The sequence below is a fragment of the Cesiribacter sp. SM1 genome (assembly GCF_020178975.1).
Taxonomy (GTDB): Bacteria; Bacteroidota; Bacteroidia; order Cytophagales; family Cyclobacteriaceae; genus Cesiribacter.
Genome location: NZ_JAHXBU010000014.1, coordinates 1 through 43,537, shown reverse-complemented (window position 1 = coordinate 43,537; position 43,537 = coordinate 1). Strand labels below are relative to the sequence as shown.

Here is a 43,537-nt window from a genome sequence, read left to right as displayed (position 1 = left end):
AATAAACGAAGAGCTAAAATCCATTGGAGCTTTACTGTCAACACTGCCAGAGAAAAGCTATCGCGGCAATATCTAGCTGTCAATAAAGCTAATGCAATTTCTATGGATTAAATTGGAAGAGCACTAGACCTTATTTTTCCTCTAAAAGTGACTATTTGTCTCCCAGTATACTTAGGTCCTGTCTCAAAAAACAAAGCCTGATTAACTTCTTCGCTTTTTAATGACGGCTCTTTCATAATGTGTAATGTTTACAGAATGATGAAAAAATGAACAAAAATATTTGCAGCGATTTAAAATAAATTATGCTCTTCAATGACTAAAACAGCACATAAGGCAGACTGTAATTACCTCCCACTCAAGAGAGGGTGTATCAGATGTAAGACTGAGGCTTTTTAAATATGGGGCACCTATATTTAAAAATCAGCATCTTTCTGTAACAGATCAACCACCTTAGAATTAGCCAGAATTCACCCCCTGGACCACACCCACAAGGAGGGCAAGCATGATATCGGAGAGGTAGCCGAAGTAGTGCGGATGAACGGCAGCAGGGGGGAGAGACAAGGGCCTAGAAAGACCCTGGCAGTGATGGCAGGAGATACCATCAGGGCCAGGGTAAGAGCCAAGTACCTGGACCTGCGCCAGGAACAGCCGGGGCTAACAGCTGATATGATCCTGGCTGCACTCTCGGGAGCACCAGGCTATACGGTAACAGTGGAAGGTGCAGCTACTCGAATAGCAGTGAACAGCACAGGAGCCACAGCATTGCTGAATCCTTTAGAAGAGGAACAGCAGCCCAAAGCCTTCCTAAGCTGGCAGTTCCTGCCTGCCAATGGCAAGAAATTGGATGAGGATGGAGGATTTGATCAGGTAAGTGCTGCGGCTGCCATCAGCAATAAAACCGGTGTAGGCAACCATGAAGTGCTGGAAGTGGAGTATATTGTAAAACAGAAGGGGTGGATCAACCTGGAGCTGGATATGGCAGGAGCAGACAGCTATGAAGCAGAAAGCAGGAACATCGATGTCTACTTCGATGATTTTGAAGTAGCACACCACCATGGCCTCATCGTGCAGGAAGATAGCTACTACCCCTTCGGACTTACTTTTAACGAGTATAAAATGGAAGGTACTTTAGCTAATAAGTTCAAGTATAATGGGAAGGAAGAGCAGGAAGAGTGGGGAGTGATCGACTACGGGGCCAGGATGTATCAGGCTGATCTGGGGAGGTGGTTTAATGTAGATCCGTTGGCTGATAGTAGCTGGAGTTTTACACCATATCATTATGTTGCTAATAATCCTATATTACTTGTTGATCCTGATGGAAGAGACTTTTATATATGGTACGAGAATGACAAAGGGAAGACAGTACATTTTAGATTTAATGGTTCAAATGCCGCTGATGCCCCGGATAATAAATTTGTTCAACAGTTTATCACTGCATACAATTACAATGTTGAAAATGGTGGAGGAGAGAAGATGCAAGCAATTGCAGGTAATAGTGATATAAAGATAGGGGTAGCTGAAACTGAATTTAGTTCTCAACATCATTTGGGTAACATTTATTGGAATCCAAATGCTGGAGCAGAATATGAAAATGGTACTGTCGTTTCTCCTGCCACAGTATTAGAACATGAATCAGATCATGCTAATCAGCGAGCAACTAATTACAAACAATGGGATAATGATAGCCGATCTAATAAAGAAGAGTTAAGAGTTATAAATGGGTCGGAACAAAAAACAGCTAAGGCTAACGGTGAAATCCCAAAAAATGGTGTTACAAGAACCAGGCATGAAGGGAAGGCAGTAATTACTTATGGGCCAACCTCTAATAAAGTTAATAAAGCAGCAACTCAAGCGCATCAAAAGAGATTAATTGAGCGTGCGAAAAAGGCGCTTGACCAAAATCAGTAATTTAGAAGGTAATGATGAAATTAGCTTTGTTAATGAAAAGCATTAGTGGACTCTTCGTAGTTGCTATTATCTCTTGTACCACATATAAAGTTGAAAGTACAACTATTTTGTATGGGCCGGAGTTTGCTACAGTTATGGTTCCAATTACCTGTACCAGTATTGGATATGATCTTATTGGTTTAAAGAAAAAGAAAGTAACTGATCAAGCTTTTCTTAAAAAGTTAGCTGACGAAGTCGAAGAGTTGGAGGTTGATAATATGCACAGTCTATCTACAAAATCTGTAGATGTCAGGTTAAAGTGCTATATAAATTATAAACATAAAACAGATACCCTTTGCTTAGGTGCATTTTCTGGAACTATATTAAATGGTGTGCTAATGACTGATAATGAAGAATTGTTGGAATTAATTAAAGCACACGTTTATGTAGAAGAGGAGTAATCATTTGAGCAATCATTGCCATTCTTCATTATCATGTACAAAGCCCTTACCGCCCCGAGCAGTAGGGGCTTTTTCCTTCCAGTCCATTAAGAGCCAGCCCAAAAAGACAGTAGCCCTTCGTTCCTCAGTGCCAAACCTTCCTTGGGTCGTGATAGAGGTTCAGCGGTATGCCTGTGGTGCGTTGCCAAGGCTGCACTCCAGCAAAAGCAAGGTCGTTCCAATTTTTTAGGAGAGTTTATTTTTGGAAAATTTAAAAAAATGGGGCTCCACCTTGCTTTAGCTTCCGTTTGCTTGTCAGCCGCTCCTCGTCATGGCTGTTCTACTTTTGTTTTTTGAGTTAATTAATGCCTGCGGCAGCTGGGCAAAAAACAAAACCACAGCCCGTGTTATTGCTCGCCTGCGGGCCACTACGGGCGAACTTGAAGTGTTTATTTTTTTATAGGTAAGCCCTTACAGCCAGCCGCCCTTCCTGACGTCAGGGCTACTCCTGGCTGGCCCGTTGTGGCGCTCGCAACGGCGAGCCAGAACCGCCGCCAGTCGAAAGATACATCAGCTGGATAGCAGGGGCCGCTAAAGGGGAAAGTCAACCGGTATTCTGATATAGGAAAGGCCAGCGGAAGTTCTACCGCTGTATTTGAATGGTGGGCCTGCCGCCCCCCAAACCCCCTGGCAGCCCGGTCATCTTTTCAAAAGCCTTAGAAGGGGCAGTGGCAGGAAGAAACGGTAGCAGAGGGCTTTTGATAAGCTGCCCAGGCGCTTTAGACATCTGGCTTTGCTGCTAGAAGTGAGCTTTTTTCTTTCAATGGAAAAGATCGGAGCAGTTCCGGCTCTTACTTTCTTTTAGTCCAGTTATCAGGGTCCAGGTAAGTATTGAAGACAGCACGTACCACCACCAGCTGGTTAGCCTGGTCAATAGTGAAGTGAATCATGAAGGGGTCCTTTTTCAGGGGCAGGCATCGAACCTCGTCGTAACGCACCTGAAAGAAAGGATTGAGCTTTAGGGACTTGAAAGAGGCTTTAACATCAGCGAGAAACTTTCTTCCCAATCCCGGCTGAAGCTCATTATAATAATCGATGCCCTGCTGGATATCCTGCAGGGCATCGGCTTCGATCTTAATTTTGTAGGCCATTAGTCGAGCTTAAAGCTATCTTGCACCTGATCCCAATCCAGCAACTGGCGGGGATCTTTAGAGGAAGCCTCTATTCTTTTTCTTACCAGGGCCTTATGTTCTTCGGGAATGTCTACTTCTTCTAGCTTGACAAAGTCCAGGCTCTGGACCAGCTCCAGAAAGAACTGATATTTATTATCGGGTACGGACAAAGAGATGTGTTTCATAGCGTAAGCAGTTAAGAAGCAAAGGCTTGCTTGGCTTTAAAGTTCTGCACATAAGCTTCAATCACAAGCATGATAGCACCTTTAAGGTTCTCGGGCATATTATCGACTTCCTTGAAGTGCTTCAACAGGATTTTATCCCTGATGATATCATCCTGCTCATTGCCCAGCAGATAATCAGTAGTAACCCCCAGTGCTTTGGCAACCTCTCCAAGAACTAAGGCAGAGGGAATTACCCCATCGTTTTCATACTTGGATATATTTTTCTGGTGTACGTCAGCAGCCTTGGCCAGTTCTGCCTGGGATATTTTTTTCTGCTGGCGAACGTACTTGATTTTTTCTCCTAAGGTCATAAAGGTAAGAATTAGGTGCTGTTGTCAGTATATACGCTGCTATATCAACAAATATACTGCATCTAAAGCAAAAATATCAGCTTATAATTCTTTTGTTTTATTACCTATTTGCTACCTTTGGAGCATAAAGGTATAGAAAACTTTTTTTCTTCAATGTAAATCCACCACATAAAGCAGCAGTTAAGCATCGACCAGGTGCTGGCGCATTACGGACTGAAGGCCGACAGGAACGGCAGGTTGTGCTGCCCCTTCCATGCAGATAAGACGCCAAGCCTGCAGGTGTATGCCAAGACGAACACCTTTTGCTGCTTTAGCGCCAACTGCCAGGCCGGAACGGGCGACGTGATAGATTTTATTCAGTTGAAAGAAAAAAGCTCCAAGCATGCCGCGATCCTAAAGGCCAAGGAGCTAACCGGATCAGGTTCGAATCTCGTCCTCGCTACTCCGGAGAAAGAAGATCTGCCGCGCAGGGCCGTGCTGCTCCGGTTCTGGCAGGGGGTGCAGAAGAGTATGGCAGCCAGCAAACGAGCCAGGGAATATGCCGCAGGCAGGAATCTTGACTGGCAGAAGTTAGAAATAGGTTTTGCCGGTGAGAAGCTGGCCGACAGCTGGAACGAAGCCCTGAAGAAAAGTGCCCTGCAGCTAGGCCTGTTGCATGCAGCGCCAGCTGGTAAGCTGGAGCCGAAGTTAAAAGACTGCCTGGTGTTCCCACTGAAAGACAAAGAAGGCCAGCCGGTAAGCTTCTACGGGCGCAGCATCCTGGAGAACAGCACAAGTCGGCACTTTTACCTGAAAGATCGTCAGGGCCTTTACCCCAACTACCCCAAAGCCGACACTACACATTTAATCCTGACTGAATCGGTTATTGATGCAGCCACCCTTCTGCAAAACGAAAGCATCAGCAGCCGGTACAGCATACTGGCACTCTATGGCACCAATGGTTTAAGCGCCGAACACCTGGAAGCGATCAAGAGCCTGGAGCAGCTGCAGGAAGTGATCCTGTTTTTAGACGGAGACGGAGCAGGCAGGGCAGCAGCAGAAAAGCATGAGCAGACCCTACAGCAGCTTTTTTCTTCCCTTAGGATCAGCCAGGTAGAAACCCCAGAGGGAGAGGATATAAACAGCCTGTTAGAAGCCCATGCCCCGGAAGTACTGCAGCATCTGCTGGAAAGCCGGACAGGATTTTTTCTTTCATCGGAAAAAGAACAGGAGCAGTTACCGCAGCCGCAGTTGGCACCGCAGCAACCTAATACACCGGCTAAAGAATCACCCCTACAAGCTGACCGCTGGGGCCTTTACTATGCTACATCGGTAGCCCTTTACCGCATCAGCGGCAGCCTTCCCCAGGGGCTGGAAAGCCTGAAAGTAAGCCTTGCGATTGAGTGCTTGAGTAGCAACAGGAAGTACAGAAGCAAGCCGGATCTGTTCGAAGAAAAGCAGGTAGTAAGAGCAGCCAGGGAAGCTGCCGAAAAGCTAGATCTGCCTGTTCATCTGCTGCAGCAGGGCCTGGAAGAGCTGACCGACCTGCTGGAAGAACACCGCAGGGAGCAGATAGAAAAGCCAAAGCACAAGACCAGCAGCCCTGCCGCCTCATCAGCCATTATGCAAAAGGGGCTGGAGCTGCTGCAAAAGCCCCAGCTGCTAAAAGAACTAAACCAGCTGATTGGTAAAGCGGGCGTAGTAGGTGAAGAGCGCACCCGCTTGTTTTTGCTTCCTGTTGCCTTGTCGTACAAAACAGATAAACCGCTGCATGCCCTTTTGCAGGGTTCCAGCGGATCAGGAAAAACACACCTGTTAAGCAAGCTAAGCAGCTTTATTGCAGAAGAAGATAGAAAACACTTTACCCGCATCACCGAAAGCAGCTTGTATAACTGGGGCAGCTACGAGTTGCAGAACAAACTGATCTGCCTGGAAGACCTGGACGGGCTAAAGGAAGAAGCGCTGCTGGCCTTTAGGGAGCTGCAGAGCCGGGGCCAGATCAGCTCAAGCACCTCAGTAAAAGACGAGCAGGGAAACATCAGCGCCCAAACCAGAACCGTTTATGGCCCTATTGCCTCACTTGCCTGCACCACCAAAGGCGAGATCTATGAAGACAACCTAAGCCGCTGCTTTTTAGTGGCCGTGGATGAATCAAGAGAGCAGACCAGGAAGATTATCGACTACCAGAACAAAAAGGCTGCAGGCCTTATCGATGCCAGGGAAGAAGAACAGGCACGGCAGCTGCTAGAAGTGGCTTTGGGCTTGGTTAAGCCGCTTCCGGTTCTAAACCCCTACGCAACGAAACTGCAGTTGCCGGAAGCGGCGCATAAACAGCGCAGGTTAAATGAACTGTACCAAAGCTATGTGCAACAGCTTACCCTGCTGCATCAGTATCAGCGCCAGAAGGACAAGCAAGGCAGATTAGTAGCCCAGAAAGAAGACTTGCTGCAGGCTGCACACCTGATGTTCGACACCATTCTTTTAAAAGTGGACGAGCTGAACGGACCGCTTCGACAGTTCTTCGAGCAGCTGAAAAGCTACCTCAGAGACAGAGACCAGGAGTTTAGCCAAAGGGAAGTAAGGCAGGCGCTACACATCAGCAAGACCCAGCTGCAGCGCTTCCTTTACGACCTCATGCAGCTGGAATACATCCAACTGTCCGGGGGTTACGGCAACAGGGGCTACCGCTACCGCATCAGCTACTGGGATAGCCTGGAAGCCCTAAAGGCACAGATCAAACAGCACATTGAAAACCAGCTTGAAAAACTCTAGCTGCCCAAGCCTTTGGGTCGCCAGCTGGGTCACCAGAAAAGCCCTCTGTTCTCTCTAAACCCACTTTTTGCCCGCTTTTACCCCTGGCGACCCACGACCCGAAAAAGTGTAACAGAGGGAAAAACTTTTTACCCTTCCTCACCATGAAAAACCTGCCTCTCCAAAACCACCACTACAAAGAACTAGAGCAACAGTTTAGCCGCTGGCTTCAGCTGCTGGGCTACAGCAAGCAGAGCTGCTATAACCTTCCCCTGCATGTACGGGAGTTCTTAAACTACCTGGAAGAAAAGCAGCTGCCGCAGATAAAACTGGTGAGCAGCCAGGAGCTGGAAGATTATCTGCAGTATCTGCAGCAGGAGCGCTGCCACCAGCGCAGCGGATCAGCTTTAAGCCCTGCCCACCTCAACAAACATGTACAGGCCCTGAACCTGTTAAGCCGATACCTACAGGAAACTGGAACCGAGACCATCAGCTGGCGCCTACCAATGTTCAGAGCATCAGAGCCACTGCCGAAGGTGTTGAGCCAGGCACAGATAGAAAAGCTTTACGGGGCCTGCAGTGCCACATCCATAGGACTACGGGACAGGGCACTGCTAAGCATCTTGTACGGGTGCGGATTAAGAAGAAGCGAAGCTGCAGCCCTTCGGGTAGAGGATGCAAGGCTGCAGGCCCGGCAGCTCTACGTCAGGAAAGCCAAAGGCAACAAGCAACGCTACGTGCCCTTGAGCCCAGGTGTAGCAGAGGATCTGCAGCAGTATCTGGAGTTAAGCAGGCCGCTGCTGCTTAAAGCGCCTACCAATGCCCTTTTGCTGACCTATGCCGGTAAAGCCTTGGGCGGTGGCGGGATGATCTATAAGCTGCAGAGCCTGCTGGATGCCGCTAAGATACCAGCGGAAGGCATAGGCCTGCACACCTTGCGGCACTCCATTGCAACACACCTTTTACAGGCAGGAATGAAGCTGGAGAATATCAGCCGCTTTTTAGGGCACAGCAGCCTGGAATCAACTCAAATTTACACCCACATCATCAATGAACTATGAAGAATACCTTGAGCAGCTGGGCTATGCCCCCGGCAGTATCTACCGTTACAGCCAGTCAGTAAAGGAGTTCAGCGCATGGCTGGAGCAATGGAAAATAGAAGCCTCAGCCCTGCAATATGCCGACCTATTGCATTACCTGGAAGAGCTGAAAAAGCGAAGCCTCAGCAGCAAAAGCCTGCAGCACCACCTTACCAGCCTTCGCCATTATTATAGCTTTTTGATCAAAGAAGGTAAGGCAGCACACAATCCGGTCTTGGGTCTAAATGTAAAACAGCAGAAGCTTTTACCGCACAGCCTTTTGGAGCAAAAAGAGCTGGACGAGCTTTTTACAGCCTACCAGGGTGAGCTGCAGAACCGGGTAATCCTGGGCCTGATCATCTACCAGGCCACACGTACAGCAGAACTGCAGGCCCTAAAGCTGCAAGATGTACAGCTAAGAAAAGCCCTGTTGCATATCCCGGCCACCGGCAAAAACAAGAGCAGGAATTTAGCCATGGAAGCCGTTCAGATCCTCGACCTGCAGCAGTTACTGGAGAAACAAAAGGGAGAAGAAAACCTACTAGAAGGCCTTAGGAAAGGCAGCAGAAACTTAAGCCAGCGCCTGCACAAGCTATACAAAGAGCTTCGGGAGCTAAATCAAAGGGTAAAAAATGGGGATCAGTTGCGGCAGAGCCGCATTGCCCATTGGTTGAAAACAGAAGGCCTTCGCCAGGTGCAGCAAAAGGCTGGCCACCGCTTTGTATCATCAACGGAACGCTACCTGCAGACCAACACAGAAGAGCTGCTGGAGCAGCTGAAGCTTTACCACCCCAGGAAATAACAACTCACCACTAAATCCTTCACAGATGTACTACATTAAAAAATATGTAAACTGCTGGGCCATTCATAACGATACCACTGGCAACAGCCGCAAACTCACTGCTCAAGAGGTCGAAGCAGTCAAAAAAGAGCTTCCCGAGCTTGAAAAGCCACAGGTACTAACAGTTTATACCGATCGCATACAGGCGATCAAAGAAAAGCCTTAAACAGGCTGCTGGAGCAGCTCAAGCTTTACCACCCCAGGAAATAAACCCATCAAAAACTTATTTAGAGAGATATTTGGATAATAGCTTGTACTTGTATATGTTGTTATATAACTCCTAAATATTATTGCATATGCAAACCAAAGAAAATCTCTGCCAGGCAATAGCCTCTAGATCAGTCATTACCTTTATGTATAAAGGCCAACCTAGAATAGTGGAGCCTTTTACTTTAGGCAGACACAAAGACACCGGAAACCTGGTGCTACGGGCCTTCTGGATTGGTGGATACAGTGAAAGTCAGAAGACACCACACTGGAGGTTGTACACCGTTAACAAGATGTATAACATACAAATCACAGAAAGGCCAGCGGCAGCTCATCGGATAGGCTATAACTCCGACGACTCGCACATGATTACAATATACTGCGCTGCCTGATCATTAGCTATTGTTTTTCTTCTTCATCGGAAGGGAAAAACCTCTATCTTGTAGCCTTACCGGCTGCAGGATACTATACCAAGAAAACGTTCTTTGAAAAACTGCAACCGGGCCGGAAAAACTGGGTCTAAAAGTGCTATGGCTTGTATCCCTTCGGTCTTACTTTTAATACCTACCAGAGAGAGGGTGCCCTGGAGAATAAGTACAAGTTTAACGGTAAAGAAAGAGATACAGAGCTAGGCTTGAACTGGGATGCATTCGGAGCTAGAATGTATGATTCTGAACTTGCAAGGTTCCATACTCTTGATCCTAAAGCTGAAATATACAATACATGGTCTCCATATTTGTATGCAGCAAATGATCCTATTCGCCTTATAGATAAGAATGGAGAAGGTCCAGGAGATGCTATTATTGGATTTTTAGTGGCTGTTACAGATAATTATACTGGCGTAAATTTGCGGGATAAATATCGTCCTTCTAGCCCTCAAGCTGCAAAGGATTATAACAATGGCCAAAATGTAGGAGATATAGGTACATTCTTAGTAGGAAGTGATGTAGCCGCTACTAGTGGAGGGGTTGCTGTGGTTAGTACTACAACTGGGCAACTTGAAGTGGCTGCCCCGGCTGCCGCAGTTTCTATTTGGAATGGAGTTGCTGCTGGTAGAGGTTTAGTTAATCTTGCAAATCAAAAGGGAAGGGTAAATGCGGAAGGTTCTAGTTCCAATAGTGAACCACCTAAAAGAAGTAAAAATAGGCTTCCAGATAAGGGAGAACCAAATACTACTGCAACAAATGCACCTGGTACAACCACAAAAAAATATGGACCAGATGGTAATGTTCAAAAGGAGTTCAATCAAGGACACCAAGGAAATAATGTTCCAAAGCAAGAAAGATCTCCACACGTGCATGATTACAAGCCTAATCCTAATAATCCAAGTGGTAGAGGAGAAAGGCAGCCTGGAAGACCCCCAAAAAGAAATGAGTTGAAAAAAGATTTTGATCAGTGATATGGAATACGTTGGAAATAATGAAAAGCTTCTTGGGATACTTAATGGTAGCTTAGATATTATTAGCTCTAAGATCTATGAGATCAAATTTTATAAGAATTTTGAAGATTTGGTAATAGAAATATATTTAAAACTACTTTATTCAAAAGATCATGAAGGTCTTTTGTTGAAATTCACAGAAGTAGAAGAATATTCATTCTATTACAACTCTCAACATATATTTTATAATGTTGAGAGCTACAAATTTTTCAAAAAGAGTAATAAAATACACATTAGTTTTGATCCTTATGACAATGAAGATAATATTACTTCTAAGGATCAGGATTTTATCATTAGCAAAAATGTTGAAGGCTACCTCCTCCCTATTTAGCTTTTTTATATAATGAATGATGCTTATAAGCCCTTAATAGACCACAAATTTGCGAAGCGTAACTTACGGTCGTTTATAAATAGCTTAAAAGTCAGAAGCCTTTACCGCCCTGCGCAGTAGGGGCTTTTTCCTTTCCACCCCCTTAGAACCTTCAGTGGCCTTTAGCCCTTCCTTTGGTCAGGGCCTATCACTCCTTGTGACGTGATAGAGGTAAGCGATATTCACTCCATCAGGGCCAAACAAAAGGACATGCCAAGCCAGCCAAGCACTTTACAGGGGATAAGGAAATAAATTCTTAAGAAGAACTTTTTAAATTTATATTGTTATAAAGCTACTGTTATTAAAATAAATAATTCGATGGACATTAATCAGATAAGAAATAAAGTGTCGGAAGTTGAACAAAATTTAGCTGATCTTCAGACCAGATTAGGCAAACTGGATCAAACACTAAATGGCGTGAGGGAAAGAGGAAAAACGCCCAGAGAAGTTATTGAACAAGAAAAAATTGAAATCAATACGAATATTAATAGTATCGTGTCCGTATTAAAAGACCTGCAAGAGCAAATTAGGAGGTTAAATGGGAGTGTAAACTAAACAAGTTCATTTCTACCTAATCTGGCATGTGTTAAATATGTGTAACGCATGCTACAATTGGCCATAGAAGTGAGCTATATAACCAAAGCCCTTACCGCATCAGCAGTAGGGGCTTGTTCGTTCCAGCTGGCAAAGAACCTGCAGTGACCCTTTGCCCTGCTTTAGGCAGGGCCTATCACTCCTTGAGGTCGTGATAGAGGAAAATTGGCTTTTTGCTCTTTTGTAGCTTTCTTTAAAACCTGCTATTGCTCGTTCGGATTTTATTCGTGGTAGCGATCATATGTTTTTGAACCCTTACGAAGAGTGGTCCAGTGTATTGTAAACATGCTTTAGTATTCATGTCGAAAAAAAGAGGGAATTTCGACATGAAGATTTAACGTGTCGAAAAAGCTTAATATTTTCGACACGTTGTGGTGATGTGTCGAAGATTCTTTAGGTTTTCGACTTGTATATATTGAGCGTTTCTTCAAAGCCAGCAATTACTACCCTTCGCGGTACTTTAATAGGTTGAAGAGTGCTGTGTTAAGGTAATAATTACTTTTTCCTAATTTTACCTTTTTTAGCAATTGCAGCTTATCCAGCTCATTGAGGTAAGTGGCGGCTGTTTGCCGGTGAATCTGCAAATCATTTTCCAGAAATGGAATTTTTGTGTAGGGATGACGAAATATTATTTCCAGTAAATCCTTTCTGTAAAAGCTGGTTTCAGTCTTAAGCTTTTCTTCGTACTGGTCCATGATCACCCTGATACTTCGTATAAGAGTGGTAGTAGCAAGAGCAGTCTGCTCAACACCTTTTAACATGTAAAGGATCCATTCTTCCCAGGCATCAGAATCTCTTACTGACTGGAGATAGCGGTAGTAATCGCTCTTATGATCAATAATGTAGCGGCTTAAATAAAGTACAGGTATATCAAGTAAGCCTTCTTTTACAAGATAAAGGATATTGATGATACGTCCTGTTCTGCCATTGCCGTCATAAAAAGGATGGATGCTTTCAAACTGATAATGTATGATGCCCATTTTTATGAGCGGGTCCAGGTCCTGAACATCTGGATCATTGATGTACTGATCCAAATTACCCATCAAGTCCAGGATTTCCTGGCTGCCTTGGGGAGGTTCATATACTACTTCTCCTTTGTTGTTTTTAAGTTTCGTGCCAGGTAGCTTCCGAAATCCGGCATTATTCTTTTCCAGAGTGGCCTGAATTTCCAGAATACTTCGGTTTGTAAGCAAGCCTGTATTTTGTACATAACTGAACCCTAGCTTTAAGGCTGCAACATAGTTCTGTACTTCTTTTGCCGCCAGATTTTTATAATGCTCATCTACTCCGGCACGGAAGAGTTCATCGTGGGTCGTAATGATGTTTTCTACCTCTGAACTGTCCTTTGCTTCCTGCAGACCTAGCGTATTGATGAGGATTGATTCATCAGGAATGGTTTTCGCTTCTCCTTTTAATTCTGCTAAAGCCCGACTGGATTTATTAAGCTGTTTTAGGATGACAACTGTTTCCAGGTCTTTCTTAACTGGCAAAGGGGGTACGGTATTCATGGAAGCTTTTAAGGAGATAATCCTTTATTACAGTTAAAATGAAAGAGTACCAATATCTGAAAAATATCAGAAGGAGCAATAAAGTACGGCCTTTCAGTCATATCAAGCTGGAGTGGACAGAAATTTAACGACTTTTTTTTCCTTAAAGTCTTTTCTGCTCTTTAACAGCCTCCTCCACATGCTTAAAGAAGCCGATGAGCCAGTACATGTTTTCGGCGATGCGGTCAAAGTTCAGTGGCGGTCCTTCATGAGTAAAGATGATGTAGGTGAGGTAGACCTCCAGGAGGTTCTCCCGGAATTCACCTGCCGGGGTAAAATCCAGCAACTCGTGCAGCTTTTCAATCACCCGCTGGTTCAGGGGGGAATCCTTGGGGAGCAGGATCACCCTGTGCTTGTCTGTGAGATCTTCTAATCGTTCCATAATCTGTTAGGGGTTGTGTTCATGTAAGGACTTCTTAATGCTTTCTTCTGTGCTTGTAGTACCATTTGCGGTACCAGTATTTGTGGTACATATTGCGCCAGGCCGTATGTCGTTCTGTGATCCTCCTGGAAGCTTCCTTCGGCCAGATGGTACCGATGGCTTTGAGCTCCTCCATCATTTTGCGTATGTCCTCTTCGCTATAATATTCCTGTCCGTAGCCGCACTGGATAAAGTAGTCTTCCAGGAGCTGCTGTGTCTGGCCCTGCTTGCCATAGCTTTCTGCGCCAAGCGTAGCCAAAAAGTCCATGATCAGTTTTTTAGGGTCTACTTCCAGTATGTTGCAGAGCATCCAGAACTGACAGGGAAGTGGTAGCCTTAGTTCTGCGATCTGGGAGCCTTCCCAGGGTTTTTTCTTAAAGATTAGTTTCATGACAGGGATGAGTTTGGTGTGGATGAAGATTTAATGGGTTGCACAGGTTTCCAGCTTCTCCTGGAGATCCCTGTGCTACTGGTTGGTGGCTTTAGGTAGAAGGATCAAAAAATTAAGGTGATCCAGGTAGGGGACGGGGGCCTTTTTGGTGTCTATATGATTGGGAGCTGGCGCTGAAAGCAGAATGACTTTTTCGGGGGAGGCCTACGTGATGATCTGCTCCAGGGCCAGCCCCAGCTTTTCCTGAAGGGGAGCAGGCAGGTGGTGAATGGTGGTTTGCATGGCAATGCTATTTTAGAGTGGGACAAGTCTATGTTTTTCGTTTTTTCTTATCTTGCCGCAAAGCTGTTGTTACTTGCTTCTTTTTGTGAAGGAACACCTGAAAAGACTTGTATCCCACAAAATACACTTGTAGCATACTCCAGATTGCTTGTTTTACAGCTGTTGGAATTATCTTAATCTTGCCATTATGAAAGCCACGACCATGCCAGAGACAGTACACGAAGGAAGAAACGTAAAGCGGATTCGCGAAATCCTGGGCATCAAGCAGGATGCATTAGCCTTTGAACTGGGCCTTAGCCAACAGGCCGTATCGCAAATGGAACAGAAAGAAACCTTAGAGCCGGAATTGCTGCAAAAAGTAGCCAGTCAATTAGGCGTACCCGTCGAGGCTATTAAGAACTTTAATGAAGAGAGAGCTGTCAATTTTATTTCAAATACCTTCCATGATAATTCGGCTGGCGTAAATTATCACTACAACTTCAATCCGTTTGATAAAATTGTAGAGCTGTATGATGCCCTCTTGAAAAGTGAGCGGGAGAAAATTGCGCTGCTTGAAAGGATGATGGAGGAGCGAAAGAAGTAAATCAGTATTGATTACAGGGGCCAATAAAAGCATCGGCTTTGTATCGGCAAGGCAATTATTACAAAAAGGCTATTATGTTTACTTAGGAAGCCGAAGTCTGGAGAATGGCTTAAATGCTTTAAAAGAACTCAAATCCGAAGGGTTTACCAATGTTGAAGTCATACAGCTAGATGTAACCGATCAGCAGTCAGTTAATGCTGCACGGGCTGAATTAGGCAAAAAAACAGACGTATTATACGTGCTTATCAACAATACCGGAATTAGCGGAACTTTACCACAAAGTGCTTTAGATGCCGACATTAGCAATTTCAAGAATGTATTCGACACAAATTTGTATGGCGTTGTAAGCGTTACACAAGCTTTTCTTGATTTGTTGCGAAAGTCGCCCGAGCCAAGAATTGTCAACGTAAGTTCAAGTGTCGGTTCCCTTTCCCTTCAAAGCAACCCGGATTGGCAATTTTACCACTATGCAAAGTTTGCTGTTTACGCTTCCTCAAAAGCGGCTTTGAATATGTACACTGTTACATTGGCTTACGAGTTACGTGATACGGCTTTTAAAGTCAATGCGATTGACCCATGATATACAAAAACCGATTTTAATCATCATCAGGGAACAGGTACGATTGAAGATGCTGCAGCCCGTGTTGTGAAATATGCTTTAATTGACAACAACGGACCAACAGGAAAATACTTTAGCGAAGAAACCAATCCTGAAACTGGAGGGGTTCCCTGGTAAAAGAAAAGCAACACATAACAAGGTATTGCTGCAATGGGACTAACATGCTATAATTCACGTCAGCCCTCTGGATAGAACAGGCTTAGCATAAACAGTTGAATTGATCATGAACAACGTGAGCCTATAAAACAAGATCAATACGCTTCCTGAAAATCTCAAAAGGGAGGTGCTTGCCTTCATTGATTTTCTGCAGACAAAGAAAAATTCCAGCAAAAAGCCCGGAACTTTCGGAAGCGTGAAGGGTAAAATCAGGATGGCATATGACTTTGATTATCCTGTTGTAGACTTTAAGGAGTACATATTATGGATAATTTTATCTTGCTTGATACTTGTAATATAGGTTCTCCTGTGTAGGAGCAAAGCACAGAAAGAAGCACGGAAGCCCTTACTTCCGTGCTCTAGATACCACTTCTATCCGAAAACAAAAGCAGGTTCAGGCAGCTGCATTACCGGGAAAACTTGCCGGCCCGGGAATAGGTCATTTGCTGCCCGGGTACATCATTCTGAAACTGGGCCACACAAAGGCTGGAGGCGGGTTCGCAGCGGTACTGTGCTCCTTCCTCCAGCTCAATCCAGGTGCCACCCTGGTTAGCAAACAGGACTTTGTTTGGATCTGGATTTTTTGCCTCAAAAGCAAAAGCGCCCAGGGAGGCAGTGGCGAGGGCCATCACGGCCAGGTAATTTTTAAACTTGTTCATGGTATTAGCGGTTTTTTAACACTCAAAAAGCCGTAAACGTCTTACTGATAAAATGCCTACTCTTTTCAGGGTTTTCAGCATCCCCCTTTGCCTGCCCGGGCAGGTCTTCGCGCGCGGTATTATTAAAGTTTCAGGAGAGCAGTAGTGGACTTCTGGGTGGTGTAAAGCCCGTACAGGGACAGGACCCAGAACAGGAGATTAACCCCCAGGTGCTGCTCCCAGGAGAGCTGCTCCAGCATACCTCCGCAGGAGCAGGGCACCCACCCGAAATACCCCCACAGGATGAGACTTACATAGCCTGTGAAGCCTGTCATCAAAAGGCTAGCCGTTGCAAAGCCCCACTTCCGCAGGGAAGGGAGGAGCAGCAGCCCGGCTACAGCCAGTTCCGCCAGCGGGAGCAGCCATACCAGCAGAAGGCTGAAGGCTTCCGGCAGCGGCTGGTTCAACATGGCCTTCCGGAATACTTCCGGTGCCAGCAGCTTGCTAAGAGCCGTATAGACAAAGAGCATGATCAGGGGGAGGGAGAGGTATAAAGGGGTATCTGACTTTTTCATAGGGAGGGGTTCCGGGAAGGAACAGCTGCCTTCTATGGTGCAGGATGCCCTTCAATAGGATAGACACGGACAGTATAACTATCCCTACCCTGTATATAGAAGTAAGTGCTTTTTTACTTCGGGATCAGACGCTGCATGTTCACCAGGTGGAAGGAGGGGAAGAAAGGGAATAGGATGTGATGCATTACTTAGCGCCTGTTCCTACAGTAAATTTTGGACAAGGATAGTTTCCTCCAGCTGCTTTTGATCTAGCAGTTTTTTATTACGCATTATTTTGTTCGTTTAATTTATTTGTTCGTTCGTAACGAACAGGCTATATTTACGAACATGGAAAGAGATTTGCTACAAACTGTTGTTGACACCCTCAACAGAGGACCTGGTGTAAAAATGCATGTCCTGCCGGAAGAGAAAAGAATTAATGAGCGGCAGCCTGTTGCAAAAGTACGTATTAGCAGAGGCGGTTACGTAAGGGACTGGCATGTGGACTTTAAAAAGCAGCTGACCCCGGCACTGATTCCGGGACTGCTTGACCGTCTTCAGGATGTAGCACCCAGGATGGTGATGGCTGAATATATCACCCCCAATGCAAAGCACCTCTTGAAGGATAACGATGTTGCTTATGCTGATGCGGCAGGTAATATCTATCTGGCTGATGAACAATTGTACATTTTCATAGAAAATAACAAGGTTGAGAAAAAAGCAGAGGTAAGCGTAAGCAGGGCTTTTACAAAAGCAGGGCTTAAGCTCCTGTTCCTCCTTTTGCAACACCCGGAGTGGGTCAATGAACCTTACCGCTTTCTGGCAGAACAGGCAGATGTGGGTTTGGATACGATCAGCAAGGTGTATCAGGCTCTTCAGAAAGAGAAATACCTGCTTCCTGTAACGGACAGAACCTTCAAATGGAATAACAGGGAAAAGCTGTTCACAAACTGGGTAGAAGGATATCAGCAGACGCTCAAGCCAAAGCTAAGGAAAAAGACCTTTAGAGCACTGGATAAGCATCAGGACTGGAAAATACTTCAGCTTCCTGACCAGACCTATTGGGGGGGCGCTAATGCAGGAGATTTACTGACAAACTACCTGATTGCCGATCACTGGACACTTTATACTGCACAGGAGTCGATGGTGTTGATGAAGGCATTTAAATGGGTTCCTGATCCTAATGGTACGATTATGGTAATTGAAAAATTTTGGAAGCATGAGCATCCGGATACATGTGTGCCCCCCCTGATTGCCTATGCAGACCTGACCGAAGGGGATAACCCAAGATATATTGAAACAGCAAGGATGGTGTATGAAAAGTATCTCAAGAATATCATATGATGCCCTTCAGGTGGAAGGTCTGAAAGGGGTGCTTGCTCAGGTAAGCCGTGCCTGTCACGAACTGGACATTCATTTTTTCATTGTGGGTGCCATTGCCCGTAATATATGGTTCGCTGCCCACGATGAAAAGCCCGGCGGTACCAGGGATATTGACTTTGCTGTATACATTCCAAGCCAGGAGGATTACCAGAAGCTTAAGGAAAAGCTGCAGGCAGATTATGGGTATCATAACAGCAGCGAAAATGCTTACTGTATGCTTACCCCTGAAGGCATGCCGGTTGATCTCCTGCCATTCGGAGATATTGAAAAAGAGGGACAGGTCGTAAGAGAAGGAAAAGGGCTTAACAGGATCAGCATGGATGGATTCAGGGAAGTACATTGCTTCGGGCTCAAACAGGTTAACCTGGGGAATGAGGCGTATGAGGTATGTAATATTCCTTCTGTGATCATATTGAAGTTGATTGCTTTTGATGACAGGCCGGAACACAGGATAAAGGATGTAAAAGATATTGACAGCATTTGTAAAAGTTATCCTTCCCTGGAGCAGGAATACATCTGGTCCGATCATTTTGACCTCTACACAGAGGACAGGTCCCATGATGAAGTGGCCATGATCGTTCTGGGCAGAGAAATCAGGAAAATTGCACAGATGAATGATCAGCTGTACCAACGATTGTTCAGCATCCTAAGGCAGGGGATTGAAGGGAAGTCTGGCCTGATGAACCACATGATCCAGGATAGTGAAAAGGAGAACCTGGGCCAGAAACAGATAATACTCCGAAAAATCCTGGAGGGCCTGACTGGGGAAAACATAACGTGAAATTCAAAATAGCTTTTCCTTTGCGAGGTGTACGTAAAGCTATATGGATGCTATGTGTACAACATTACACAAAGCTGATATAACTATTTGTGTCGGTCATTGATAACAGTACAGCACTAAGGCGCCAGGCATCATGACTTGCGCTGCTCCATTTAATTTTCTCTTCCGGATATTTGGGAGGGGACTTTTGGTAAAGCAAGGGAGTAGCTAAAATTATACTACTTATTCGACAGCATGCAGGAATGGCTATTTGCTTCCAGGAAGGAAACTGGTGCATACGTAGCCGGTTGTTGTGCAAACAAACTTGATGATGCACTGTCTGGTGAAGGCTTAACAGCTTTTTTATAAGATGAAAATGGAAACAGCTTTTCCCTGTAGCGCTGGGAAATAATATTGCAGATCCTATTCCCTTCCGTTTCAGCACCTAAAAATTTGTAGTACAAGCCGGAATACAATAACAGGCTGCTCATTTACACCGATCACTCTTTTACATTACCCCCGGTATTACTGATAGTTTGTTTTAACTATCTTTCCAGTACAAATCGCATTTTATTATCTGATCCTTCATGAAGCTTTTTGATGTATCAACCAGTCCGGGCCTGGACATGATTAAGAAGATCCTTACTGTCAAGTTTGATATCCTTCTTTCTCATCAGCAACTGCTGGAATTCATTGAAAGGCAGCCGGAGGAACTGAAAAAAGCCCTGAAGGCGGAGCAGGTATCACTAACAACCCTGGACCAGCTGGTTGAAAGGGTTTCAGAGGAAATTACAGGCATTCATTACCCTACCGACCGCAGTACGCCTTATTACAAGGAGTATTTCAAAAAAAAGCTCAAGGAGAACAAGGACCAATACTTTGGTTTTGGCGCATAAGGCTGTGCTCCCACGGATGGTGGCTATAGCCCATGTTAATCAACCCCAGAGAACCCCTGACTGCTAATGAAAGCTGCACCCGCTCACGGCATTCCTGTGAACCCGGCTTGGAAATAGCAACTCCAGGTTTAAGGGCATTACCTGGTGCAGGTCATTCATCAGACGCTTCTCCTTCCTGTATTCCCTTTGATTTTGCAGCAGCAGTGAACTGCTACTCTCTGGTATGATCATCTCGGTACAGCAGCAGAACTGCCTTCAAAATGGAGGCGGTTTAAGTAAATTATAGCCTGTCTTTTTATTGTAGAAAAGCAAAATTATGCTTATGTTATATAGTTAAGATCATGCTTTAAAACAGTATAATTTCGGGAAAGCTAAAGTGAAGAAGAATAAGATAATACTAACTGCCATCAAAGAATCTGATGGTAGTTTTAGTGCAATCGGACAGGTTGGAAAGAATAATCAGGATTTGATTGCAACGCAGGGTGATACATGGGATGAATTGAAAAAATCTGCATTGGAAGCAGTGAATACCTTTCTAAAGCGTAAGGACAAAGCACCGATAACCCTTAATGAAATAGACTTAAGTTTTGATTTGCCCAGCTTTTTAGATGCATACCCGCAACTGAATGTCTCCGCCTTGTCTAATCAGGCCGGTGGGCGTAAACCCCTGGTGAGCCAGCCTGTCCCGGGCAGGAAGCAAGCAACAGACCGAAAGGTCCTACATATTTTGGCTGCTGTAAAACAACTTTGTAGTAAACCCTCAAAGTTTTCAACATAAGACACAGGCAGCAGGGATATCCCTGTCAAGCAAGCACCAAAGCCCCTCTGATTGGGGCTTTGGTGTGCATAAGCTGGAAAGACTTTTTTTTGCTTAGCAGGTATCATATAAACCCTTAGAATACAGCAGTTGTAGTTGAAGAACTCATGGATAAAAGGGGAGCGGTTTTCTATGGGTTTAACAGAAGATTATATCCCGGACAGGGGGCGCAGCAGGATTTGCACTTGTTGAGCTTACCGGGAGGATTCCTGCCAGTTACTAATGTTACCGATCCGGATCTAATTTTACTTTCTGGTTCAACCACCAGGCTTCCTCTCATGCCCTGCAGCAGCAGCTTCGGTAGCAGAAATATGTATCCATAATGTTAGACAGGTCACACACTGTATCAAGATCTGGCAGCAGGGGGGCTCTCTCTCTGGTCAACCCAACCTTTTCTGTGTACCTGCACGTATGCGGCTTCACGTATGCGGCTTAAAGAAACCTGGGAAACGCCCAGAAACGAAGCAATATACTTTAGCGGGATTCGGGTGACTACATCGGGTCGAACTGATAAAAGTTTACGGTAACGTTCAGTAGCATCTTCATAGAACAGGGATTGGTAGATGCTTTCCAGCTTTAGGTATTCTGCCTCCATAAACCTTACGCCCCACAATGCCCAGCGGTGGCTTTCATGAAAAAGCTCCATCAGGTGCGTACGGCTTAGGCAGTAAGTACACAATGCTTGGTTCCAGAAAGGTCTGATGACCGAATCTCAAAGATTTCCGGCCACTGATTAAGCTGGAAAATACTTCTGTTCATGATTCCCCTTACCAGTTCTTCATGGAAAATAAAGTCCCTTTACTATTGGATAGCTAGAAAATATGGCAAAACAGTAAGCCTTGTGGAGAACACCCGATGTTTACAAACGCTGATACACATAAAGTGCTACCACATGCGCTGCTGTGTATATATAAACATCAGGGCTATCGCTTCCTGCCCTTGAATGGGAACCTAATACTCAAATTAGTAAATTGTATCTAATTAGTGCTAAAGAGATGCAGGCCTGGACTTTTCAGCATAAAACTTGGGCTGTATAGGATATAGTGATTTGGCGACCAGGCAACTTTATTAAGCGAAAGTATGGTTTTAGATGAAGTGATCAGCGTTAAGGAAATGAAAATTGAAAAACAATGATGTCTATATTATGAAAGCTAACCTGGTCTATGTTCTATTCCTTTCCATTGCTTTAGGCTGCAACCCATCTTCTGAAGAACTCCGGACTGATGACAGTGCTGCTCCTCCGGTTCCGGCAGGTGCTGCTGACAGTATTGTTCAAAATTTGTGCTTTATAAAAGTAGAGGGCCTGCAAAACCAGGATAGTGCCTGGATTCACCTGGAAATAACGGGCAATCATGTGCGTGGAAGTTTTGTAAACCTACCCTATGAAAAAGACAGCAGGAAAGGTAAACTCCAGGGAACAAAAAATGGCAGCAGTATAGATGCGACCTGGATTTTTATGCAGGAGGGCCAACTCGATACTCTTCCAGTTCAATTTAGAATGTCCAACAATCATCTGCTTAAGAAGCCCTACAGTTACAGCAAAACCACAGGCGAAGAATTCATAGCGGATTCCTCTGCATTCAACGTGGCTTTTCAGGAAATAGACTGCTATGAATTTCACCCCATCGATCTATAAATATGTATCTGTGAAGTGCTATAAGCTCCCCTGGAATTTGAGCCTATTGAAAGCGGCAGTTACACTGGGGCAGTCCCACTGGGGCAGTTCCACAGGAACAGTCACGGCCTCACAGTAGCGAAGCCAGACCTTCTATGGGCGGTGTTTAATGTATTAACATAAAGATAATCTCACCGGATCTATATTTATACCAGCTCTAACACAATCCTAACATACGCAAAATAGATTTGGGCAAATTCAATTCAGGTTCCAAATCTATTTTTACATGGCAAGATTGTTTACTTTTCTATCGCTTTGCTTTTTGTTGGTGCTCATGGCTACTGGTGCGTATGCAGGGAAAATAGCTGGGAGTATTATCGATTCCGAAAGCAGCAGCCCTATTCCTGGTGCTACAGTGCAGATCAAAGGCACGGCTGTTGGCGTAGCCACCAGCTTTGATGGCAAGTTTGTGTTAGTGAATGCTCCTGCTGGCACACAGATACTCGTTGTAAGATCCCTGGGGTATCGCAGTCAGGAAATTGAGGTAATGATTCCAGAGCAGGAGCTTCTTACCAGAGATATTCTCTTAGAGCCCAGCACCGAGCAGATGGGCGAACTGGTCATCACAGGGGTGCGCAAAAGCCAGATCGATGCCATCAATCTGAAAAAACAATCATTGAACAATGTCGAGGTCCTTACCACCAACGATATTGGCAGGCTGCCTGATGTGAATGTGGCAGAGGCAGCCCAGCGTGTTTCCGGAGTTTCCATTGAAACTGACAGGGGAGAAGGACGCTTCATTTCCATACGTGGCATTCAGCCATCCCTGAATAACGTTACGATTAACAACACCAATATTGGCTCCACATCCGGTAGCCGGGAAACGCCACTCGACCTGCTGCCCGTAGAGATGATTTCAAGCATTGAAGTAACCAAAGCCGTAACCCCTGATATGGAAGCAAACGCCATTGGTGGTGCTATCAATGTAAATACTATTTCGGCCTTCGACCGGGCTAAATCTTTCATGGTTGCTTCGGTAGACGGATTGGTGCAAACGCAGCAAGCAGACTATGGGGCTGATGATAAATTTCCCTTCCGGGCAGCCATTACCGCAGGCAAGCGTTTTGGTGAAAAGGAAAAGTTTGGGGCAGTGGTTTCTGCTAATGTTTTTAGAAGGGATTTCGCAGTTTCTGTGCTCGACCCAGACCGCTGGCAGCTGCTTAAAGGCACAGGCCCTGAGGGCATGCCTACCCCTGGTTACCTGGGCCCTAATGAAATAGAACTGCAAATTGAAGATAATGAGCGTGACCGCTATGGCATGACCATGGATCTTGAATATCGTCCTACGACATTTTCATCCATTTACTTCAGGTCTCTTTTTACACGCAATATTGAACGCTATAGTAACTCGGAGTTTGAGTTAACAGTGGCAGGTTTGAAAGACCAGGAACTTACCAACCAAACACCAACCTCCGGAAGGTTCAGCAAAGGATCAGGAGAGCTGGATTTGAGCAGCGGTGAGCAAAAAGAAAACCTCTACAGCTTTACCCTGGGGGGTAAAAACCGCATTGGTGATAAACTTTCGCTGCATTTATATGGCACCATGTCTAAAGCCTATCAAACACAATTTAACCTTGATGGTACTTTTGAGAACCCACAAGATACCGAAGGACTCCTGGCCAATACCTACAATACAGGACCCTTTTTCTTTGATATTAGCGCCGAAGATGCCGTAGAAGCCCGCAACCCCAACCTTTACATTTTAAGGAACATGGGCATTCGTAACAATAATACTGTAGAGGAAGACCTGTATGAGGCCTCTCTGGACCTGGACTACGATCTGAAGATTGCCGGCATGCCGCTTCAACTTAAAGCAGGAGGACGCTACAGATCAAGGCAAAAATCCGTAGACCGGGCGGTAGACGAATACGATGACGATAGCGAGGAGGGGGAGAAAGCCAGCAACCCTTATACACTGGCAGAATTTGACATCCCGGCTTTTGCACCTGTACAGGGCGGAGCAGCTCCCAATGTTCATGGTGATGCCGATGCCTTTCGTGCTTTTTTCATGAACCCGGCCAACCGAAATAATGGCAGGATATTTTACCGCGCTGATGATACAGCCGATGAGCTGTACAGCGAAGACATCAATTACCGGGAAGCAGTAGCTGCAGGTTATGCAATGGGGGTGCTGGATATGAAATACCTGAGCCTGATCGGTGGGGTACGGGTGGAGCATACCAAAACAGTTTCTTCTCCTTTTGTGGATGAAGGAGGGGGCTTTGTGCAGCAGGATTTTGAAAACAGCTACCTGAATATACTGCCCTCGCTACATTTAAAACTTACTCCATTCGAGAACTTTGTTGGCCGCCTGTCCTGGACGAACACCATCGGCCGGCCGGATTATGGGCAGCTCTCCGGTGCTTCTGAATTCGAATATGTCGAGACAACAACCCCAAATGTGTTTACCGGCTCTTTTGAAGGTGCAAATCCGGATCTGAAGCCTTACGAAGCCATGAACCTGGATTTGTCCCTGGAATACTATTTCAAAACGGGGGGGATTGTTAGTGTAGGTGGTTTCTACAAAAATATAGAGAATCAGATTTATAACCTGGACTCTACCAGCAACAACATCACCTATGAAGGTAAGTTTTTTGAAGAACTTAACTTCTCGCGCAGCATTAACCTGAACGAGGCAAAGGTATACGGACTCGAGGCCAGTTTTGATCAGGCCCTTACGTTCCTGCCATCTCCCTTCGATGGCCTGGGTATTACCGCCAACGCTACTCTTATGGATTCGGAAGTAACTTTTCCGGGTAGAGAAGATGACGAATTGCCCCTGTTCCGTCAGCCCACCAGCGTGTACAACATTATTCCCTACTATCAGAAGTATGGCATAGAGCTACGCATGGCTGTTACCTTCCGCAGTGCATTTCTTGTAAATGCCGCACTGTCTACTGAAGGCTATGTGGAAGAAGCCGTAGAGGCAGGCTATGAGGTAACAGACTTTGACGTGTACGAAGCAGCCCGTACCTCCATAGATTTAACAGCCGCCTATACCTTTCCTTCCAGGAAGGTGAAAATCCTGGGCCAGGTAAGAAACCTTACCAATGCTGCCGAACAGGAGTACAGGGGTGTAACCAGCCGGTATGACAGGCATGAGCTTTTCGGCAGATCTTATTTCCTGGGCCTTTCTTTAAACCTGTAGTCCAGGAGTCATTTATTTCAAACCATTAGCATGAAAGAGGTTCTCCGGACTTCCTTCATGCATTTTAATTCCAGCTGATCTAATGAGAATTTTATTAAACTATAGCATATGCCTGCTGGCTGTGCTGGTGCTCTGCCTGTTTTTTACGAGTCCAGCCTTTTGCCAGCAAAAAGAGTATAAAAGACCGGTCTACACCAAATCATGGAGTGAGCCTTCGGTGCAGCCCGATCATATCATTCTGACTTTTTCCGGTGATCCGGCCACTTCACAAAGTGTTACCTGGCGAACCGACACCACCGTGCATCACGCCCTTGCAGAGATCGCTCTTGCCAATGATGCCCCCCGTTTTTGGCTGCTGGCAAAACAGCAAGCGGCCAAAACAGAAAAGATGGATGCCCGCGGGGTAAAAAGAGCGGAACGTACCGCACATTACCATTCAGCCACCTTTACAGGCTTACTCCCTGATACCACCTATGCCTACCGGGTGGGCGATGGCGAACACTGGAGCGAATGGTTTCATTTTCGTACGGCCAGCACGAAGGCAGCGCCTTTTTCTTTTTTGTATGTTGGCGATGCCCAAAACTATATCCTGGAATTATGGTCCAGACTTATTCGCTCGGGCTACAGCAAAGCCCCGGATGCCCGCTTCATCATTCATGCCGGCGATTTGGTGAGCGATGCCCACAGCGAAGAACAGTGGCACGAATGGTTTACAGCCGGGGGCTGGATCCATGGCATGGTACCCAGTGTGCCAGTGCCGGGAAATCATGAGTACGAAGGCTACACCCAGGAGGCTGAAGACAGGGGGCAGGATCAGCTATCAGTACAGTGGAAGCCCCAGTTTACCCTGCCTGAAAACGGACCAGAAGGCATGGAGGAAACTGTTTACACGCTGGAGTACCAGGGCTTAAAAATCCTGGCCCTCAATTCCGTTAAGAATCGTGAAGAACAAACCAGGTGGATGGAGGCAGAGCTGAAAAAGAATAAACAAAAATGGGTCATTGCTACTTTTCATCATCCTGTTTTTTCGGCCTCACAAGGGCGTGATAACGAAGCCCTGCGAAAAATGTGGAAACCGCTGTTTGATCAGCATGGTGTAGACCTGGTGCTGCAGGGGCACGACCACAGCTATGTGCGAAATACCACCCCGGCCAGCGCCACTAACATTGTGGGTGGTGTAAATACCCGGGATCAGACCACTGGTACGGTATATGTGGTTTCCGTAAGCGGTGGCAAGATGTACAGGCTCAAGGAGAGCTGGGAGGAGTATGGCCTGGAAAGAGACCGCCTGGCGGAAAATACCCAGCTGTTTCAGCACATACAGATTCTGGGAGATACCCTCCGCTACCAGGCCTTTACAGCCGTAGGCGATTTGTATGATGCTTTTGACCTGGTAAAACAAGAAAGCGGCCCCAACCTGATGATTGATAAATCTCATCAGGCCATTGCAGAAAGAAGGCACCACAATACTATTCCTTATTACGACCAGCTGCCGGCCGGCGCCGAAGCAAAACTTCTGAAATCCTATCCCGACTATAAACTGGATAAGGTTAAATATGTAAAGAATACATCGTTTACCGGCTTTGAGGTGGCACTCAAGAAAGGTAAGGAAACCCTGAATTTACTGCTTTCAGAAGCGGGTGAAGTGCTAAAATAGAACAACACCTTTTGTCTTCTGCTTCGAACAATACACCCGATACTAAATCCCCATACATGCACAAATACATGCCGCTTGCAGCACTGCTGCTGTTCTCCTGCCAGACTCAATCTACCCAAAATGAAGCGCTGGCCTCCCTGGCCGATAGCTCCGGAATTATCAAGCCTCTCTTTGTAACAGATACGGTCATGCATGATACCGACGATCCTGCCATCTGGATAAATCATGATAATCCTGCTCAAAGCCTGGTGTTAGGCACCGACAAGGACCAGGACGGCGCCTTGTATGTGTTCAACCTGGAAGGAAAAGTGCAGGAAGATAAAGTGGTGCGTGGCCTGCAACGTCCCAATAACGTAGATGTGGAGTATGGCCTATTACTGAATGAGAAGCTTACCGACATAGCGGTGACAACAGAGCGCTTTACAGGAAAACTAAGAATCTTCTCCCTGCCCGACATGCAGCCAGTGGACGGAGGGGGCATAGATGTTTTTGAGGGAGAAGTGGGGCTGGAGTTCCGCGACCTGATGGGTATTGCGCTCTACAAACGACCTGCCGACAGTGCCATTTTTGCAATAGTTGGTCGTAAAAATGGTCCTAAAGACGGAAACTACCTTTGGCAGTACCACCTTCAGGACAATGGCCGTGGCCATGTGCAAGCCTCCCTGGTGCGTAAATTTGGTGCGTTTAGCGGACGAAAGGAAATAGAAGCGATTGCCGTAGATGATGAATTAGGCTATGTGTACTATGCGGATGAGCAGGCAGGCGTACGGAAATACCATGCCGACCCTGAAAAAGGTGGTGAGGAACTTGCTTTTTTTGCCACTGAAGGTTTCGGTCAGGATCAGGAAGGCATCTCCATTTATAGCATGAAAGAGGGGCGGGGGTATCTGCTGGTGTCGGACCAGGAAGTAAATCAATTCAGGATTTATACCCGGGAAGGTACGGCCGAAAATCCGCATGCGCACCAGTTGGTCAGGGTGATCAGGGCTTCAACCGTTTCCAGTGATGGCTCTGAAGTGGTGAACTATCCGCTGCCACCCTATTTCCCTAACGGATTATTCGTGGCGATGTCTGATGATAAAACTTTCCATTTTTACCGCTGGGAGTCGCTTGCAGGCGATAGCCTTGAAATCAACCCTTTGTAACTACCCAGATCCTGATGTAGGCTTTTGCTGGTAAAGAGGACCCTGTCAGCCTGATATTAGCGCGTTTCCTGAAATACAAATGTCTGGTAATGTAGGCTTCATCTCCTTAATCAAATCATAAAGTTTCCTTCTCTAAGTTTAACAGTAGCTGAATCATCGGGCACGCTGGGGTTACTATTTTTGAAGTATCAGAATTGATCTCCCTACCAAAAGCATAAAGCTAAATTACTATTCAAATCTTTCTGTTTTTTACCCATGGAATCTAAGTCAATAGTAGTGGTGGATGACGAAGCTGATATTCTGGAGCTGCTTAAATATAACTTTGAGAAGGAGGGTGCCAGGGTACAGGTCTTTTCTTCGGGAAATGCTGCATATGCCTATTTAAAGGATCATTTACCTGATTTAATCGTGAGTGACTGGATGATGCCTGACCTGGATGGGCTTGAGCTATATCAGCGATTGGAGAAAGAACCCGGATTCAAAGGCATTCCGTACGTGATATTAACTGCGAGAAGTCTGGAGGAAGAGGTTGTCAAAGCTTTGGAACTGGGGGTTGATGATTGCATTGTAAAACCAGTTAGGATAAAAGAGCTCATTGCCAGGGTCAAAAGACTTGTCCATCGGCAGAAAAAGTCAGGGCTGGAAGATACACATGAAAAAAACACTGCTGCAGGGGATCATTTGCTTAAATACCGCGAGATCGCCATGAACCTGGAGCAGCATAAGGTCTATGTTGATGCCAGCCATATAGATCTGACTTATTCAGAGTTTAAACTACTTCAGCTTCTTATTAGCCGTAAGGGCAAAGTCTACAGCCGAAACCAGATCATAGAAAATTTGAATGGGATGGACTGTGGGGCCACAGAACGATCTGTAGATGTACAGGTAGTTGGTTTAAGGAAAAAGATAGAACCTCTTAGAAGCTACCTTGAAACCGTAAGAGGAATTGGGTATCGTATGAGGTTCTGAACGTGGAAAATCACTTCTATCCAACTATTTACAAAATACCTATAGTTACTTTCTTAGGCTTTGTACTTTTCATGCTATGTATACCCTGTCTCTAGCCTGATCCATTTATTTCTGATGGTTGGTTTAGATTTTATGATACATCTCTGCTGGGGAATCTTTCATGGTATGTGCGCAACAGGGGAGTATCTTCCGGCATTCCGGAGAAAATTGACGACCGACCATTTATTAATCTTTTGCTGGTAGCAAAACCCATGTGACGCTCATCTGACTGCTGAAAACTTCTTAAATCATCCCGCTATGAATAAAAATTTATTCCTGACATTATTGACGACGGCAGCCGTTTTTCTCATCACGTTATCTACGGTGGAGGGGCAGCAGAAAGTAGCTTCAGGCAAAGACAAGAATGTAAAGGCAGATTCAGTATTGGAAGCGTTCAAGGTAGTAGATGCGCAGGTAACAAAAAAAAGCCATCTGTCAACCCAACTAAATGGTACCCGTAGCTGGCTCGCAGGTGATCATCATATTCACAGCCGTTACAGTGCAGCTTACGATAAATCCACTACCCCGCCTACGCCAAGTTTTGATGAACAGCCGTATGCCATCCCCACCAATGCGAAAAAAGCACGGGAGTACGGCCTTTCCTGGATGGTTTCTACCGACCATGGTGGCCCGAACCATTCTAAAATCAATCTGGAACATGCCTATCCCGAATTACTTGAATCCAGGGCTGCCGTGCCTGACCTCATTCAGTTTCATGGCATGGAATTCGATGCACCTGCAGCTGGACATGCCAGTCTGATCATGCCACACTCTGCACATGAACATCAAACCCTGTATGATATAGAACATCGCTTTGCCAGCAGGGACAGCTTTCCACACCATGCTTCAAGAGATACAGAGGCGCGCATGATAGAAGCCTTGCAGTATATGAAGCAAATAGACGTCCCACCCGTACTCATTGCAAACCATCCTTCCCGAGGCGCTACAGCCCCCGGCACCTACTCCCAAAAGGAGCCGCAGGAGCTTAGGAACTGGAACAATACCGCTCCCCAGGTTGCGGTGGGGATGGAAGGCGCACCCGGTCACCAGGCAGGGACCATCAAACCCGATGGCTCCATTGATTCTACTGCTTCGCGTCCCTACAAAAACAACACAATGGGCGGGTACGACCAGATGACTGCTCACCTTGGTGGTTTCTGGGATTCAATGCTGGGTGAGGGCCGCCGCTGGTGGATCACGGCAACCTCCGATTCGCACGAAAACTGGCGGGATGGCGGCAGCGATTTCTGGCCGGGCGAGTATTCTAAAACCTATGTATTCGCAGAAAAAAGCTATGATGATATATTAGATGGAATCCGTCACGGTCGTGTGTTTGTCACCACCGGTGATTTAATATCAGAACTAGAGGTAATGGTAAGTACTGACAAAGGATCTGGGGCATCCATAGGCGGTACGCTACCCATTTCTGGGAGTGCCGACCTTGAAGTGACAATCCGTGTGCTTGATCCGGAAACGCTAAACCATCATGGAGACAATCCGAGCGTGGCACGGGTGGATTTGATCATGGGGGAGGTGACTGGTTCTCTAACAGATCTGAGCAAGGATATAAACCCGACAACAAAAGTAGTAAAGCGGTTCACTGCCAAAGATTGGCGTAAGGAAGGGGGATACCTGATAATGACCTATCAACTTAAGGATTTTCATCACAGCGGTTACCTTCGTGTGCGTGGCACCAGTACCAATGAGCTGGAGCCAAAAGTTGACCATCAGGGAGAGGATCCCTGGGCTGATCTATGGTTTTACTCAAACCCTATTTTTATTGAGGTTGAGTAAATAGGTAGAAAGCTACAGGATGTGCATAATCGAACCGGCTTTTCTTTTGAAGAAATCCACCACTTCATAACAAAGGATGGGCTGTTATCGTCAACCGACAATACAAATGTTTAACTGAATCCGGCTGGTTTTTGAGGCGTCTGCTTGTCTCTGGTATTGGAATATAGTCCTGGCGCATACGTAGTTTGAACATCCCCCCACAATATTTACCGCTTACCAGGAGCAAGTGCTGTTTCTCCCCAAACTAATTTTTATTTCTGGGGAAGTCCTTTCTACTTTGTTGCATATTGTTTTCTGCAGCAGCATGGCTCTACGTTTCCCTTCCCTGGATTACCTGCTTTCGCAAGCCCGGAACTCCTTTTTACGCTATCCCATGAGCATTCTCTCCGCCCTGCTTGGGGTGGTGTGTGCTATTTATCTGATAGAAACGGAAGCGCAGCATTTCAACCGCTTCCCCTACATTAATCTTATGCTGTGTGCCGCCCTGGGCATACCGCTGTACTTTTGTGTAGCTCTTTTGGCAACCCGCCAGCAGTTTGGAAGGGGTGGTAAAATCCTGGCACAGGTGCTGGCAACCCTGCTGTTACTCGTCGTTTACTTTAGCCTGCCGGATGCCGAATCTACTCACAATACTTCGCTGCCCTACATCCGCTACGGCATCTACAATATCATTGTGCATCTGCTGGTTTCTTTTGTGCCTTTTTTATTCGTCAGGCAGCTCAATGGCTTTTGGAACTACAACAAGGCCTTGTTTCTGCGCATTTTAAGCGCGCTTCTGTATTCGGCATTCCTTTTTGCCGGTCTGGCAATGGCCCTTTTAGCTTTGAAGATTTTATTTGATGTAAAGATTGAGGAAGAGCTTTTCGGTGAATTATTCGTGCTAATCATAGGCCTGTTCAATACCTGGTTTTTTGTAGCCGGCGTCCCGCAGGATTTTGAGCAGCTTGAGCAGGATACTGATTACCCCGGCGGCCTAAAGGTGTTCACGCAGTATGTGTTGTTCCCCCTGCTGCTGCTCTACTTACTCATCCTCTACGGCTATGGCCTGAAGATCATCATCAGCTGGGACTGGCCGAAAGGCATTGTTTCCTACCTGATCATGTGTATGTCAGTGCTTGGCATTCTTACCCTGCTGTTGGTGTACCCCTACGCCCTGCAGCCTCAAAATCGCTGGATCAAAAAGGCGGGCAAGGGTTATTACCTGCTCCTGCTCCCATTACTGGTTTTACTGTTCCTGGCCATCGGCATGCGCATTGCCGACTATGGGGTTACCATCAATCGCTACATAATTGTTGCCGTTGGACTGTGGTTAACCTTTACCTGCCTGTACTTCCTTAGCGGACGAGGCAACATCAAGTTTGTGCCGATGTCGCTGGCTGGCCTGCTGATCCTTATTTCGATTGGCCCCTGGAGCATGTTTTCGGTAAGTGAGCAGCACCAGGTGGAACGGCTGGAGGAGATCCTTCGCAGTGGTAACATGCTTTCCGAAGGCCTGATTACACGCGAAGTAACCTGGGTGCAGGACAGTCTGCCCACCACCTTCTATTCCCCGCAGGAGAACCAGAATGAAGGGCTGCTGAATGATTCCCTGCATAACGAAGTAATGTCAATCCTTGATTACCTGGATGACCACCATGGTTTCAGCTCCATCCAACCCTGGTACCGACAGCACCTGGATTCCATGATCACCGTTGCCGATGCAGACACCAGCCAGGGCCGCTGGCACAGGATTGGCGAAGCAGGCGTGTACATGCGCAGCCTGGGGATACCCTACCACTACAAAAGCACGGACAGGAGTGATTTGGAATATTTGCATTACTATTCAACAGCAGGCAGTGTACTGGATACCAGGGGCTACAACCGTGTTGTTTTTCTGGAAGAACTTTACTGGAATATTTACGATGATGTGTTGCTCAAAGGAGCCAGGGAAGGATATGAGAACACGGTAGAAGCAGGTGGACAGCTTTACCAGGTGAAGTATACCCCCAAAGAGCCGGGTTGGCTTACCATCCTTGTCCAGGCAGAGGTAGCACATACAGATACCCTTCGGTTTGCTGTAGCCCCCCTTGTCGAAAAACTTGTCAAAGCTTATCCTACGGATGATGAATCACCTGTTCCGGCTGACAGCATGAGCCTTGGTGTAAGCAAAGGCAACAGGTCATATAAGCTTGTTTTTGACAGAATAGGACTAGTCCGGAAAGCTGACTCCCTCACGCTGGAGCATGCCTATGGAAAGCTGCTGATAAGAGAAGAGGAATAAGCACAAATGAGGTCAATAAGGGGTGTGGTGGCAGCGGGAGGAAAGTTTTTGTAGCTCAACTTTTCCTGTGAATGTTCCAGGTGTAGTAAAATATTCATGTTGACTGCTGATTGTCTAAAGCCAAGGGTTGATGTCCAATTCTCTGGCTGTTCTCTCTTGATAATGCTTTTTTTGATCCCTCGTCTCATTCAGCGCTGGGCTTCAGTCCTGAATACCTATCATACAGGATGAACCGGAAAAGTACTGTGCGACTGCCTCTCTTTATCATGCAGTCTTTTAACTTACACTAAATTTACAATTATCATCCAGGTAATCTATCTATCCTATGAGCCAAGCCCGCATCAGGCAGTTATTACAGCAAAAAGAAGGCTTGCGGCTAGTTTAAGGAAGCTGTTTCTACGCTGCCGGAAAACCTCTTCGAAACCGTATGCGCTTTTCTGAACCGGGCCGGCGGTGATATAGTGCTTGGGGTGAAAGATGAGGGTAGTATTGTAGGTGTGAATGCTGTCCGGGTGGCGCAGCTGCTCAAAGAGATTGCCAACCTTTCCAACAACCCCCAAAAGCTCGACCCGCCCTTTATCCTGCTGCCGCAGGCGGTGGAATGGGAGGGAGAGCAGCTTATCCATATCCAGGTTCCGCAAAGCTCGCAGGTGCATAAAAGCAAAGGAGTGGTATACGACCGTAGCGAAGATGGTGACTACAGGCTCACCAACCATAATGCCATTGCCGAATTGTATACCCGCAAAAGCGCCAGCTATTCCGAGAATACTATTTATCCCTACCTCCGTTTTTCGGATTTCAAACAGGCGCTGTTTCCCAAGGTTCGCAACCTGATCCGTAGCCGGGATTACAACCATCCCTGGCTGGCCCTGAATGATGAGCAGCTCCTCCAGAAGGGGGGACTTTACCGCCGCGATGTACAAAGCGGGCAGGAGGGATACACGCTGGCCGCAGCCCTGCTCCTGGGGCAGGATGAGGTTATTCAAAGCATCCTGCCGCACTACAAAACCGATGCGCTGTTGCGCCGGCAAAACCTGGATCGTTACGACGATCGCCTGTATGTGCAAACTAACCTTATAGATGCCTATGATGCGCTTATGGACTTTATCGCCAAGCACCTGCCCGATAAATTTTTCCTGGAAGGCACTATTCGCATTAGCCTTCGCTCCAAAATATTTCGTGAGGTGGTAGCCAATCTCCTGGTGCACCGTGAGTTTACCAACGGCCATGCCGCCAGGCTCATCATTTACACCGACCGGGTAGAGACCGAAAATGCCAACCGTCCCCACACCTACGGATACCTGCTGCCTGAAAATTTTTCTCCCTTCACCAAGAACCCGGTGATTGCCAAATTCTTTACCCAGCTGGGTCATGTAGACGAGCTGGGCTCCGGGATCTTAAACGTAAACAAATACCTGCCTTATTATGCACCAGGCAAACTTCCCCTCTTCCAGGAAGACGATCTTTTTAAGATCGTGATCCCGCTGGAAGGGGGTGAGGCTGTAAAGGTGGCTGCAATTAGAGGCGCTCATGAGGGAATAGATGAGGGAATAAATGAGGGAATAAATAACAGGCAGTTGGTAGCACTTAAGATAATTATTAATAGTGGTGGGGGAAAAGCAAAAATGCTGGTGGAAGGCTTGGAAGTTACCCGTGCAACAATTGAACGCGATATCGCAAGGCTAAAAGAATTGGACTTAATAACGTATATCGGATCAAAAAAAAGTTGAAAATACATAGCGACAGAAAAAGGCAGGGCACTGATAATGCATTAGCATGTCCCGGCAAATAAGCACTGGATATCCAAAGGATCCCGCTGTGTCCCAATAAAATCAACCCATGAGCAATAACAGTTAGGCGATCGTTTGCAGGGTAGGGAGTTTCTGCAATACCTGGTGCGAGGATGGGGTGGATGACGGCGAAAGTGATGAGGTGCGGTCTTTTGTTAAAATGTTGTTATATTTGTAACTCCCCGATCAGCTGTAGTTAGGTCATGAATAAATTTATTCTGGAACATCCCGGAGCGATCCTTAGGCAGAGACAAATAAGAGATTTTCTGATAAAACCTATGCTGGAAGGATTGAGCTGCTCCAAATGTGATAAAGACACGGTAATTGGAATAGATTATGAGGGTTGCTGCAGGATTCTTTCCTTCTGTTGCCAGGAGTATAAGGATCAGTTGAGACAAATGCTGCAAAATCTTCCAGTGTGTTGTTGCAGGTAGGGATTTGCCACTGGTTTTGGTTTTTAGGAGTGTAAATGTGTCGCGAATCATAGCTTAAATCACTTACAGAGCGCTTCATACCGCACCCCATCCCCGTCACCATCTAGTGTAATTACTCTGCACTCCATCAGGTAATACATTGCCTCTTCGCAGCTGGTCATTTGCCCGCACCTGGTCTCAGTGCCACAGGTAAAGTTTGGTGTGTAGCTTTCACAGCCAACGTCAATATTCACCTTTCTTTTGCCTTTCCTCCATTCCCTAAGTGGTACCTGAGCTGTGCTTGATAGACTCCACAAACTTTTTCAATCTTCCTAGCTTTCTGCTCATCCTGCAAAAGGGTTTGATCTTTCAGGTATTGCCTATAAACCCATACCTTTACCCTTCTGACTGCCTATCAGTAGTCAGAAGGGTAAAGGTATCACCATCGGATATACCAACAACTTTGCCATTATAATCTGCACCTTCTTTAGCCTTGCTTTCTTCCTCCCAGGCACCCTTGACAAAGAGTAAGAAGCTAAGTATCAGGAGCAGGCTTTTTAAAAAATTTTATTTTATTCTTCATCTTCTGGGAGTAATGAAGTTCCTAAGTCATATGGTAGCCTCCTTACAAACATAGGTAAATGTGTAACTATTTTCTCAAACAGGCCAAAGGCAGTAAATAGGTGCTGGCCAAATAGACCTGAAACGTCAGCTGTTTGGCCATAGAGAAAAATATTGATAATTGTTGTGCGACTTCTATTTGCTTATTTTGCTTTCTAAGATAGTGTTGCGGGAAACACCTTGATGATGTAAGCATAATTATGAAGGTGAGGCACAATTCTTTGTATTAACAGTAACCTTCTGTAACACAGTTGCAAGAGGAGCCATGTTCAAGGGGTGAGGATGAAGTTTAAAAGCCTTTAAATGGAATTGAGAAAGCCGGGATCCTTTGTGAAAGGCTGTCTTTTGAGGCGTACGCCCTCAAGGTATTGTTTCCCCTAGAGATGTACCGCCTGGAGCACAATACCCTTCTCTATCTGGAGATTAAAAGGGGGATTACATCGAATCTTCGCTCTTTCCCCACTTCGGGTTCCGTTGCAGGGAGAGCGGCTATAGGTTTTACGTGCAATCCCCATTCAGAAGGGGCTTCTACCGCCAAGTCCATACCATATAATGGTGCACGTGTAAGCAGCTGCAACGATATAGAGAGATTGACACCTTTCTTATAATTCTTTACATGCAAAAGTGGAGAAGAAACTTGAATGGAGCGCAGATGTAAGTTTAATTGTAGCGCTAAACATAAGTAGTGATTTTTCATGTACACATCCATATGTCACAAGGCAGGGTTTCGCCTGCTATTATTGTTTTTCGTTTTGTTTTCAAACATCCAGGTATATGCCATTAGTAGAGCAGCTTGCGATACACTCATCAGATCTGGTATTCAGGCAATGCAGCACCAGGATTATGTTAAAGCCCTTGAACAGTTAGAGGAGGCCAGGTTGCAAGCAGAAACAAACAAATGGCATGAACAGCAGTTTCTGGCCCTTAATAACATAGGGCTTACCTACTATGCTATGTTTGATTATGGAGAAGCCCTGAATTTTTACCTTGAAGCCTATACACTTGCTGTTCGGGAACTGGAGGCGAAGCACGAGATGATTGTTCTGAATAACATAGCAGTGCTCTATTCCAAAGAAAAGAACTTTGTAAAAGCCACTGAGTACTTTGAAAGAGCCTACAAGATTTCCAGGGAAAATGAGGCACATACACAGACCGGTTTTTATGCCATCAACCTGGGAATTGTATGCAATAAAACGGCTAAACTACAACAGGCAAGAGCATTTCTGAAGGAAGCTGTTTCTCTTCTTCAGGAACATCCCAGAACATTACTCGATGCCAGGGGAGCATTGGCTGAAAATTATTTGCTGGAGGAAAATTATGCAGAAGCAGTTAGCCTTGCAAAAATGCTTTTAGCAGAAGCTGAACAACTTGATCATCCTGAAAACAAACTGGAGATGTTGGTATTGCTGGCCAAGGCCTATCTGGCAGAAAACAACTATGAGCAGGCAGTTCTATACGCCAGAAAGGCCTTCCACAGCCACAACAGCCCTGAAAATAGCCTGGCTATTTATGAAGTTCTAGCCAATATTTACCAGAAGAGCAAGGCGTATGATTTAGCCCTACAGGCAAAAGATTCAATCCTGCATCTACAGGCACAGTTAAACCATATCAAGAATGGCCGTGCCTTTGAAAATGCACGTGTTAAATTTGAGTTACAGAATTACCAGCATCAGCTGAGGCTAAACCAGTCACGCCTCCATAACGAGCGAAAGCTTTTTTATTCCCTTATGGCAATCGCCGTTCTGATAGCGGGCTTTATCGGGTGGGGCCTGTATAACCGTTCGGTTAAACACAGGCAAAACAGGACTATTGCTGAAAAAGGCCGGAAAATAGCAGAACTGGAACTGGAGAACCAGAAAAGCCAGAAACTCCTCCTGGAAAAGCAGATAAAGGAACAGGAAGCACTTGCCATGCTGGAGCAGGAGCGGCTCAAAAATGAAATAGAGAGCAGAAACCGCAAACTATCAACCAAAGCCTTGCACCTTTCTGCACGTAATCAACTGATAGAAGAGATTATTGAGGATCTGTCAAAGTCTAAAGAACTGGCAAAGGATATGGATTTACTTAGACATGTGAAAGATTTAAAACAACACCTCAAGCCTGATAAAGAATGGAATAGCTTTGTGACACATTTTGAAGAAGTGAACAGTGGCTTCCTGAATACCCTGAAGGAGAAACACCCCTCCCTTACTGCCAACGACATGCGGTTCATTCCCTACATTTTCATGAACCTAAGCAACAAAGAAATTTCAGCGATGCTCAATATTACCACTGATGCCTGCAGAAAGCGTAAAGAGCGGATAAGTAAAAAAATGGAACTACCTGAAAATGTGGATCTTTACGAATACATTTCAAGGTTCTGAAACATCAGATCACACATTGTCCGGTGTAATGTCACACTTTTTCCGCCTGTGTTTTGCTATGATCCCGCTCTTAATTTGAAGATTTAGTAAAACAAATTTTTATGAAAATGGCAAAATTCTTTACCCTATTACTGGCAGGCCTTTTTTCCCTCATCCTTACATCACATGCGCAATTCAGTTTCGAGGCAACACCTGAACTGGGCAGGCTCTACCATATCACCTATGATAACAAAATAGAAAATAAAGTCTATGCCCTCACGAACTCAAACCAGATCCTGGTATCCAGAGATAATGGAAAGACTTGGGATATACTATATGTTTTTCCCTACAGCGGCGCCAGCATCAGTGACTTGAAAATTGTACCAGGCGATAAAGCGCTCTCTTTTGTTGTAAGCAATTCAAAGGATGCTCCCGATGGAAATCTAAACGGACTTTATTTACTGCACCTGGCCTCCAACCGAATCAGCAAACAGCATGCAGCGCCTAACCTGGCCTTTGATCCTGCAATAGACTCCTATAGCATTTTTGACCATACAGGCAGGCATATCTTGATGCACACCTCCTTTCTTTACGACCTGGTGCTCTACACACAGGTGTTTTACACCACAAATGGAGGTAAGAATTGGAAAGAAGTTTACTTCAATGAAAATTTTGGCCGTACCCACATCAACAATGTTGCTATACACCCGAATAACCCCACTACATTATTTCTTGCCAGATCCCATGGTCCTGAAGACGTAGATGGAGGGCTCCTGATTTCCACCGATGCAGGCAATACCTGGAATGAAAAGTTGAACGGTATTATTTTAAATCCGATAGCTTTTAATCCAGCCAATGCGGATGAGATCATCATTGGTACTGGAATAACCTTTGGCATCCATGAAGAAGCCCTCTACCGCTCCATGGATGGGGGAGAAACCTGGAACAAAGGTGTTGTTAACTGGTCAAACTACATTACCGATAATACAATCGATATTAAGTTTGACCCGAAAGACACTAAAACAGTCTGGGTGCTTGAAGAGAATGAAATTTTGAAAAGTAGAGACGGCGGTGCCACCTGGAACAGTACTGTTTTCCCTGAAAACTCTTCCACTTATTATGGGGGCATAAGCCTCTCCATCAATCCCTATAACAGCAGTCAGGTATTTATCACTTCAGATGTTTACCCGATCTGCGCCCAAAATGCTGGTGAGGATTTTGTGCAGGTGGAGAATCCGTTTTACAATGTTACCAGCCTTGCTGTTGCCGATCATGGCAGTTCTGAAGTAATGTATTATGCCAGCCAGGGAGGCTATCTTGTTAAGAACCTTACTTCGCAAGAAACAAAAGCCTATAACCTGCAGCCGGTTTGGACATTTATGAACAGGAAATATGAGTTTGCACCTGATCCTGCAATACCAGGCAGTGTTTTTGTCTTCACTCCTGGCAATGGCTTTACCTCCGCAGAATTGTATTACAGCGATGATTATGGTGCTACGCTGCATCCTGTGCTGACAGGCTTTGCTTCAGGGTTACAAAAGGTGGTGAAGGTGCCGGGATCGTCAGCAGTTTATTGGGCTTCCCTGCGCCTGGGAGATAGCAGTAGTCTGTATAAAATAGATATAAGTGATAAGGCAAACATCTACTATGAAGAGGTGTGGATTACTGAAGCGCCAGGTGTTATATCAGGCATTAGCTTCTCTAGTACCAACCCTAAAGAAGTATTTGTTTCAAAAGGAAATACAGTATTCAAATCAACCGATGACGGAGTAAGCTGGGAAGCCAGGACTACTGGACTCGAAAGTCTGCATCCGGAAATGGATGTTGTCTGGGACCTGGCTCAAAATCCATTTGATGAAAAGGAGCTGATCATCGCAACCAGCAAGGGCTTGTTTTTAAGTAAAGATGGTGCAGCACATTGGGTGCCAATCCTGGAAGGGTCAGATGCACAAAGGGTGCGTTACTCCCCCCTGATAGAAGGTCAGATTATTGCTGGCACCCATACCGCAGATGGCACAGAACTCAGGCTTTTCTATAGCTTAGACGGGGGTGCTGAGTGGACATCAATAACAACAGCGCAACTAGCCTACACCTGGACGTCTGAAATTGATTTTAGCTTTAGTGAGACAGGCATGGAGGTGTACATGGCGACTAGTCACCTGGGTATTGTAAAATATCCGATCAACATAGCTGCTCCTTCGAAACCAAAGAACAAGCCTGTAAAGCCCAATGCTGCAGCTGTTCTGCAGGCGGAGCATGTTAATCTTTATCCAAACCCTGCCAGTAGTCATATTGAGGTTGATTTAAAAGATCCCGAAACGGAAGTTGAAACCATTAAAATTTATACAATGACAGGCCAGCCAGTGCTTGAAACAAAGCAGGATCAAGTTGACATCTCCCACCTTGACAGGGGGATATACCTGATAAGAACCACTACTTCAAAAGGTGATGTGATTACGCAAAGGTTGATAAAACAGTAAAGGCCTGAAGTGAGGGTTATCACAACCACATCAGGAGGGCCTGCCAAATTTTGTATAGCGATAGAAATGCAGGGACTACCTTATGAGGAAGATAAGAAAAAGCCTTTCTGTGTATTTTACAGCCTTGGACCAGAGGTTTCGATAAGCGACCTTTCGAATTAGATCGTGATTTACCATTAACGGCTGCCAAAGCACTACCTGGCCAAAATTATGTAGGAGGTCAAAGTTGACCTCCTCTTTTTTTGAATATACCTTATTCCTCCCGACCCAAGGTTTCTATACTCTCCCGACAGTTCTCCACACTAGCCTCAGAGTTTTGATTAAACTCATTAGCTAAAGTGCCTGTCCCGGATACCATACACAGGTCTGCCAGACTCTGGCCTTGTAGGTGTTGGCGAAGACAAGAAACTTAGAAGATACGCCAGCGAATACTTCAGTGACCACCCTGATCTGGTGGCGCGCATAGAGGCTAAAGAATGAGAGATTTCCCATGTTGAGGAATTGGTTGAGTTTTACAATAAACATACTTTAAAAAAAATAAGACTAGCTTGTATAAGAGCAGAACTGTCTAGGAAAATGGGCTTATTCAATGATATAAAACTGCCTAACTGCTGTTAAATACTGAAGCTTATTAAACGTAATTCCTATCCCCCCACACGAGAAGCTCGGCTTTTTAGCTGGGCTTTTCCTTTTAACCGCTGAAGGAGATTAATATGCAAAATTGATGCTCAGGAAGCTGCTTCAGCTATAAATGCCGCCGATTAATTAAGGTTCTATATGAGAAGTTAATATTATAACCAAGGAAAAAGAAAGCTCTCCAGGAAGTAGTTCAGTTTATAGCAAGCACACCTCTTATTGAATCCTGTCAACCAGCTAGGGCAATCTTTTATGGTGGTGCTTCATAGACTTTGTTAACAGGAAAAAGGCAATTTAAACATCTGTATGAGGCGCTTTTTTCGATGGATTGATCTTCGTCTAAGCTGAACATCGGGCACTTAAGGATCAACTGTCGATTTAGAAACTAGAGGAAATAACAGACAGCCTGTTCATATGCAGGGCTGCTTTTGATAGCAGTCACCGCTTTTGAGAAAACCTTCATAACAACAAACGTTGTAAGATAATGCTCTATTATAGCTTGTCGGCAGGCCAGAAAGCATTTACCTTCGATGCTCCTGACAGGGCCTGTCAAAGAGCAGCTGCGCAGCTCTTTGTGCACATCAGCCTATTTGAGAACATACCAGGAACAAACACTAAGATTTAATATCAATATGGGGATTTTCGATTTCTTTAGAGGCAGGCATGCGGACAAAACAGGTGTAGCGGCTCCTCCTAAAAAGGATCAGAACCACTTTCTGACAAATGCAGAGGACTTTGGCTTTGCTAAAATCGAGCTGGGGATAACAGGAAAAGTGCGGGTGGACGGGATTATTGCAATCACTGAGTTTCAGAAGCAAGCGGAAAGTCGTAAGCAGAGCTTTCGTTATTCGGTGATGTATGTATCGCTTCTGGAAGAAGGCGCACTCACGGTACCCGTGGTGCTGAACATCGGGCAGGAAGCTTACACTCTGTATTTCATATACAATGAAGAAGACCTGCTTAAATACAAAGATCTTCAGAATCAGGTAGGCAGGACCAAGTACCCTAACCTGATTTACTTCAGCGCCATTCCGATCTATGAAGGTTACCAGCCCAAGAAGATCATTGAGCCCTTTCAACTAGCCGACCTGCGGGTGGAAAAAGACGCTAAACTATCAGGTGAGTATGCCATGTGGTGGAAGGGAGCGGAGGAGCAGTTCTCCCAATCTGAAACCTGCGATTTATTGAAGAAACTGTACGAGGTTTTCAGGGGCTATGAAACGTATCTGCTGGGCTACCTGATCAGGCAAACCAGGATCAGGGAGGAGCAGGAGCTGACAAGAATGAAGCTGCCGGAAGCCCCTGCTACTTTTATCCTGCATGGCCCGGAAGACCAGAAAATCGTGCTGGAGGTTTCGCAGGAAAAAGGAATCCGGTTTTTCTTCCCGATGAAGGAAGTGAATAAGGACTACAGAGACAGGTTCCTTAAGGGGGTACTCGTTGATTTCCTGTCCACCAGGATCTATCTGGAACAGCACAATGCTGCTCAGGATGAGGTACAGGACCCCAACAGCTACGACTGGTTTACCTTTATGGCACTTATGATTGCCCAGAAGGAAGCGGAAGGAGAAAGTATCGAAGTTATCGGTGGATTCAATCTGGCAGGCTAAAAGACATTCTTTTGAAGATCTTAGTGATCTTGAACCTGCTACATTTGAGTGGACAGAGAGTTAAGCCAAAACCATTAACTTAACACTCATGTCAAAGCAGAGAAGACAGTATGATAGGGAGTTCAAACAGATGGCTGCCGCCGCGGCCCGGTTGAACTTAGCCTGCAAAGAGACGATATCTCCAAGCTTGCCGAAGAATTGGGTATCACTGCCGATCTAATTTATAAATGGAGAAGAGAGTACAAAGCTCACCCCCAGAAGAGTTTCCCTGGTAATGACAGGCCTAAACAGACTCCCGAAGAGGCAGAAATAGCAAGGTTGAAGAAACAGCTTCGGGATGTGGAAATGGAGCGGGACATCTTAAAAAAGGCCACGGCCGCCGCCGCGGTAAGCATCTTCTCCAGGGGAGACGGGAAATCTACAGGTTCATAAGCACCTACAGCTTCAGATTTCCTGTTGAGAGGATGTGCAAGGTGTTTAAAGTGAGCAAAACGGGGCCGCCCTTTAGATTAGTGCTTGAGAATATTATAGGGAAAGTCCTATTTTAGGAGAGAGAAAAAGAGCCCGGGTGAACTATGGGGCCGCCTTTGTTTTTAGCAGATTCAAGGCCGGAATTAG

At 45.7% G+C, this 43,537-nt stretch carries 39 protein-coding genes and 1 pseudogene; 28 read left to right on the top strand and 12 right to left on the bottom strand.

Translation table 11 applies throughout. The features are described from left to right. The first annotated feature begins 666 nt into the window (after window positions 1-666). Both KWJ01_RS03325 and KWJ01_RS03320 read left to right on the top strand, forming a co-directional pair. Window positions 667-1,908, top strand: a complete 1,242-nt coding sequence (locus tag KWJ01_RS03325; protein ID WP_224994967.1) for an RHS repeat domain-containing protein — start codon at window positions 667-669, stop codon at window positions 1,906-1,908. Between the two features lie 11 nt (window positions 1,909-1,919). Beyond that, a complete protein-coding gene (locus tag KWJ01_RS03320; RefSeq protein WP_224994966.1) occupies window positions 1,920-2,348 on the top strand; it encodes a hypothetical protein in 429 nt (142 codons plus the stop codon). Window positions 2,349-3,178: 830 nt separating this feature from the next. Here the strand turns inward: KWJ01_RS03320 and KWJ01_RS03315 are convergent. The 3 genes from KWJ01_RS03315 to KWJ01_RS03305 are packed head-to-tail and all read right to left on the bottom strand — an operon-like array spanning window position 3,179 to window position 4,034. Then, window positions 3,179-3,478, bottom strand: a complete 300-nt coding sequence (locus KWJ01_RS03315) for a hypothetical protein (RefSeq protein WP_224994965.1) — start codon at window positions 3,476-3,478, stop codon at window positions 3,179-3,181. Continuing rightward, window positions 3,478-3,684 carry an addiction module protein gene (locus tag KWJ01_RS03310; RefSeq protein ID WP_224994964.1) on the bottom strand — a complete coding sequence of 69 codons (207 nt, stop codon included), beginning with the start codon at window positions 3,682-3,684 and terminating at the stop codon, window positions 3,478-3,480. Before KWJ01_RS03310 ends, KWJ01_RS03315 begins: the two co-directional genes overlap by 1 nt. 11 nt (window positions 3,685-3,695) lie before the next feature. Then, window positions 3,696-4,034, bottom strand: a complete 339-nt coding sequence (locus KWJ01_RS03305) for a helix-turn-helix domain-containing protein (RefSeq protein ID WP_224994963.1) — start codon at window positions 4,032-4,034, stop codon at window positions 3,696-3,698. A 159-nt stretch (window positions 4,035-4,193) separates the two neighbouring features. Here KWJ01_RS03305 and KWJ01_RS03300 point away from each other — a divergent pair, with 159 nt between their 5' ends. From KWJ01_RS03300 to KWJ01_RS03270, 7 genes are all read left to right on the top strand, one after another. Further along, window positions 4,194-6,785: a CHC2 zinc finger domain-containing protein gene (locus KWJ01_RS03300; protein ID WP_224994973.1), complete on the top strand. Its 2,592-nt coding sequence runs from the start codon at window positions 4,194-4,196 to the stop codon at window positions 6,783-6,785. Between the two features lie 143 nt (window positions 6,786-6,928). Beyond that, window positions 6,929-7,825 carry a tyrosine-type recombinase/integrase gene (locus KWJ01_RS03295; RefSeq protein WP_224994961.1) on the top strand — a complete coding sequence of 299 codons (897 nt, stop codon included), beginning with the start codon at window positions 6,929-6,931 and terminating at the stop codon, window positions 7,823-7,825. Beyond that, entirely contained in the window at window positions 7,815-8,645 is an 831-nt protein-coding gene (locus tag KWJ01_RS03290; protein ID WP_224994959.1) for a tyrosine-type recombinase/integrase, read from the top strand. The genes KWJ01_RS03295 and KWJ01_RS03290 overlap by 11 nt, the downstream gene beginning before the upstream one ends. 25 nt (window positions 8,646-8,670) lie before the next feature. Beyond that, window positions 8,671-8,850, top strand: coding sequence for a hypothetical protein (locus tag KWJ01_RS03285; protein WP_224994957.1), 180 nt, complete (start codon window positions 8,671-8,673; stop codon window positions 8,848-8,850). Between the two features lie 576 nt (window positions 8,851-9,426). After that, on the top strand, window positions 9,427-10,290 hold the full coding sequence (locus KWJ01_RS03280; RefSeq protein ID WP_224994955.1) for an RHS repeat-associated core domain-containing protein: 864 nt from the start codon (window positions 9,427-9,429) through the stop codon (window positions 10,288-10,290). Between the two features lies 1 nt (window position 10,291). Beyond that, window positions 10,292-10,660: a hypothetical protein gene (locus KWJ01_RS03275; RefSeq protein ID WP_224994954.1), complete on the top strand. Its 369-nt coding sequence runs from the start codon at window positions 10,292-10,294 to the stop codon at window positions 10,658-10,660. Between the two features lie 357 nt (window positions 10,661-11,017). Further along, a complete protein-coding gene (locus KWJ01_RS03270; RefSeq protein WP_224994952.1) occupies window positions 11,018-11,254 on the top strand; it encodes a hypothetical protein in 237 nt (78 codons plus the stop codon). 482 nt (window positions 11,255-11,736) lie between these two features. Here the strand turns inward: KWJ01_RS03270 and KWJ01_RS03265 are convergent, their stop codons facing one another. From KWJ01_RS03265 to KWJ01_RS03255, 3 genes are all read right to left on the bottom strand, one after another. Further along, window positions 11,737-12,801, bottom strand: a complete 1,065-nt coding sequence (locus KWJ01_RS03265; RefSeq protein WP_224994950.1) for a Fic family protein — start codon at window positions 12,799-12,801, stop codon at window positions 11,737-11,739. Between the two features lie 142 nt (window positions 12,802-12,943). After that, window positions 12,944-13,222, bottom strand: a complete 279-nt coding sequence (locus tag KWJ01_RS03260) for a hypothetical protein (RefSeq protein WP_224994949.1) — start codon at window positions 13,220-13,222, stop codon at window positions 12,944-12,946. A 34-nt stretch (window positions 13,223-13,256) separates the two neighbouring features. Further along, entirely contained in the window at window positions 13,257-13,652 is a 396-nt protein-coding gene (locus KWJ01_RS03255) for a hypothetical protein (RefSeq protein ID WP_224994948.1), read from the bottom strand. Between the two features lie 469 nt (window positions 13,653-14,121). Between KWJ01_RS03255 and KWJ01_RS03250 the strand changes: the two genes are divergently transcribed. The 3 genes from KWJ01_RS03250 (at window position 14,122) to KWJ01_RS03240 (ending at window position 15,593) form a co-directional block, all read left to right on the top strand. Further along, window positions 14,122-14,517: a helix-turn-helix domain-containing protein gene (locus KWJ01_RS03250; RefSeq protein WP_224994947.1), complete on the top strand. Its 396-nt coding sequence runs from the start codon at window positions 14,122-14,124 to the stop codon at window positions 14,515-14,517. Between the two features lie 7 nt (window positions 14,518-14,524). Then, window positions 14,525-15,097: an SDR family NAD(P)-dependent oxidoreductase gene (locus KWJ01_RS03245; RefSeq protein ID WP_370634644.1), complete on the top strand. Its 573-nt coding sequence runs from the start codon at window positions 14,525-14,527 to the stop codon at window positions 15,095-15,097. Between the two features lie 289 nt (window positions 15,098-15,386). Continuing rightward, complete coding sequence (locus KWJ01_RS03240) at window positions 15,387-15,593, top strand: DUF2281 domain-containing protein (protein ID WP_224994972.1); 207 nt, start codon at window positions 15,387-15,389, stop codon at window positions 15,591-15,593. Window positions 15,594-15,699: 106 nt separating this feature from the next. On the opposite strand, the gene KWJ01_RS03235 is transcribed toward KWJ01_RS03240, so the two are convergent. Further along, a complete protein-coding gene (locus KWJ01_RS03235; RefSeq protein ID WP_224994946.1) occupies window positions 15,700-15,951 on the bottom strand; it encodes a DUF6520 family protein in 252 nt (83 codons plus the stop codon). 122 nt (window positions 15,952-16,073) lie between these two features. Then, complete coding sequence (locus KWJ01_RS03230) at window positions 16,074-16,505, bottom strand: MauE/DoxX family redox-associated membrane protein (RefSeq protein ID WP_224994945.1); 432 nt, start codon at window positions 16,503-16,505, stop codon at window positions 16,074-16,076. Window positions 16,506-16,832: 327 nt separating this feature from the next. On the opposite strand from KWJ01_RS03230, the gene KWJ01_RS03225 reads away from it, so the two are divergent. The 4 genes from KWJ01_RS03225 to KWJ01_RS03210 all read left to right on the top strand — a co-directional run bounded on the left by KWJ01_RS03225 (window position 16,833) and on the right by KWJ01_RS03210 (window position 20,301). Then, window positions 16,833-17,828, top strand: a complete 996-nt coding sequence (locus KWJ01_RS03225; RefSeq protein WP_224994944.1) for a type IV toxin-antitoxin system AbiEi family antitoxin — start codon at window positions 16,833-16,835, stop codon at window positions 17,826-17,828. Beyond that, window positions 17,800-18,648: a hypothetical protein gene (locus tag KWJ01_RS03220; RefSeq protein WP_224994943.1), complete on the top strand. Its 849-nt coding sequence runs from the start codon at window positions 17,800-17,802 to the stop codon at window positions 18,646-18,648. The genes KWJ01_RS03225 and KWJ01_RS03220 overlap by 29 nt, the downstream gene beginning before the upstream one ends. A gap of 566 nt (window positions 18,649-19,214) precedes the next feature. Further along, on the top strand, window positions 19,215-19,523 hold the full coding sequence (locus tag KWJ01_RS03215; protein WP_224994942.1) for a hypothetical protein: 309 nt from the start codon (window positions 19,215-19,217) through the stop codon (window positions 19,521-19,523). Between the two features lie 376 nt (window positions 19,524-19,899). After that, a complete protein-coding gene (locus KWJ01_RS03210) occupies window positions 19,900-20,301 on the top strand; it encodes a hypothetical protein (RefSeq protein ID WP_224994940.1) in 402 nt (133 codons plus the stop codon). Window positions 20,302-20,686: 385 nt separating this feature from the next. Here KWJ01_RS03210 and KWJ01_RS03205 read toward each other — a convergent pair whose 3' ends face one another. Next, a complete protein-coding gene (locus tag KWJ01_RS03205; protein ID WP_224994939.1) occupies window positions 20,687-20,986 on the bottom strand; it encodes a hypothetical protein in 300 nt (99 codons plus the stop codon). 498 nt (window positions 20,987-21,484) lie between these two features. On the opposite strand from KWJ01_RS03205, the gene KWJ01_RS03200 reads away from it, so the two are divergent. The 8 genes and pseudogenes from KWJ01_RS03200 to KWJ01_RS03165 all read left to right on the top strand — a co-directional run. Further along, window positions 21,485-21,976 carry a hypothetical protein gene (locus KWJ01_RS03200; RefSeq protein ID WP_224994938.1) on the top strand — a complete coding sequence of 164 codons (492 nt, stop codon included), beginning with the start codon at window positions 21,485-21,487 and terminating at the stop codon, window positions 21,974-21,976. Between the two features lie 265 nt (window positions 21,977-22,241). After that, the gene (locus KWJ01_RS03195) at window positions 22,242-25,163 is read left to right on the top strand and encodes a TonB-dependent receptor (RefSeq protein ID WP_224994937.1); all 2,922 of its coding nucleotides are present in this window, start codon (window positions 22,242-22,244) and stop codon (window positions 25,161-25,163) included. A gap of 82 nt (window positions 25,164-25,245) precedes the next feature. Beyond that, window positions 25,246-26,820, top strand: a complete 1,575-nt coding sequence (locus tag KWJ01_RS03190; protein ID WP_224994936.1) for a metallophosphoesterase family protein — start codon at window positions 25,246-25,248, stop codon at window positions 26,818-26,820. 56 nt (window positions 26,821-26,876) lie between these two features. Further along, on the top strand, window positions 26,877-27,965 hold the full coding sequence (locus KWJ01_RS03185; RefSeq protein ID WP_224994935.1) for a phytase: 1,089 nt from the start codon (window positions 26,877-26,879) through the stop codon (window positions 27,963-27,965). Between the two features lie 255 nt (window positions 27,966-28,220). Continuing rightward, the gene (locus tag KWJ01_RS03180) at window positions 28,221-28,934 is read left to right on the top strand and encodes a response regulator transcription factor (protein WP_224994934.1); all 714 of its coding nucleotides are present in this window, start codon (window positions 28,221-28,223) and stop codon (window positions 28,932-28,934) included. Window positions 28,935-29,231: 297 nt separating this feature from the next. After that, the gene (locus tag KWJ01_RS03175; protein ID WP_224994933.1) at window positions 29,232-30,767 is read left to right on the top strand and encodes a hypothetical protein; all 1,536 of its coding nucleotides are present in this window, start codon (window positions 29,232-29,234) and stop codon (window positions 30,765-30,767) included. A 304-nt stretch (window positions 30,768-31,071) separates the two neighbouring features. Beyond that, window positions 31,072-33,027, top strand: a complete 1,956-nt coding sequence (locus KWJ01_RS03170; protein ID WP_224994932.1) for a DUF4153 domain-containing protein — start codon at window positions 31,072-31,074, stop codon at window positions 33,025-33,027. Between the two features lie 392 nt (window positions 33,028-33,419). After that, window positions 33,420-34,757: pseudogene (locus KWJ01_RS03165) on the top strand (RNA-binding domain-containing protein); the annotation flags it as partial. Window positions 34,758-34,972: 215 nt separating this feature from the next. Here KWJ01_RS03165 and KWJ01_RS03160 read toward each other — a convergent pair. Both KWJ01_RS03160 and KWJ01_RS28245 read right to left on the bottom strand, forming a co-directional pair. Further along, window positions 34,973-35,302, bottom strand: a complete 330-nt coding sequence (locus KWJ01_RS03160; protein WP_224994930.1) for a hypothetical protein — start codon at window positions 35,300-35,302, stop codon at window positions 34,973-34,975. Between the two features lie 8 nt (window positions 35,303-35,310). After that, window positions 35,311-35,484, bottom strand: coding sequence for an excalibur calcium-binding domain-containing protein (locus tag KWJ01_RS28245; RefSeq protein WP_370634643.1), 174 nt, complete (start codon window positions 35,482-35,484; stop codon window positions 35,311-35,313). A gap of 1,119 nt (window positions 35,485-36,603) precedes the next feature. On the opposite strand from KWJ01_RS28245, the gene KWJ01_RS03150 reads away from it, so the two are divergent. Both KWJ01_RS03150 and KWJ01_RS03145 read left to right on the top strand, forming a co-directional pair. Beyond that, window positions 36,604-38,214, top strand: coding sequence for a tetratricopeptide repeat protein (locus KWJ01_RS03150; protein ID WP_224994928.1), 1,611 nt, complete (start codon window positions 36,604-36,606; stop codon window positions 38,212-38,214). A 101-nt stretch (window positions 38,215-38,315) separates the two neighbouring features. Next, window positions 38,316-40,673, top strand: a complete 2,358-nt coding sequence (locus KWJ01_RS03145) for a T9SS type A sorting domain-containing protein (RefSeq protein WP_224994926.1) — start codon at window positions 38,316-38,318, stop codon at window positions 40,671-40,673. A gap of 333 nt (window positions 40,674-41,006) precedes the next feature. On the opposite strand, the gene KWJ01_RS03140 is transcribed toward KWJ01_RS03145, so the two are convergent. Further along, window positions 41,007-41,165 carry a hypothetical protein gene (locus tag KWJ01_RS03140; protein WP_224994925.1) on the bottom strand — a complete coding sequence of 53 codons (159 nt, stop codon included), beginning with the start codon at window positions 41,163-41,165 and terminating at the stop codon, window positions 41,007-41,009. Between the two features lie 776 nt (window positions 41,166-41,941). On the opposite strand from KWJ01_RS03140, the gene KWJ01_RS03135 reads away from it, so the two are divergent. Beyond that, on the top strand, window positions 41,942-42,919 hold the full coding sequence (locus KWJ01_RS03135; RefSeq protein WP_224994924.1) for a hypothetical protein: 978 nt from the start codon (window positions 41,942-41,944) through the stop codon (window positions 42,917-42,919). Between the two features lie 162 nt (window positions 42,920-43,081). Beyond that, window positions 43,082-43,351 carry a transposase gene (locus KWJ01_RS03130; RefSeq protein WP_224994969.1) on the top strand — a complete coding sequence of 90 codons (270 nt, stop codon included), beginning with the start codon at window positions 43,082-43,084 and terminating at the stop codon, window positions 43,349-43,351. Window positions 43,352-43,537: the final 186 nt, after the last annotated feature.

What these genes read in the sequence shown, in the direction of transcription:
- KWJ01_RS03205 (WP_224994939.1), bottom strand. Translation starts at nt 20,986, where the DNA reads ATGGAGCTTTTTCATGAAAGCCACCGCTGGGCATTGTGGGGCGTAAGG.
- KWJ01_RS03225 (WP_224994944.1), top strand. Translation starts at nt 16,833, where the DNA reads ATGGAAAGAGATTTGCTACAAACTGTTGTTGACACCCTCAACAGAGGA.
- KWJ01_RS03230 (WP_224994945.1), bottom strand. Translation starts at nt 16,505, where the DNA reads ATGAAAAAGTCAGATACCCCTTTATACCTCTCCCTCCCCCTGATCATG.
- KWJ01_RS03175 (WP_224994933.1), top strand. Translation starts at nt 29,232, where the DNA reads ATGAATAAAAATTTATTCCTGACATTATTGACGACGGCAGCCGTTTTT.
- KWJ01_RS03190 (WP_224994936.1), top strand. Translation starts at nt 25,246, where the DNA reads ATGAGAATTTTATTAAACTATAGCATATGCCTGCTGGCTGTGCTGGTG.
- KWJ01_RS03180 (WP_224994934.1), top strand. Translation starts at nt 28,221, where the DNA reads ATGGAATCTAAGTCAATAGTAGTGGTGGATGACGAAGCTGATATTCTG.
- KWJ01_RS03295 (WP_224994961.1), top strand. Translation starts at nt 6,929, where the DNA reads ATGAAAAACCTGCCTCTCCAAAACCACCACTACAAAGAACTAGAGCAA.
- KWJ01_RS03320 (WP_224994966.1), top strand. Translation starts at nt 1,920, where the DNA reads ATGATGAAATTAGCTTTGTTAATGAAAAGCATTAGTGGACTCTTCGTA.
- KWJ01_RS03195 (WP_224994937.1), top strand. Translation starts at nt 22,242, where the DNA reads ATGGCAAGATTGTTTACTTTTCTATCGCTTTGCTTTTTGTTGGTGCTC.
- KWJ01_RS03250 (WP_224994947.1), top strand. Translation starts at nt 14,122, where the DNA reads ATGAAAGCCACGACCATGCCAGAGACAGTACACGAAGGAAGAAACGTA.
- KWJ01_RS03315 (WP_224994965.1), bottom strand. Translation starts at nt 3,478, where the DNA reads ATGGCCTACAAAATTAAGATCGAAGCCGATGCCCTGCAGGATATCCAG.
- KWJ01_RS03255 (WP_224994948.1), bottom strand. Translation starts at nt 13,652, where the DNA reads ATGAAACTAATCTTTAAGAAAAAACCCTGGGAAGGCTCCCAGATCGCA.
- KWJ01_RS03160 (WP_224994930.1), bottom strand. Translation starts at nt 35,302, where the DNA reads ATGATTCGCGACACATTTACACTCCTAAAAACCAAAACCAGTGGCAAA.
- KWJ01_RS03325 (WP_224994967.1), top strand. Translation starts at nt 667, where the DNA reads ATGATCCTGGCTGCACTCTCGGGAGCACCAGGCTATACGGTAACAGTG.
- KWJ01_RS03270 (WP_224994952.1), top strand. Translation starts at nt 11,018, where the DNA reads ATGGACATTAATCAGATAAGAAATAAAGTGTCGGAAGTTGAACAAAAT.
- KWJ01_RS03140 (WP_224994925.1), bottom strand. Translation starts at nt 41,165, where the DNA reads ATGGGAAATCTCTCATTCTTTAGCCTCTATGCGCGCCACCAGATCAGG.
- KWJ01_RS03305 (WP_224994963.1), bottom strand. Translation starts at nt 4,034, where the DNA reads ATGACCTTAGGAGAAAAAATCAAGTACGTTCGCCAGCAGAAAAAAATA.
- KWJ01_RS03145 (WP_224994926.1), top strand. Translation starts at nt 38,316, where the DNA reads ATGAAAATGGCAAAATTCTTTACCCTATTACTGGCAGGCCTTTTTTCC.
- KWJ01_RS03260 (WP_224994949.1), bottom strand. Translation starts at nt 13,222, where the DNA reads ATGGAACGATTAGAAGATCTCACAGACAAGCACAGGGTGATCCTGCTC.
- KWJ01_RS03220 (WP_224994943.1), top strand. Translation starts at nt 17,800, where the DNA reads ATGAAAAGTATCTCAAGAATATCATATGATGCCCTTCAGGTGGAAGGT.
- KWJ01_RS03265 (WP_224994950.1), bottom strand. Translation starts at nt 12,801, where the DNA reads ATGAATACCGTACCCCCTTTGCCAGTTAAGAAAGACCTGGAAACAGTT.
- KWJ01_RS03135 (WP_224994924.1), top strand. Translation starts at nt 41,942, where the DNA reads ATGGGGATTTTCGATTTCTTTAGAGGCAGGCATGCGGACAAAACAGGT.
- KWJ01_RS03170 (WP_224994932.1), top strand. Translation starts at nt 31,072, where the DNA reads ATGGCTCTACGTTTCCCTTCCCTGGATTACCTGCTTTCGCAAGCCCGG.
- KWJ01_RS03290 (WP_224994959.1), top strand. Translation starts at nt 7,815, where the DNA reads ATGAACTATGAAGAATACCTTGAGCAGCTGGGCTATGCCCCCGGCAGT.
- KWJ01_RS03200 (WP_224994938.1), top strand. Translation starts at nt 21,485, where the DNA reads ATGAAAGCTAACCTGGTCTATGTTCTATTCCTTTCCATTGCTTTAGGC.
- KWJ01_RS03285 (WP_224994957.1), top strand. Translation starts at nt 8,671, where the DNA reads ATGTACTACATTAAAAAATATGTAAACTGCTGGGCCATTCATAACGAT.
- KWJ01_RS03310 (WP_224994964.1), bottom strand. Translation starts at nt 3,684, where the DNA reads ATGAAACACATCTCTTTGTCCGTACCCGATAATAAATATCAGTTCTTT.
- KWJ01_RS03215 (WP_224994942.1), top strand. Translation starts at nt 19,215, where the DNA reads ATGAAGCTTTTTGATGTATCAACCAGTCCGGGCCTGGACATGATTAAG.
- KWJ01_RS03235 (WP_224994946.1), bottom strand. Translation starts at nt 15,951, where the DNA reads ATGAACAAGTTTAAAAATTACCTGGCCGTGATGGCCCTCGCCACTGCC.
- KWJ01_RS03185 (WP_224994935.1), top strand. Translation starts at nt 26,877, where the DNA reads ATGCACAAATACATGCCGCTTGCAGCACTGCTGCTGTTCTCCTGCCAG.
- KWJ01_RS03275 (WP_224994954.1), top strand. Translation starts at nt 10,292, where the DNA reads ATGGAATACGTTGGAAATAATGAAAAGCTTCTTGGGATACTTAATGGT.